This window comes from Acidobacteriota bacterium, from assembly GCA_003225175.1.
GTDB lineage: Bacteria > Acidobacteriota > Terriglobia > Terriglobales > Acidobacteriaceae > Gp1-AA112.
Map to the genome: position 1 here is coordinate 1 of QIBA01000044.1, position 57671 is coordinate 57671.

Sequence of the window (57671 nt, forward strand, 5' to 3'; positions counted from 1 at the left end):
GTTCCACCAGATCAGCGGTCCGGTGATCGCTAGAACCGGCAGCATCAGGCTGAAGAATGCGGCCAGAATTCGCGTGGGCAGGTTGAAGATATCGCCGGTATGGAGTTCGCGGTTCCACATGCGGGCGTACTTCACTGGCATTGACATGTCTCGCGAGCTTTGCACCTGGAGGACTTTGCCGGTGTAAGCGTCGATGCGGAGGCGGGTGCGGCCGGCTGGAGTGTGGTCTTCAGGGAACTTTAGTCCAATGGTTACGGCTTGCTTTGGACTCTGGGGCAGTTGCATTCCTGTGATTTTGGCTTCGGGAAGTGCATTGTGGGCGATCTGGATGAGGCGGTCTGGCGACAGTGGGACGGTTCCCGGTGCCGGAATCTGTGGCAATTCTGGGCGGGCTGCGGCTGTGCCGGACATTTTTTGGGCCAGCTTGTCCACTTGCCTCTCCCAGTGAATGCAGATGGCGGTCCAGGCGAAGATAAACAGGACTACTGACGAGAGGATTCCAACGAAGTTATGCAGTTCGAAGTTGAAGCGTTTTGCTGATCCGCCATCTGCTGAGAAGTTCCAGCGCATGCGAAAGAGCTTTCTGGGCCACCAGAGGATGATGCCGGTTATGGAAATAACGAACAGGAAGACGGCGCTCCATCCGGTTACTTGGTCCGCGATTTCGCCGATGAGCAAGTGCGTATGGAACTGGTGAACCTTGTTGGAGAATTGATTGGCTTGATCTGCCGATCCGAGTACCTCGCCAGTGTAGGGATTCACGAACAGCGCTGCTCTCTTGCCTGACCTTTGGGTAAATCCGACGAACATTGAGTAGTCGGCGCGTTGCGGGAGTCCGAACTCTTCGATCCTGGCTTCCGGGTATGCGGTTAGAAGCTTCGTGCTGATCGCGTCAAGGGTGAGCGGCTGTCCTTGCGGTTTGACATACGCCAATTTGGCGTTCAATGCTCGGTCGATTTCGTCTTCGAAAGCGACTAAAGCGCCGCTGCTGCCTAATAAAAGAAGGAACAATGCGGCTATGAGTCCGGCCCAGAGATGGAGATTCAGGAGCAGTTTTCGCATCGGAAGGTGCTCAGATTGCCTCAAAAATGGAGCGGCAGCGCCTTGAAATGTGCGTCGAAGCCTCAAAAATGCGCGGTTTGGGGCTTTGAAATCGCGAATTTTTCGGTCGGAAAGGACGTTTCAACATGCACTATAGACGCCCCAGACGGGCGAAAGTTCACTGATAACCAATGATTTAGCGCGAATTTACGCTGTTTTGGAGTGCAATAGCGATGGCCGAAATTGGCCATTTTGAGCTTTGCCGAGACCGAAGCACAGTAGCTTCACCGTTCCGCATGGCATTTTCCTAAATCTCAAATTAGCTTGGTTCAATCGGAGTGCCGTCGTTCTGAAGCACGTGCTCCGAGCATCACGAGCTCACGGGCTGCTACTGGCATGCTGCGTCGGGCGCGAGCACTTTGCCATGCTAAACTTTTTCGCGCCGATCAGGCACCTTCGCGCCAAAGGGAGGAAATCATGGTTCGCTGGACCTTCGCAGCAATCATTGTTCTTACAGCCGCTTTCTCTGCGGCACAGAACAAGCAGCTCGCGGATTATCAGTTACGCATCCATATTTTCCGTCGAAGCGAAACAACTTTCTACCATATGCGAGTCGCCGAAGAAGCAAAGGGCGAGGGCCGCGCAAACCTGTTTGAAAATGGTCAGCCGCGCGGCATGGATTTTCAGTTTAACTGCGCCCACCAGCTGCAAACATCATCCGGCTTCGAGACTTTCCCGGCGAAATGGAAAAAGCCGAACCAGGAACTCGAAGTGCTGCTCCCGGAGTTTGGCAAATCGGACAAGTACGAGAAATGCAAGTTGGAAGTACAGATGAAGGACTTTGCTTACGTACAACGCAATGGCGCGCTGGGAACAGAACCGACGGAAAGTTTCAAGCAATGGATGGTCAAGCACGACTACGATCCCGAACACGGCAAGAACACTCCCATGCCCAATCCTCCAAACCCGCAATCGGCCAATGGAGCACAACCAACACCTGCACACTAACCGACGAGTGCCCTACCCTTGGGAGTTCCAGATCTGCGCTTCACGTGGGAGCCCCAGCATTCCCGGAGTCCTCGCGAACGCAACCTCCTTAATGCGGCTTTCCAAATACTTCGCGTAACAACGCAGTTGTCTGCGCCATTGGATCCTTGCGGATCTTTTTTTCCTCCTCCGCCATCACGTAGAAGAGTCCGTCCATCGTCTTGCCTACGACGTACTCGTCGAGGTTGAAGCGCTGCCTGGCGGCGACGCGGGCGGCCACGGGATTGCGCATGAGCTGGTTGTATTGCCTTACGACGCCAACGTTCTCCATGGCCTGGTGAACTATGGGAGCGAAGGCTTCGGTCAGCTGGTCGGAACTTTGGCGTTTGAAGTATTCGGTTGCGGCGGTGTCTCCGCCGGAGAGGATCTGCCGGGCATCGGCAAACGACATCTGCGTGACCGCAGCAATAAAGATCTGCTTGGCTGCCGGCGCCGCCTGCTCGGCAGCGCGATTCATTCCTAGTTCGAGCGAATCGACTTGTGATCCCATGCCGATCAGGCGCAGTCCGCTGCCAACATTGCGAAGTTTTTCCGGAAGCAGAATCCTGATGGCTTCATTCTTGAGAAAACCATCGGTGCGACCGGTCGCGGCTACAGCGTTTCGCGTGCTTACTGTCAGCGCTTCTTTAAGGCCGGCAACGATCTTGTCGTTCGATAATCCGCGATTCGCACTCGCGGCCTTGGCGGCAGTCGCTGCCTTTTGCCGAAGCTGGTCCCACGGTGATTGGGCGACGCAGAGGACGGTTAAGGTCGCGACGAGTACACCGCTACCGATCCACTTTTTCATGGCTTTCACGCGATTGACCGCCTCAGTCTAGCGGAGACGCGGGGGGCGGACTACGCACGAAAGGCTCACGCTTGTAACGATAAAAAGTAACAGCAGCTGGAAATCTGGCAGCAGTGTCAGATCGTGCTCATGTTGCCCAAAGACGTAAGAAGTTGATTGCGGAGCCCTAAGCTTCTCCAAACTGGATTCCGATCGCATCGAAGGCGAGAGGGTCCATGCATTGGACATTCACCTCCGCGCGACTGTCGCTCCCGTCGCGCAGCAGCTGCCAATAGAGCAGCTCCGTGATGGCACGGCGATAAAATTCTGCGTAGGGTCCTTGCAGCGTTTCAGGAACCATAAAATCGTCAACCGTGCTCACGCTAGTCCTCCCAGAATGACGAATTAATTAAGGAACTTCTATTCGTCTCTAACCCGCTTCTGATGCGACTTCCTCGTGAAACGGAACATCTGGTTGTAAAAATTTCTTAAGTGAAATGGACTCCATGAGCTGGAGCTATCACGAGAGCAGCTATCGGTTAGTCTTTGGGCGACTCAGCGTCTTTGAGGTTCTGTGGAAATGATTTGAAGTTCACTTCTCGCGACTTGGAGGAGACGTTCTTGTTGTCATCAAGGTCGAACTGTTTCAGTGTTCCCTGGATTGACCAGTACCCTTCCTTGTCCGGTGTCTTTGCCTCGCCTCGGCTAATCACGCCGGAGAATTCGTACCAGGTGCCATGAATCGGCTTGGTCGTGAAGCTGAGTCTCTTGCCGTCGAGTGAAGCCTTGCTGAAAAACTGATCGAGAAAGACGCCGCGATCGCTATCGCGCTCCCCGAAACGCGAGACAAAGCCCGAGACTTTCTCATCTTCGACAGTGACTTGCACAAATTCGCCGTCACGCAGGAAGGTGTACATTCCAGAGATTTGGGTAGCAAAACTATTTGCCTGGCTCGGGGACTCAGTCTGTTTTTTTTGATGGCGCTGACCTAGCAGCCCGAGCGGCGAAAACAGGCACACAATCGGCAACACAACAATTAGGCATTTCAATGGGATAGGACGGATGGCTGTCACCATTTGAGGCATTCTTCTGACCGGAAAGTTACCAGTTATCAAGGTATAATCCAGCTACTCAGTAAGTAAACGGGATTCGTCATGGCAGTTCCTGGCAGTAGGTCGCAGAAGTGGTTGCTCGAACCTGCGGCTACGCAGGAACTGGAAATCCGCCTGAACTGGGAGCTGCCTGCCTGGTTCCCCTCCGTTCGCGAAAACCTCACCTCCTTAGTTAAGCGCGAAAAACCACCCAAGCCCCTGGGTTTTCGCCCAGGTATCTTCTGGAAGGACGTATTTGTCGATCAGCAACTGAACTGGAAGAGCATCTTGCGGTCTTACGCTGGGCACGCAATCTTCGCCGGAGTCGTGTACGTGCTCTCGATGCCGTTCTACTGGAATCGAATCGTGAAGATCGAAACTTTCCACCACGACCGAATCACTTACATAAACCCCGAGGACGACATACTTGTTTCTGAGGCGACTCAGCCGCAAGCGATTGCACAGCGGCTTGCCCCACTGATCAGTCGCAGCTCCCGAGCTGCAGCTCCGTCGCTCAGCCAGGCTCGCCAACGCGTGGTGGCAGCGATGGCGATCCCAAAATGGTCCGACAATTCGACGCACAGCATCGTCGCGCCGGATGCTCCAAAGATTGTCTCTACCGCTCCAGTGCCGGACATTGTACTGTCGATTCCTGTGCCGCAAGCGCCTCCGGTTGCAGCGCTGGCAATGAACACACCGAAGCTGGTTGTCCCGGTACTTGATGTGACACCCGTTGCTCCTCCACCGGATGTCTCAAGTGCGACCGCGAGACTTCGCGCTCCGGTGTTGCCACAACCAGCTGCAATCGCGCCACCCGTTGCAATTAAAAGTGCCCGAGACTTAGCGAAAGTTGACCTTCTTGCAGTTCCCGCGCCGGTAAAGGCGGAACCTAAACTTCCCGTTCAGCAAAGCCATGCTATCCCGTTCCTAGGTATGCCGGAGCCAATTGCGCCTGCTCCCGATTTGAAGAACGCGGGCAGCACGCAGCTTAATAAAGCCGCGCTCGAACCAGCGCAGCCGATTGCGCCACCTCCCGGTCTCAATACCGTAGCCAATAGTGCTATTAGCACAACAAAAATGCCGGGCACAGCTGAGCCAGTTGCTCCTCCACCCGATCTAAGTACTGCCGGAACTGCAAGCTCAGCCTCCGGCATCCTGATCTCGATTAATCTGAATCCAGTTGCCGGCGCACCGCGCCTGCCAGATGGCAATCGCCGCGGAACCTTTGCCGGGCAGCCCAATGCAGAAAAAGACTCTGCCGGAACTCCCGCAAAACAAGCCGGTGGCACTGGCCCTGGTGGCGATTCACCCCTAGCCACCAGGGACGAATTGGGAATTGTCGCCGCCGCTGTACCACACGGAATTCTGAACGGCGCGCCGATCACTACAACGCAGGGCCTCACAGGGGCATTGAATTCGGCATCGGGGAGCGCTCTTCTCGCCATGGCGCGGCCGTCGAGAATCAGCTTACCCCCTCCAAGGGTTGCGACTTTGGTGGATGAACCCGACGCTCTCGATCAGAGAGTGTTTCGTGGACGCAAGTACTACACGATGGCGCTCAACACGCCGAATCTCACCTCTGCAGGTGGAAGCTGGATCTTCCGCTTCGCCGAACGTGATGTTAGTTCCAAAGCGGGAGACGTGACTGCTCCAATTGCGGTCCGTGAAGTCGATCCAGCGTATCCGGCAGACCTGATGAAGGATAATGTCCAAGGCATCGTCATCCTGTATGCGATCATCCGGGCTGACGGAACCGTGGCACAAGTCAAGGTACTCGAAGGATTCGACGACCGCCTCGATGAAAACGCGCGCAAGGCCCTGAGCGCGTGGCACTTCGTTCCCGGCACGCGCGACGGGAATCCGGTGGATCTTGAAGCTGTAGTGCGGATTCCCTTCCGCTCCAAGCGCCCTTTCTGAGTTCGCTAGACGCTCGCAGCGGCAACGGCAGGCTTCTCCAGCAGATGGTAGATTTCCTGGTTGACACACACCTCGTAATATTTTCGCGAGGTCCAGTCCTTAACCGTCATTGATTTCGCATCGACGTGTGGAATCGTGCCTTCACGTACGACGACCTTATGGAATGCGCCGGCAGCAATCGGAACCATGCCACTGAAGAAGCGAACCGGCTCGCCTGGCCAAAGTGAGAGCAGCTGCACGCGATGCTCTTTCAATGAAATTTCCTGCGAGAGCTTTTCGAACGCCGCCTTGCTGATCAACACACCATTGATGTTGTAGCGCACCAGAAATTCGTCAGGATTCTCAGTCACATCCCTATCCTGAACAGTCTGCAGATTAAAAACATTGAACGCCATCTGCTTGTCGACAATAAATTTGCGTGCGCCTTTGCTACACGAGGAGAGACGATCGCTCTCGTTCAGCGCCTTCGAAATCGTGATTCTCTGCGTTCCATACATCAGGTACATCGGCGCAGAGTTCTGATAAGAGATACCGATTCCAAGCTCAAGCGCCGGCAAGCCCTGCTTTTGCGATTGTTCGTTGTAAGCGCTCACAATGCCGACTATTTCCTTGGCCAGAATGCACGCGCGCGCCACACCAAGTCCGGTTTCGCCTTCGCGCTCAAACAACGCGAGAATCACCGCGTCCCCCTCGATGAATACCGTCGAAGCGTCGTACTTCGGCAGTAACTTGTTGATCGGTTCATAAAAATTGAGACTGAAGTATGACGCTGGATTCAGTCCTCGTTCGTACAGAGTGCGCGTGAGCGTCGTTGAATCCCGAATGTCAGCTTTCAAAATCACATGCCGGACAACTTTCTCTTCCCCACTCTTCTGCTCATCCGCAAGGAGAAATTCGTAGAGCGTGTTATTGATCGCCGAAAGTTCCTTGAGACGCTCAGATGCGATCACGTTCACCGCGTCCATAGCAGAGTTCAGCGATTCAAAACGCCGCAGGTCACGGTGATAGCGAACGAAGTCACCAAAGAATCGCGCCGATAGCTTGGCGCGATCAGGCCCCTTGCAGGCGTCAACTTTCTTCACAGCGCCGTTCAGATTGTCAGGCGAAATCTTCCCGTGCTCGTCTAGCAATGTCTCCACGCGCGTGCGCTCTGTTTTCGAGATTAGAGCATTCTTCAGTTGTTGCGGATTAATCGGTGGAGAGTACTGCGAAAGCAGCGGCACGGCCTCGTACGATGCAATCACGTGCTGGATTACATTTTCCTTTTCCAGCATCTCCACCCACGCGTCCAGCAGCGCGCGTTGCGCCTTTCCCTTAGGAAGACTCTCGACCGGCGCTCCTCCCGCAAAGAGTTCATGCGCGTTCTCGGGAACGTTGAGCAACTGATCCAGCGCCTCGTCGTTCTCAATGCCAGGAAGCTGCAGGGAGCGCAGAAAGTCACAGGCAATCGACTGCATGGTGTCAAAACGGTCCGGGTCACGGTCATAGTTACCGAGCATCACATACTGCTCAGCATTCAGATAGTCGTCGCGACCATCCTCTGTATAGAGCAGTCGATTCAGGAACAGATCGTAGATTTCGCTCTCCGCGTCGCCGAAGAACGAGCGGCGCATTCGCGAGATAGTCTCTTTCTCAATTTCGCGAATTGTCGAAAACAGCTCTTGCCCAACTTTCCTCAACACTGCTTTCTTGTTGATCTGGAAACGAGCAAAACGCTCGCGCAATTCCACGGCTTTGCTCAGAAACGCCTGGCGCGGACCGTCATAGGTCTTGAGCTTGGCACGACTTCGCTCCAGAGCTTGGGCGAACTGGGCTGACATTTCATTCCGCTGAAATTTGATGACGGCCAGTCTACCTAACAAATCGATCGATATGTTGCCTTCAGTCTTAGCCCGGTTGAGGGTGGCAATGTGGAGCTCCAGGAGTGCGCGCTTGAAACCGATTGCGTCGGCAACTTTCGCTTCCACAGAGTTGCCAGGCAGTCTGACTCTCGTGAGTGGACGCGAGCCCGTCGGCGCATCGTCCACCAAAGGCTCGATCTGTCCATGCCGGGTAATCAATCGGAAGATCTGATTCCGCGTGCTCTCCATGAACCGAGCACTGAGCACAACGTCGTGCCGGATGTTGTCCACTCCACGCACGAGGTTTTCCAGTTGGATGAACGGCTGATAGGACGAGAGCTGCGTCTGCTGCGCGTGTTCAGGGAGAGATCCGCCGCGTTGTAGGAAGCCGAATGCCATTGCAGGAATTAGCGATTAGCAATTAGCGATTTAGCCAAACTCCGTGGTAATAAACCTCTTCGTTGTCCTTAATCGCTGCTTGCAGCTGAGTCTAATCTGTCAAATGGCGGTCAGCACTGAGTGTTCAACCTCAATAACTGGTTACTTTGGTACAGCAGCGATTAGCAATTAGCAATCAGCCAAACATTGTTGAATCCAAGTGTTTGCTAATTGCTAATCCCTGATTGCCAATCGCTGGCCTTCCCCGCGACCGCGGGTTAATTCTTCGCGCTTCAACCAGCTTTGTATTCGGCAACATCCTCCCCCGGCTTAAAAATAGGATGTTGCTGTTGAGCCGGATCCATCATCGAGAGCTTCAGGTTGATGTCCTCGATATCCTTCCGCGCCCAGCCAACGCTGCTCACCTGGATCTTGCCGTCGCGATCCACGAGGTAGGCCGTGGGGACGTTCGTGAGTTTGTAAGCGTTTGAGACGATGTATCGCTGCGAGTCGTCAATCGCGACGGTAAAGCTAATGCCATACTTCTTCATGAAAGCTTGCGTGTCGGCGAGACTGTCCTGCGATATTCCAATGAAAGAAACCGCCTCAGGCTTGTGAAGCTGCGACATCCTCTCAAAGTAGGGAAAAGCATATTGGCAGGTGGGACAGCTCACTTTGAAGAAGGCCAAGACAGCAGGACCACGCTTCATCAACTCCGAAAGTACAACCGGTTTACCGGTCGTACTAGTGAGAGCAAACTCCTGAGCTTTCACACCAGTAGGAAGAGCCATTTCCTGAAAACTCCTTAAACAGATCGGACCTCAGCCAATTCGATTCTATGAGAGCAAGTTAAGCTTCCGCAAAATCTTGCGGGAAAGACCGGTAAGTGGCAGTTGACAAACATGAGTCAGGGAGATCCACCTGGTGTTTGAGCGACGTCGTAAGCTGTGGCCAGAAAAGACGTTCACGCTCCAATCGGTCGTGGTGATGGAATGCTTTACCGTGAGCAAAGGATCGCCAGCCTTCTCGTCATCTGCTTCCGGCAACTCCCACATTCCTGGCATGAGTCGCTCGTCCTGTGCGCGCTGCTGTAAGAGGATTGCGCCGCCGCGCCGGATCAACAGGAGAGCAGAAGACTTTCGCAGCCGTTTCTCAGTAATAGACGTCTCTTCAAGCTGCACGTCGCGCGATCTGCAGTGCTTCTTCACCGGACAACGCTGACAAAGTGGAACTCCGGGGAGACAAACCGTCGCTCCCAATTCCATCATTGCCTGGTTGAAGTCGCCCGGAGACTCTGGATCAAGCACTGCCTGAGCAGCCTCCCATAGTTCTTCTCCGCTTAATTGCTGCCGTAGCAAGCGTTCGAGCACGCGCTCTACATTGCCATCGACCACTGCCACAGGCTCTCCGAATGCAATACTCGCGATCGCATTCGCGGTGTAGCGCCCGATTCCCGGCAATGTAAGTAATTGCGCGGCCGTACCGGGAATTCGAGAATACGGCTCCGAGACCACGAGCTTCGCAGCCCGATGCAGCATCCGCGCACGACGGTAATATCCGAGCCCGCTCCAGACAGTCAAAACTTCTGCTTCATCCGCGGCCGCAAGCTGTCGCAGACTGGGAAACTTCTTCAGAAATCGCTTGTAGTGCTCGAGAACAGCCGCGACGCGAGTCTGCTGCAGCATGATCTCCGAAATCCAGATGCGATAGGGATCGCGTGTTCTTCGCCATGGCAAAGGACGCTGGTGTTCGCGATACCAGCTCAGCAGATTCCCCCGAAATTTTCGGGGTTGTGCCGCATTGGCGAGACTGATCGTCTGCGACATCGGTGGACGATCCTGATTGTATACGCCAGCTGTTGCCACGGACGGCATTGAGCAACGTGGTTCCGGCCGCCCTTGGCGGTACAAGATGAAGGACTCCAGCACGCCTTCGTGCTGCTAAGTCTGTTGCCCGGAAAATGTTGCTGGGTTTGGTCGTTCTAATGGAGCGCGCATCCCTTACCTTGTACCGGCCGTCGGCGGCCCGAACCACGTTGCTTCAAGGCGCGACCTTTTCAGAAACACTCGTGATGCCAAAGCAAATCGCGATTGAATCCAGTAGGAGGATGCTGGATCGAGTTCTGGTGGGCCATGAAATAAATGTCAAACCTGACCAGCACCGCCGGGTCATAGCTTGCGCGCCCAGTATTCCAGGAACGGCAGAGATACCGCCCGTAATAAAGCCGATACTCGGTACTCTCTTTCAGCGACAAATTCATCAGGTACTTCCGCCAGCGCTCATTCTTGTATTGGTCCGCGATGCTCTCAGGCTTTGCGTACGTCACTGGACGATCAGGATGAATCACGTTGATCTCCTGCCCATCACGCCGCTGGCCCACGACTACGTAGTACCCGTCATATGTCAGAGGATTCGGCGAAAACATGTCCCACTTCTGGTCCAGATCGAGAGTAATTGCCAGCGCATCTTCCCAGGGCTGGAAGGGCACGTGCACAATCGAGGACAGATTCCACAAGAGCGTAAAGACAATGAGCAATAACGCAAACACGGTGACGCCTGGTGAAGTCTTCAGATTCAGCGGACGCGACCGGATCCAATCGGTGTAGCGGCTAAGCTTATCGCGGTTGCGCTCGATGGCCTCGTACCACTTTCTTCCGTTTCTCTCCAGCCACTCGGATCGCATCACCGGCGTTAGGCACGAGAACATGGGAGATTGCGAGACCAGATGAACCAGCGCTCTCCACTTGTAGTAGCGCCTTCCTTCTGGATCGACAACGATCCAGCTCTTCTGATCGCGCATCTCCAGCTCCGTAACAGGAAACTCCTGCGCAGGAATGAGTTCTGTTTTGGGAAGCACGAGAAAAGCACGCACAATGCGAACCAGCTTTGAACAGAATGAGCAGTTCCTGTCGTAGTAAACCCGCGTACCGAAGCCTGCCATGCTCTCACCTGAAAGCCAGGGGAAGCGCCGGCGGATCCACTTCAATTCCCAAAACCAGGTTGGGATCAGCGGCAGCGCAGCCGTGCAAGCAATGTACGGGAAGTGTCCTAAGCGAATGGAAAGCCCTAATGCGACATGCAGCAGAATAATGAGGACGGCTCCCAACATTCGGGCCGGTCCAGCAAGAAAGGGCGTCAACAGCAGGAGGGGAATCGCACCTTCCTGTACAAGCGTTCCTCGCGTAAGCCAGGGAAGCAGCTTGGGAAAGTGGAGAAGCAGCTGCCCCAGAGGGTACGTGATCTGCTGAATTTGCAGAGCGTAATAAACCGCGCTGAAGTCCCGCCGCCATTCCGGGGCAGTCTTCAACAACACGGCAAAGGTGTACACCATCGCCACTTGCGCGATCAGGGCAACTCCCGGAGTGGAGAAATGTGCGAACCGCGGCTTTTCCTTTTCTGGTTCACGCAACCCCGAATCGACGGAATACAGTGCTCCCAACGGCAGGAACATGGCAATAAACGCAAACACACGAAGATAAACGTCGCCACCCTGAAGAATGACGGGAGTTCGATTCTGAATTGAAACGAGCATGAACCAGCTGGCGAAAGCGGCAAGCCGCGTGCGTATGCCCGCCATCAGCATCACCGCAAGAGCCGCGGCCACGAAGAACAGCATCGCCTGGAAGATGAGCTGGCCGCTCATCATGTGGATCGAGAAGCGTGCCGGGGGCGAAAACTTGTCGAGCAGCGCGGCCCGCGGCAGAACACCAAAGTCCGTGTAGAAGACCAGCATGTCCTGCGCACGCCAGATGAGATCGCCCAGCAGCACTGCCCCGAGCGCAATGCGAAATAGAGCTAAAGAACGAAGATCAAGGCTGTAAGTCCGTTCGAGGTAGTGGAGAATCTTCTTTACCCGGCTGGTGCGATCCGGGAGGATAATCGTCGGGACTGTAGCGGCAACCGACACAGGTCGGTCTAGAACGGTCATGGCGGGGAGCTCTTCCGTCGCGACTGTAAGACACTTTCAATTCCAATCGCCACTCCCGTTTCCCAGCTTGACACACCAAAGTAACGAGCCAGTTCAAGCCATTCAAAACAAATCTTCAAACCTTTCGGAAACATGTCTCCAAAATGGGCGAAGCTAAGTCTTCGGTAACTTGTAGAGGCAATTGAACTCAGATACTTTTCGGGAGAGTGCCGAAGCTGCTTTTGGCGGCTTGGAGCACTTGCGTTCCATTTGATCAGGACTGGCCGAGCGAGATGAATATCGACCGACAACGTGGTTTCAGTTTGCTGGAGTTGATGATCGTCGTCGTCATCCTTCTTGTCATTGCCGGCATGATGACCCCGAAGATGTTGGGGATTATCGACGACCAGAAGATGCGCGCCTCGGCGCAAGCCTATGCCGGTTTAATGCAGATAGCGCGGTCACGCGCCACGCAGGACAACTCCGTATACCAAGTGCTGAACACCACCACAAACGGCGTACCAGTAGCCTATCTCGATCTCAATTCGGATCGAACCTTCAATGGCTCTGGATCCAATCCGGAACCGGCTGTGGAGCTGGCGGATCCGATCACGGTGAGCGATAGCGGCGTTCCCTCTGGCTTCGGCAACACCAACCTATTGGGAATACAGCCGTATTCCGATTCAACCTCACCGATGGTGAGCGACGGGACCGGGGGCATTGCTGCAGGCACGGCTATTCCTGGTATGGCTTTCAATGAACGCGGCTTACCCTGCCAAAGGGTAGCCGCTGCGGAGACTTGCAAAAATGCGCCATCAGTAGGCACGCCAGCAAGCACAAGACCCATCGCATACGTAACTTACCTGCGGTACAAACGCAGAACAGGTGGAACAGCCTACGCCGCGATCACGGTAACGCCTGCGGGAAGAATTAAGACTTGGGTCTACCAAGGTGGGAACTGGCAATGAAACGTAATCGGCAACTCCAGCAACGGCGCGGTTCCAATTCAGGATTCAGCTTGATAGAGCTTCTGATCGCCATGATCGTTCTCGTGGTAGGACTGCTTGGCGGGATGATCGTGATTCTCACTGCGATCGCCAGTAACGCGCGCAATCGATTTGACACGGCGGCCGTGGCCCTCGCGCAGAGCACCATGGATCGCATCGTCGTACTCACCATATCTGCGGGTATCCAGACTACATCGATTACGGACTGCGACGGTACCGCCCATTCCATGACTACCGCCCCTGGCGGCGCACCGTTGGTCGATCTCTCAGGCATATCCAACGGAGTACAGGCCATCGATTTCACACAAAACCCGGTCGCCGGTTACCAGATGCTTTACAAGCTCTGCGCAACCGGAGCCGCGGATGGATTGCCCACGGGCAATCCGCAGCTCTACGACGTGCGCTGGAATGTGAGCAATCCGATCAATGGCGGTTCAACAGAATTGGTTTTGGTAGCAGCCAAGAACGTCACCGAAGATGGAAACGGAGCGCGTCAAACCCGTTTCTTCAATGTACCGGCGACTCTGCGAGCGCTGAGAGGAAACTGACATGAAAGCACCAGCAAATCGTCGGAATCATGCCGGATTCTCATTGCTCGAAGTCATGATCACCATCATCGTGCTCATGATCGTCATGGGAGCGGTGTTTTCGCAGATCAACCAGGTTCAAGCAAAGACCAAGACGGAATCCATGAAGCTGGACCTTACGCAGGAAAGCCGAGCGTTCGTCGATCAATTTGCCCGCGACCTGCACATGTCTGGCTACCCGATCTCAACGCTTTACCAGACCAATCCTGGATCGCGAAATTTAAATACAGCCGTCGGTCTTGTGTTCGCCTCTCCCGTCTCACTTCGCTTTGAAGGCGATGTTTATGGAGACGGCAATGTGTATAGCGTGCTGTATACGTACGTTGCTTCGGACATAAATGATCTCGCCTGCCCTTGCCTGCGGCGCAGTGTGGTGAAGAAAGTAACCGGCGACAACTGGTATTCCGGGCCCGGAGGTCAATCTAACCCGCAATACTTCACTGAGGTTCAAAACGTGATTACGCCTCAGGGACTCTCGCAGGATTTGTTTACCTACTTCCAGGCAAACGGTAGTGCCGTGAGCGTTGGGAGCTGCACCTGGTCGAGCGGAACCCCGACCTGTCCCGGAATTGATATCAACAGTAATTCGGCAACGATTCAACTTATCGACGCGATCAAGGTGAACTTGAGCACGCGCTCTAAACAGTTTGACCCCATAACTGGGCAGCCAGCCGTGAATTCTGTATCTACGATCGCGGAATTGGAGAACTAGCTCATGAAGCCTCAAACCAAACATCCCGAACACGGCATTGCGATGCTTGTGGTGCTGTTTGCCTTGATTCTCGTGTCGGCGATCGGACTGGCGTTGATGTTCTCCACAAATAGCGAAACTGGAGTCAACTCCGGGTTCCGCCAATCGAACCTTTCCTACTTCGCTGCCCGATCAGGTGTAGAAGAGTTGCGCGACCGCATGCGAATTACCGTGGCAAACGGAGGCATTTCCGACATTCTTCCCACGGTTCCGATCGGCGGAGCTGGCGGCGTGGTCTACATCACCAATCCGCTTGGTAGCGAAAACGTCCGGCCATGGGATTCAACGAATGCCTATTTCGACGACGAACTCTGTCATGAAACGGCAAATAGTGGACTTACTGGCATTGCGAACAGCCCGGGAAATCCCGCTAAGCCGTGCGCCGTTGCCGCCGCCTCTCTACCGATCACACCCGGATGGTATCTGAACAACTCGTCCGAGAGTCTACCTGGAAGCGCATATGTTCCCTACAAATGGGCGCGCATCAATTTAAAGCTTGGAGAGTCGACCAATCCCTGGTGCATCCAGGGATATGGCAACTGTGCTGCCCAGCCAGCCGCGCCACTAGGCGGACCATCAGCGGATCAGGTTTGCTACAACGGCAAGAATGAATTCGTGTTAGCGGATTCAAGGCCCACCGATGTGCCGGACCGAGTAGAAGGGCTGAGCTTGCCATCGCAGCTTGCGCTGGCGATGGCGATGTTTGAAGGTGGGACTTCTGGCCACGGTAATACCGGACACGCGTCTGCCAGCAGTTCGAGTTCTTCCGGTTCATCTTCTTCAAGTTCTTCAGGCAGCAGTTCGTCAAGCGGTTCTTCCGGTACCAGCTCGTCAAGCAGTTCATCCAGCAGTTCTTCCAGTAGCAGTTCTTCCAGTAGCTCGAGTTCCAGTGGTCTTTTTGGAACTGGCAGTAGCTCGAGTTCAAGTGGTCTTTTTGGAACTGGCAGCACCTCCGGTCTCACCGGCATCACTTCCAGCAGCAGTTCGAGTTCTTCGAGCAGCTCTTCAAGTAGTTCTTCATCGAGCTCTTCGTCCGGCTCTTCAACCGGCATAGTTGCTCCCTCGTGCGGAACAGGTGCTCCTCCGCTTCCAGGTTCGCTGCTCGGAATTGGGGGTGGGCCGGTCCATGCTAATTCGTGCGTAGCGGCAGACGCGCAACCCGTCTATATGCTCACTGCCCTTGCGGTTGCGGAAAGCGCAACCTCCACGGTCCACGCCCGGCGCATGGTGCAATATGAAGTAGCAAGAATCGCTTTGCCACCAATGCCGGCAGCGTTGACGATCGCTGGTCCGGTAAGCTCCTCGACACAGTTCGGAGACTCGAACAATTTCTATGTCGACGGTCACGATGCATGCGGTGGGCAGAACAGGCCGGCGGTGGGGACCGTTCAGGACGTAGGCAACGGCACTGAGACCGCGAGCCAAATTGCATCAGACTCTCGCAATCAGATCATTAATGATCTGAAGAGACCGCCTAACTACACCGGTGCGGACGGCTGTTCGCCAGACGTGCAGAACGTAAACAACCTTGCCAATCAGAATTACCAGACGCCCGATGGCTTGAACGGCCTCGTGCATGACATACAGGGTGCGGCAACGCAGACGCTGGATCCGAGTCACCTGCCCACAAGCTATGACCTCGGCACGGCCGCGAATCCTAAAATCACCGTTGTCAATGGTGACTTCACTACTCCCATGGATGGCTACGGCATTCTGCTCGTAACCGGAGCCCTCACGATGAGCGGAAATACCTCGTGGCATGGGTTGATCTTTGTGATCGGCACGGGGCAATTTACGGAGAACGGAACACCTGCGATTGACGGTGCCATCCTCGTCGCAGCGATTGGGAAAACTGGCGGCTGTCCTGGCACAACTGACTGCTATGCCACCAACCCGTCTGACGCCAATATGTACCGAGATCCTTTGAGTGGCCAGAAAGTGCTTGGCAGCCCAACCTTTCACTGGGACGGTGGCGGCATCGGCGGAATTACGTATAACAGTTGCACGATCCAATCAGTCAAGCAGGCGGCTAACTTTGCTGTATTAGCGCGCAGGGAAATCACTTATTGACGATGATTGCAAGCAAAAGAAAAAGCGCAGCGGTTCCTCGCTGCGCTTCTTTTTTCTTGCAGCAAAGTAAACAACGACATGACTCAAAAAGCCATCATCATCGGCGCCGGACCTGCCGGACTTACGGCTGCTTACGAGCTGCTCACTCGCACCGACCTCAAGCCCATCGTGCTGGAGAAGAGCACTTACATGGGTGGCCTCTCGCGCACCATAAACTACAAGGGAAACCGCATGGACATCGGCGGGCATCGCTTTTTTTCCAAGAGCGATCGCGTGATGAACTGGTGGTTCCGGCATCTGCCGGTAGCGGAAGGGCACGAGGAAGCGCCGGTCCTAGCGTATCAAGGCAAGACTCGCAGCGTGGCTGCTGTTGGCACATCGCGGTGGCCGGGTGACCCCGCCAGCAGCGGCGCTGTAGCGACGCTTGCAGCCACGGAAGCCGATCCGGATCGCGTGATGCTTCTTCGTCCGCGAAAATCGCGGATCTACTTCCTGCGCAAGTTCTTCGATTATCCTATCCAGCTCTCCAAAGATACGCTGGTAAAACTCGGATTGGTCAGGGCGTTCAGGATAGGCATCAGCTACATGCTCCGTGCCGCGTTCCCGATCCAAAACGTTAAGAACCTGGAACAGTTCTTCATCAACCGCTTTGGCAGCGAGCTGTACAAGACCTTCTTCAAGTCATACACGGAAAAGGTGTGGGGAGTGCCCTGCGAAAAGATCGGCGCGGAATGGGGTGAGCAGCGCATTAAGGGCCTGTCAATCCTCAAGACGATCGCACACCACATCAAGAAGATGTTCCGCGGAAGCGACGGCCGTGACATCGCGCAGAAAAACACCGAAACTTCCCTGATCGAACAGTTCCTTTATCCCAAATTTGGGCCCGGACAGATGTGGGAAGTGGTCGCGCAAAAGGTCATCGAGCTGGGCGGGGCGATCGTTACCGATTTCGACGTGACTGGAGTGCAGATCGACGGATTTCGCATCGCAGGCGTAACCGGAAGCGACAAATACGGCAACCAGAAGAAGTTTACCGGCGATTATTTCTTTTCGACGATGCCGATTCAGGAACTTGTCCGGTCGCTGCACGTCAACGTTCCCATGTCGGTATGCGAGGTGAGTGAAGGGCTGATCTATCGTGACTTCATCACTGTCGGGCTGCTGTGCACCAAGCTGAAGGTCCGGGACGAGGGAGACAAGTATGGCAGGCTGATCAGCGACAACTGGATCTATATCCAGGAGCCGGACGTGCTGGTTGGCCGCCTGCAGGTTTTCAACAACTGGAGCCCGCACCTAGTAAGCGATTCCAGCAAAGTATGGCTGGGCGCCGAATATTTTTGTTATGAAACCGACGAGCTCTGGTCGAAATCCGACGCGGAAATGGGACGCTTCGCCATCGAAGAACTGAACAGGATCGAAATCATCGAGCGTGACGATGTGATCGACTTCAATGTCGTGCGTGTACCCAAGACTTATCCAGCCTATTTTGGGACGTATGACAGATTCGAAGAACTGCGGAAATATGTCGATCAATACGACAATCTATATCTCGTGGGCCGCAATGGAATGCACAAATACAATAATCAGGACCACTCCATGCTGACCGCCATGACTGCGGTGGACAACATTATTGCCGGCCGCACCGACAAGTCCAACATCTGGTCGGTGAATACCGAAATGGATTATCACGAGGCGAAGGGCAAGCAGTAGCAATAGGCGATACGCAATAGGCGGGTAGCAGAGGAGTTTCATAGCCGTAGAAGACCACGCCTTCCGTGCCATACTCACCACATCCATGCCGAAATTCCGCTACCCCCTCTCCACTCTGCTCGCGGTGGCGCTGGTTGTAGTCGGTTCTGGACTGCGCGTGTGGTGGACGGCAACCCACCCTCCCATTGACTTCGTTTATAGCGACGCGGAGCGGCACTGGTTCAACGCGACCCATCCGCTGGAGACAAATCCCTTTGCCGGAATCGATCCGCCCGCGTATGAGCTTTGGCTGAGCCTGATTGCGCGCGTCACGCTCGGCAATCGGACCGCACTCGGAATTTACGCTGCGCTGCTGTCCCTGGCAGCTCCGTTCGTCTGGTTCCTGTTCGCGCGCACCGTCCTGCAGCGCAGCGTCCTCGCGCTGTGGTTCTGGGCTGTGCTCACGTGGCTTCCGTCGTGGATCGGCATCTTCAGCTACTTCATGAACGAGACGATCCTGATTCCCCTAATTGGATTGTCACTGTGGCTGACGACGCGCGAAAGGCCAGACACGCCTGGGCGCTGGGTAGGCCTGAATCTAAGCTGGATTCTGACCTGTTTGACCCGGATTATCGCGCTGCCGGTCGCCGCCGTCACCATGGCATTCGCACTGAGCGGCACTCGGTACCCTGGGCGTCGAACGCTTCTTACATTGGCAGTCTGGGCGTGCGCTTTGGCGCCGTTTGCCTTGCGTTCATACGAGATTCTTCATGTCGCAACACCCTTCGGGTTGCCCTATCCCCATCATATCTACTGGGAATCGGGTGCGCGGGACATTTACTTGCATTTGACCGTTCCCAGCCGCGGAATCGGCTTTAACTACAACTTTACAGCGGCATCCGCGTTTGATGAGCCCTTCCACCCGTTCAGCAAGTACCAGCCGCGGCCTTCCGGGCGAGTGGACGTGTTCGTAAACATGGATAGAGGTGCAGCAGATTGGCAGCGGGCTGCGGCAGAGTACTCCCCAACATTTTCCAAACGACTCCACCTCTATTGTGAAAATGCTCTCCTGTTCCTGCTGGCGGATTCGTGGCCGGACGGTCATCTGGAGTTTGTCTGGGAAAATGCCGCCTACCACTTGCACTGGATGTGGTTGGCGATTGTGCTGGGAGCAGCGACTGGATCAGCCATATACATGTATCGAAACCGGAGCCTCCAATTAGTGCCGTGCCTAGCGGTTGTGTCGTTCCTGGTTCCGCTCTTCTCGAACGCCGGAGTAATGGAAGCGCGCTTTCGAAAGCCGCTGGAAGGCATTTTCATTTTGGCACTGTTCTGGCTTGCAGAACACCGGCGAAACGACAGCAAGACCCTGCAACGCGGAGAGGCGGAGCCGCGGAGGGAATAAGAAGTTTACGCGGATCGTCCGCTCCGATCCCGTACCGCTTATTGTCTACTACCGATCGCGCCTGCTTATTGTCTCCACCTGTGTTCCCGCCCCCGAAGTACGGACACGACGGGGAGCCCGTTCTCACTTCGCCGTGATCTTTAGATTGGAAAAGTAGCCCTCAGTACCGGGGCCAACCCACAATGCGACGCCGCCCTCGCGCGGCTCGAGCTTCAGATCGTTCACGATCAGACAGGGTTGCTCGGCCCCGTTCACGAAGAGCCGTGCCTTGCGGCCTTCGACTTCAATCTTGTATTTGGTCCAGACACCAGGCTCCAGGTCGACATACGACTCATATTTTTCCGGAGCTTCCTGCCGCGATCGCGCGAAGTCAAAATCGGGATACGAGCTGTATTGGGTGGAGTGATTTCGCCTCACCTGATCGTCGGCTCGTCCATTGGTTGGTCTCAGATAAATGTACTCATACTTTTCATCGCCCTGCAGCCGAAAGGCGATGCCAATGAACCCGCGAGCACCTTCCCCGGCGTTACTGGCCGGCTTGCCCGCCAAGTCTACTTCGATCGTGCCATCTCGAAACGATGCGTCTTTAACTACGGCATATGATCTCGCATTCGCGGCTCCGGGCGTGGCTATCACCTGCACCGCACTCCGGCCTTTGTAGCTCGCCTGGGCAATCGATACATTCTTTGCTACGAGTCGATCAACACTTTGAGGCATTAATGGAAGGCAAAGGAACGCCAACAAAGAAGCGGAAAGGCGCCTGATTGAATAGAACCACGCATTCATAGGAATACTCCAGTTCCGAGTTGCCACGAACATGATACGCAAGCAGACAAAATTCTTAGCTCTGCGCTTCCCTTGACCATTGACAGGAGTCTAAGCTATCGTCCTGTCGTTTATTGACAGGAGCCTTATGGGAAAGCCCACCGATCTGGTTCAGGGAACGCTCGATGTGCTGATTCTGAAGACTGTTGCTCTGCAGCCGATGCATGGATGGGGAATCGCGCAGCGCATCCGCCAACTTTCGAACGAGGTGCTCCAGGTGGGACAGGGTGCACTCTATCCGGCATTGCATCGGCTCGAGCAACAGGGATGGATCCAAGCGAAGTGGGGAGAATCGGAGAACAATCGCCGCGCCAAATACTATTCGCTCACACGCGACGGCGCCAAATATTTGAGGCAGCAACAGGCGCAGTGGAACCGTCTTTCGGGAGCGATTGATCTGGTGCTGGATGCGACGTAGCTGGGCTCGCCGCGCACAAATCCCGCTCAGAAAGGTGTGTATGCGCTGGTTGACCAAATTGCAATTGCGATTCCGAAGCATTTTTCAACGCGATGCCGTGGAGGGCGATCTCGATGACGAACTAACCTTCCACGTGGAGGCTCAGATCGCACAAAACGTCGCATCCGGCATGACGGGCGAGGAGGCCAGGTACTCCACTTTGCGCGGGATGGGCAGCGTGACGCAAGTCGCGGAGCAGTGTCGCGAGGCCCGCAACGTGGACCTGCTAGAAACGACATGGTATGACTTGCGTTTTGGAGCCCGCACTCTTGCCAAGAACCGGGCATTTACTGCTGTCGCTGTTCTGACCCTTGCCGTTGGTATCGGCTTCAACACCTTTTCGTTCAGCGCGGTGAACGCGCTGTTATTCGGCGGATTACCGGTCAAGGATCCCGATCGCCTGGTACTCGGCGAGGCCTTGCGTGAAGGTTTTGACCCAGGAGGCACTTCGCTGTTGGAGTACGCCGCCCTCCGCAACGAGCAAAAAGCTTTTGCAAGCAGCGCCCTGTCGATTGATCGCTCGTTTCTGCTGCGTGGGAACACGGAAGCCGAGGAGGTTCATGCGGCAGCCATTTCGCCTGCATTCTTTGAGACGCTCGGCACGGCGCCAATTCTCGGTCGCTCCCTATCGCTTGAGGAAAGCAGGGCGGGCGCGCCGGCGGTCGTGCTGCTTTCCTACGGCTTCTGGCAACGACGGTTTGGCGGCGATGCGAATGCCATAGGACAGTCGCTCGATCTCGATGGCCGTAGCTACACGATTATCGGTGTTATGCCGCGCGGCTTCGACTATCCAACGCTCACGCAGGCATGGGTTCCACTGGATCTCGATCCGGAAGCGGCACCGATGCCCCAGCGGATCACCCATGCATACATCTTCGTGGGGCGATTGCAAAACGGAGTCTCGCGCCATCAGGCTGAGCAGGATGTCAGGGACGTAGCCGGCCGACTGGCGCGGCAGTTTCCCCAAACGGAACGCGGATGGAGCTACGGTTTGCTGACCATGCGCCAATGGTCAATCGGCGACGATGATGGGCGGGTGACCAGAGCCATTGTCGCGCTTGTGCTAGCGATCGGCTTGTTGCTCCTCATCTGTTGCGTGAACATCGCGAGCCTGCTCCTGGTTCGCGGCGTGATACGTGAGGGCGAGCTGGCAGTTCGCGCGGCGCTCGGCGCTTCGAGCCGGCGGATCGCGCAACAGTTGTTGACGGAAGGCGCGATGCTTTCCGTTTGCGGCGGCATTGTCGGGCTTCTGGTCGCCTGGGGCATGCGACCTCTCTTCCGCATGCTGAACCCGATTCAGCCGCATTCTTTCGGTCAGATTGTGAACGATTTCCGGATCGACGGCCGCGTATTGGCTTTCTGCCTCGGGGTTTCGATCCTGAGCGGGCTTATCTTCAGCCTACTGCCGACGTTGAAGCTTGTGAAGCTCCGCAATCTGTCTGCAATGCTGAGGCAACGCGAACAACGCGCCGCCGGCGTCGCAGCGCGTCGCGGTTGGCTGAGCGCTCTGGTTGTAGCGGAGATCGCCATTGCTGTGTCGCTGTCCTTTGGCGGCGCGCTTCTCACCAAGAGCTTCTACCGCCTCTCGGGGCTTTATCTGGGTTTTCGGCCGGAACACCTGCTGACGCTGCAGTTGCCCCTTTCGGTCACCGAATACCCGCAGCAGAGCCAGAAGATGGCTTTTCTCGATCGAGTTCTGGATCGCGTGCGTACACTGCCGGGGGTCGAATCGGCCGGGGTAACTACTTTCCTGCCGATGCAGGACTTCTCGTCCGACACTGTGTTCACCGTGGAAGGCCATCCTCCGCGCAATCGCTCCGATGTGCCAATTGCCGCCTTGCGCCACGTCAGCGCAGGATACGCCGAAACTCTCGGTCTCACTCTTCTGAACGGGCGCATGATCACCAACCAGGATCGCGCCGCTACGTTGCCTGTCGCCGTCATCAGTGAGGAGATGGCGCGCCAGTCCTTCGGTAATGAAGACCCGATTGGGAAACGCCTTCGCCGCGGCCGCCAGCAAGATACAAGTTATCCGTGGCTCGTCGTGGTTGGGGTGGTAAAGGACGCAAAGGAAGATCGCCTTAATTTTCGGATTGCTCGCCCGGTGTTGTACATCCCAAACACGCAACGAACGAACCCACCTTCCGGAACCTTAATGGGACTGGTCGTACGCACAACGTCCGAGCCATCGCTGACAATCAACGCAGTACGAGCATCCATTCACGACATCAATCCATTCCAGCCAGTGATCAAGGTCAGCAGCATGGAAGCAATGTTGAATTCCGTCCTCTCCGCCGACCGCTTCAGCGCGCGAGTGATGGCTATGCTGGCTGCCGTTGGCCTGTTCCTGGCTGCCATAGGGCTCTATGGTGTAATCGCTTACTCCGTGACACAACGCACAGGAGAAATCGGCCTGCGCATGGCCCTCGGAGCACAGCCTTGGAGCGTGATTGCGCTGATCGCACGCGAGAGCGGAATGCTGGGAGCGCTCGGTCTCGCGCTCTCGTTGCCACTCATATTCGCCGTGGCCAGGCTCCTCAAGAGCGTGCTCTTCTCTGTTAGCGCGGGCGATCCTGCGATCCTGCTTGGTATCATTTTGGGACTTATTCTCGTTACCCTCATCGCCAGCTTCGCACCGATAATGCGAGCCCTTAGGCTTGACCCCTTGAGGTCTCTGCGCTGCGAGTAACAGCCGGGTAACCCTTATGCGCTGGTGCTACAAATTGCCGCTGCGGCTGCACTCGCTGTTCCGCCGTCAAGAAGTAGAGCGCGAACTGGACGAGGAGATCGAATTTCATCTTCAATCCCTGATCGATCAATATCTCGCGCAGGGAATCAAGCCCGAAGCTGCTCGGCGAGCCGCTCTCCGCGAATTGGGTCACCTCGAGCCCGTGAAGGAGGAATGCCGCGAAATGCGCAACGTAAACTTCATCGAAAACGTTCTGCAAGACATCCACTTCGGCCTGCGCATGCTCCGGCGCAATCCTGGATTTTCAGCGCTGGCAATCCTTTGTCTCATATTGGGAATCGGCTCCAACGCAGCAGTCTTTAGCTGGGTCGAAGGCATCCTGCTCCATCCTTATCCTGCCGTCGCACATCAAGACCGCCTGCTCATGCTCGCTGCGACCCGGCGCGGCGACGCCGGTTACAACGGACTCTCCTGGCCCGACTTCCAGGATCTCCAGCGGAGCTGCACGTTATGCGATGCGGTGATTGCGGAAAAGATCGTTGGCGTCACGCTCAGCATCGGTGATAGGGCCGAGAGCGGCGCAGGCAGTGTCGTCTCGTCGAACTATTTTGATGCCTTGGATGTTCGTCCCATTCTCGGACGCAGCTTTCAGGCTGACGAAGATTTCGGGCGCAACGCCCATCCCGTTACCGTGATCAGTTATCAGCTATGGCAAAACCGGTTCCATGGCGATCCCAGCATTGTCGGCAAGACGCAGGTACTCAACGGGCTGCCGCACACCATCGTCGGCGTTGCTCCGAAAGGATTTTACGGGACCTTCATCGGGTACTCCTGGAAACTCTGGGTGCCGATCTCGATGCAGGAGAGATTCGAGCCCGGCGGCTACAAAATGGAGAATCGTGGCGCGCGCTGGATCGAGGGGTTCGTGCGCATGAAGCCTCGCGTGACAGCAGAGCAGGTCCAGGCCGAAGTGTCCGCCTTCGCCGAGCGGCTGGAAAAGAACTATCCCGCGACCAACCGCGGACAGGGGATCAAAGTACTGCCGTTATGGAAAGCTCCTTTTAACGGCGCATCTTTTATGCTTCCCACATTGGGCATGGCGCTGGGTATCGGAATGCTTGTGCTCCTGATCGTCTGCGCGAATGTCAGCAATCTGCTGCTGGTCAGGTTTTTCGCGCGACGCCACGAGATTACCGCCCGCCTTGCCCTTGGCGCCGGCCGCGGCCGCGTGCTGCAGCAGCTTTTAACTGAAGGATTGTTACTGTCCATTATCGGCGCAGGCGGCGGGGTTCTCCTCGCATACTGGTGTCGTAACCTTCTCAGCGTCTTGATACCGCCACGCAGCGGTCCTATCTTTCTGCCCGGGCAGATGGACTGGCGAGTGCTCGTACTGAGTGCGGGCGTGTGCCTCATCTCCACGGTGTTGTTCGCGCTGGTGCCGGTGCTCGAGAGCAGCAAGGTCGATCTCGCTTCGGCGCTTAAGTCCGAATCGGGAAGCGTGATTGGAGCGCGGGGAAGAGCGCGCATACGAGCCGGGCTGGTTGTCATTCAGGTGTCACTCAGCTTTGTGCTGCTGGTCGGAGCCGGTCTGGTAGTCCTAAGTCTCGAGAGGATTCGCACTGCAAGCCCGGGCTTTTCCATCGATGGCGTGTTGAATACAGCCGTCAATCTAATGGCCACCGGATACGACACGCAGCGCGCGAAGAACTTTCACGACGCCTTCATGGAGCGCGTGCAGGCGATTCCCGGAATCGAATCGGCTGCCTATGGACGCGTCATACCGTTGGGCTATCGCGACTATTCAGAAGCTCCAGTCGTGATCGAGGGATATCAGACCGCTCCCAACGAGCAGCCAACGCTAAACTACAACGAAGTTGGCCCGGCGTACTTTACCACTATGGGAATTCCGCTCATCTCCGGCCGCGAATTCACGCGCGCCGATAACGAAGCTTCCCCGCTGGTCGCGATCGTGAACGAAGCGATGGTCGCCCAGTACTGGCATGGTCAGGACCCCGTCGGCAAGCGCTTTCGCGCGAATGGACGATGGATGGAGGTGGTTGGCGTAGCCAAATTGTCGAAGTATCGCAGCATCCTGGAGACGCCCAAGGCATTCTTCTACATCCCCTTACGCCAGAATTTTGCACCCACGGTGGGCCTCAATCTGCGAACCAACCAACCCGCCGACACGATCGCCAGAGCCCTAGCCCGCGAAATGCACTCCCTCGATCCCGACCTCGCGCCGTACGAAGTAAGCACCATGCGCGAACGCGTCGAACGATCGACCTCGGCGCAGCACGCAGCAGTAATGCTGCTCAGCATCTTCGGTAGTCTGACTGTGCTCCTTGCCACGATTGGACTTTACGGAGTGCTCTCCTACGCAGTCTCGCAAAGCACGCGCGAACTGGGACTGAGGATGGCCCTGGGCGCACGCGCGTCCGATCTGCTGCGTATCGTGATATCTCAAGGGCTGTCGCTGACCGTCACCGGCGTCATCGTCGGCGCCACGATTGCATTGGCCGGAACACGCCTGCTCGGCTATCTCTTATATAACGTAAGCCCACGCGACCCGTTGGCCTTCGGATCGGCATTTGCAGTCATGATCATTGCTGCCTTAGCAGCCTGCTTCATGCCAGCCATGCGAGCGACGAGGACAGACCCGGTGCGGGCGTTGCGGCAATAGCGATACGCCTTCGAGTATCATTATGGTTTCACGGCGGTGAGGAGATGCAAAATCCCGTCCTCTTCTGCTCTGTGATCTGCGCGGCTGTTCTTTGCCCCAGTGGCCGTGATGCAGCTACCTCGTCCAAGTCCGATGCGCAAATGCATGGATTGCGCGGTCCGCAGCGCTCGGTGCATATACCCCGGAGGACTGAATCTCAGAGCATCGTGTGTTGCGGGCCTCTTGGACGGCAGGGCTACAGATGAAAATGTCCAGCGACGGGAAAGCTCCGTGAAGTGCTAATGGCTGGCCTTCCATTACTGATAGGCAGACCGACTGCACCATTCGCCGAGCATACTGTCCAAATCCCGGACACGTTCTAAAAATCGCACACTCAGCGATTTGACGGCATCCTACCTATTTGCCTTCAATATCAACCATTTACGGGCTCTTCCATGGCTGGTTTGCGGATTGCATACCACCAAAGTTGCATGCGGCGCGGAAACGGTAATCCTAGAACTGGAATCAGGCTGACGACGCTGGCGGCGTCGGTTGTCATCCTCGGCTTTTCCGGCTTCACTAAGGAGTTGCATGCGGAATCGAATCAAGCTGGCGCAAGGAACGCAGCTTTGCACATCAGCGTAGTGGTTATGCCGGTAGTTCAGGCTCTCAACATTCCTCAGCCGCAGCGGCAGCGGCAAAGCGGCCCGGTTACATACAACGTGCGTACAGAACCGATAGAGAAGAGATATGAGGTGCGCAGCCTGCCCGGAGGTATTACCGCACGCGATAAACAAGCTCCAGCGATTTTGGAGACTCTGGTACTTGTTCCCCAATAAATACAGTCCCCAAACCCTTCGTGGAGGAAGAGATGAATAGCTGTGAACTAGAGGCTGTGCTGGTGACTGCTGATCCTGTGGTGGTTGACTCGGTATCGGAGTCATTGGGAAAGCTGGGCATTACCCCGAACGTGTATGGGGACGCCCTGGCAGCGATGCAAACGCTGAATACTCAGAAGACAGATGCCTTCCTGGTGGATCGGGAACTGGATCCCGAATTCTCAATCTTAAAGGCGATGCGGCGCTCCACTTCTAGTCGCTCTGCCGTGGCATTTGCGATCTGCTCGCAGGAGTCCTCGACCAAAGAAGCCTTCAGCGTTGCCGATTTCGTTATGGACAAGCCGCTTGCTTCTCATCGAGTGCACCGAACCATGAAGGCGGCATACGGAATCATGTTGAAAGAACGCATGCGTTACTTTCGGCATTCTTTGCGCACGGAAGCGACGGTGATCGACTCGACTTATCGCAGATTCATCGCGCAAACCAGTAACATCAGCCAGACCGGGATCGGACTGGAATGTGTCGCACCCCTGCTTGCGCGCCAGGTAGTGCAGCTTGAATTCGCTTTGCCGGACGATCAGGACAAGCTGAGCTGCAAAGCCCAGGTGATCTGGACAGCCGAAAACGGGAAAACCGGGCTCACCTTCACAGATATGAGCAGCAGTCAAACAGAGAGGCTGACGGAGTGGATCGAAAGCCAGTTTCTCCGCAGGGTGCATCCAGCGATAGCGCTTAGCAGCTCGCTGAGCTCAAACCATGCAATTGCCTGAATACGGTGAATGGAACGACCCGATTAGTACGCGCCGCAGTAAGCGAATTGAAACTGATGTGCTCATCGAAGTTCGAGGAGAAGATTTCGCTTATGCTGGAGAAACCGTCCGAGTCAGTCTGCACGGAGCGTTGATCCGAACATCCGCTCCACTGCAACTCGGCACTCCGGTCACTGTGTACGTGCATCGTACGGGCAAATCTGCACAGGCGCACATCGTGTCGGTGGTCCACGATACTGGTTCCCGCTATGGGATTGAACTCGACCATCCAAGCAACATTTGGGGCGTCACGGCGACGCCGGTAGATTGGAAGGTGTGCTGATCCACGGCATTTTCGGCAGCCTGTAAACCGAAAAGGCAGAGGCACCCCCGCTGCAGGCCATTGTAACTACTTCGCTGTTGCGGCTCTGGTAAAGTCTGGTTTCGGCGGTGTGCATACTAACTCGAACCAGCGACTGATGTAGACCTGGGCGTGGGCTTCTCCGCAGTAATGCCGGGCTCCTTCGGCATTCGCGGAGGCTGCGTTCCATCTTTGAATGGTGAGCTCTTGATCTCCGCATCGAATCACAAACCAGTGGAGAGGATTGGTGGTTGCTGTTCCGCAAACTTCACATCTGTATTCCCGTTGTGTGGTCATTGGTTTACTGTGGCTCTGGAGTCGGGGTACCGTCTCCTGCTTTCGCCTGAAGTTTCAGCCTAGGCAATCTTAAAGCAAAGCAGCCATTGTGCCAGTGGTGAAAGAACCGAGTTTTTCATCGGATTCGCATGGAGAAGATTAGGTCGCCGTATCGAGGTGGAAGGACTCGGTATATTGCTCAACGGGATAGCCTTTCGCTTTCCACGCGGCCAGGCCGCCACTTAGAAATTTGATCCGGGAAAAATTCAAGGACAGTGCACGGTGCAGAACTTCCTTGCTGGTTTTGTCGCTGGGGCATGTGCAGTAGACGACTGAGTCTTTGTCCTTAGGAATCAGCAACGGCTTTTCAAGCACTTCTTTTGGCGGAATCCGCCTCGCGCCCGGAATGATCTGGGCATTGGCCAGCAAATCAAGCGGTTGGCGAACATCAAAAACGAGGATCTCCCGATTTGAATTCATCCGTTGGTGAAGCTCCTCGGCTGTGATTCTGTGCTGATCGAACTCGTCGCGGTCCCTCCTGCGTCTGATCCATATAACGAGCACAAAAAGAAGTACCGCAGCGCCAAGAATTGTCAGAATGAGTCCCATGGTTGTGTCTCGCTCCAAAGAATCCCATTAATCGGATCGCGCCCTCCGCCTTGCTAAGACTGCCGACAAAATGGCGACGACGAACAGGGTAGCGATGATCCCTTGCGAAGTCACGCAGTAGATGCACCAAACCCCGAGCTTTTTCCACTCGATCCAGGTCAGGCGCAAGGAAAACAACAGGCCAATGAGTGCCATGAGGGCCGTTGTCCGAGGCAAGCGCCCGGCGAAAGCGGCGAGGAGCGCGTATCCCACGCTGCCGACGAGCGCCACCGGAACGCCGCCCAGAGTAGCGTAGGGGCTGTGATTTACGATACCGCAGTCCCACTTGTCATTGATGCTGCAGGGTGAAGGTCTAGTGTTGTAGTGCTCGCCAAGGGCAAGTCCCGACACAATGACGCCAGCGAGGCAGAGAACAACGATTACTGCCGTGAGCGTTGCCTTGATTGCAGAAGTCATTTGTCGGTTGTATCAGCACAGATGTTGGAGGCGTTTTGGGATCGACGCTGGATCACTGCAGGTTCTTATGAGCCTGAATTCCGCCCTCAATGGTTAGCGGAATTGGAACCATGCGTTCCACACGATGGTAGCCCATCCGATGGATAGCATACATAACCATCGTTTGCGCCGAGTTCACGATGACTGCGAGCCCTATCTGTCCTCCCCAACCCTGGTTGACAAATGGGCGAGCAATGGGATTTCCCTCTGCATCGGAGCAGACCCAGGACAGCTCAGCGGGGTGAGTGCGCCAACAATTCTTGAGCCTCCTCTGCGTGGTGACGGCGTCGGCGGTCTGGGCGAGGAGGCCGGCTGTCATCAAAGCAATGTTGAACCGATCGAAAAATTTGTGAGTCGGATTTCCGCTGGGACGTTCAAAAAAGGCCTCTTTGCCGAAGCGATAGGAGGCGCCCAGACTGCTCTGAAGGTCGTGCGTGATCGGGCGCACATACCCGGATGTGCTTGTAGGCCGTACCAGGGTATCGCCCAATTCTGCGCTAAGTGTGACCCGGGGACTCAACGTGTATCCAATTCCGCCGGTAAGGCCGAAAGCGAAGAAGTTTCGCCTGCCATAAGTAAATTTGAGATCTGTAAATGAGGTCGGCGGGAAGTTGATGAAGTGCAAATCGGTTTGAGCATGGCTCCAGCTCACGAATCCGGGGCGCGCCTTTGTAAAGAATGTAAACCGCCGACCCCGTATGCTCGCTCTCGGCCCAATCTGAGCCTCGTTCAGCCGGCCTCCGTAGGTCCCGCTGGGGAACGGCGTCGAGGAAGGAGACCAGGCTAGCGCGGCGTCAATCGCGAAGTGCTGATTCAAATTGAAAGTAAACTCCGGCCCGATCATCCATTTCGTTGCTGGACACCCGCTGCAACCTGCGGTATGTCCTTCGATTCGGAGAGTCGTGGTCTGCGAAGTGAGTTCAAAACGCCGATAGCTTTGCGCATAGGACGACACTGAAGCGATTACAAGGACGACGAAAAGGGCGAGGGAAGGAATTGTCGGCATTCCGAAAATGAGAATCCGTTTCCGCTCTCGGAGTAACTCGGATTTTGGAAAAAAGTTTCGGAAAATGAAAACCGACTAGATCGAATTAACCAGCGCCAGGGTGAACCCGTCGTACCCTTTGCTTCCGACTGTCTGAATAGTTGTGGCGGTCACACGTTTCTCGCTAGCCAGCATTTCGTTCAGGCGGCGAACGCCTTGGACGTCTTCGTCGCGACTGTCTGCCTCGATCACCGCACCCTTGCGAACCACGTTGTCCACGATAATCAGGCTGCTGGGGCGCGAGAGCTTGAGCGACCAATGGAAGTACTCTGGGATGCTGGCTTTGTCGGCATCGATGAAGGTCAGATCGAACGGGCCCCTCGCCTCGGCAACCAGCTTAGGCAGCGTGTCGATGGCGCGCCCAAGTCGGATTTCCACTTTCTTTATGAGTCCCGCACGTTCGATGCTGCTGCGCGCAACTTCAGCATGCTTCGGATTCAGCTCCAGGCTGACGAGGCGGCCGTCTTCTGGGAGCGCTCGCGCCAGCCAGATAGTGCTGTAGCCGCCAAGCGTTCCAATCTCCAGGATTCGGCGGGCCTGCACCAAGCGTGCGAATATCTGCAGCAGCTTGCCCTGATTCGGGGTTACCGCGATCGCGGGGAGTTCCGCCTTGACGCTCGCTTCGATTGCTGCATCGAGAGCCGCGTCCGAAAGTACGACGGTTTGACTTATGTAATCGTCGACTGCAGTCCATTGCTCCTGATTCATGCATTCATTTCAACACAAAAAATCTTCGACTCCGAATTCGCTGGGCTTTTCCTATTAACTTTCTGAGTTGCGCAGAAATTGGCAGTAACTGCTTTGCCGATTGGGAGATAGGAAAAATTCCACAGAATTCCCTCTCAGTTCCCTGCTGGAACGAAAACTGCAAATTTGGGCAAAATTCGATGATTTCGCAGCCGAATTCGCAAACAACACTGTTCTTGCTTCTGTTTTGTCGATATTTGGAGTTATCTCAAGGCTACCGTGTTTGTTGGTGTCCATGCGGGACAGGTCTTGGCAACTTCATCTTCAAGTTAACGGCAAGCTCGGGAGGTCTCCTAGGGTTATTCGGTAACGGAAATCTTGCCCCTCAACAAATCCTGCATGTCATCAATCTTGTCAGACATCATATTCAGCTTGCGTGCCAAGCCCTGAATCTGGAATTCGGACCGTCGATTCACTTCAAAGTCCAGTTCGCTGCGCACCCTGTCCTTCACGTCTTGCCGGTTCTGACTCATCATGATGATCGGCGCCTGGATCGCCGCCAGCATGGAGAGGAAGAGATTAAGAAGAATGAAGGGATAGGGATCCCAGGCTTCGCGCCCAAGAACAACGTTGAACATCGTATAGATAATGAGCAGCACACCGCAGGTGATGATGAACTTCCACGATCCACCGAACCGGGCAACGTTATCGGCGACTACTTCGCCAAACGTAGTCTTTTCCTCGATCAACTCGTTGGGATTGCGCGCGGCACGCAGGCGGACGAGTTCCTGCGAGCTATGAAACTGGCGGCCTAGCACCGTAAGCATATCCATTCCGGAGTGAGGCTTCCGTTCCAGCAAGACGGCTATGTCCTTGCGGTCTACTTCTATGCATACCGAGAGCTCAACGGCAATTGCGTAGCTTTTGTGGTGCGAGCCGTCGAGCATGGAGGCAAAGCCAAAGAACTCGCCTTGGGCGGGCTCATCGATCACGACCTCCTGGTCGTCCTGATCGAGGGTGGCCACTCGAACCTTTCCCGAAACGAGAATGTAACCGCGGCCACCTTCATCGCCAATCTTGTAGATTCGCTGCCGCGATACAAACTGTTTCATCTCGACCTGGCTTGCCAGAACTGCTGCCTCATCATCGTCCAAAAGGGCGAACAGTGGAACGTTTCTCAACAGCTCTCGATCACAGGACATGATCACCTCACCACTTCAAGATAAGCAGTAACTATGAATTGTCTCTAAACAAAAGAGAAGCCCCGGTTACGACCGGGGCTTGAACTCGGAAACCTTGTATTCTGTCCCAAACACAAGACGCGCTTTAGGCCTGAAATCCGAATGTCATCTTGATCCCAGCGACTTCGACGATGTCTCCATCGGCCAGAGCTCGTTGGCCGGAGATTTCTTCATCATTGATCTTTAGTTTTATGCGTTTTTCTGAGGCTGCGATGAAGTAACCGTTCTCTCGCTTCGAGATCAGAGCAGCCATTTTTGGAGCAAACCATCCTTTGAGCTTGATGGTCGCCATATCGGATCTCCCAATCACCGTCATCTTGCTGGTGAGTACATATTGCGTCTCGTCGGTCTTTCCACTCAGGATGATAAGCGTTCCAACTTTCTCAGCTGCAGACAAGCTCGAATACTGGCGCGTAGGACTTGGTCCCGGTTCACCGATTGTGGCTTGTGCTTGAACGTTTGAGAGACGCTCTTTCATTCCTTTTGTATCGAGCATTACCGTGGGATCGAGTTTCGGCATCGGGGCGGCGGAAGGCGCAATAGCGACAGACTTCCCAGAACGATCCTCCCGAAAGTCCTCCTTGAAAGACAGAATGTGTTTTCCGATCAGCACGTTGTCCCCGTCTTTCAGAGCGCGACGGTTGACCCGAGCATTATTGACGTATGTCCCATTCAGGGAATTATTGTCTTCGATAACGAACTTATCGTTATCCCAATAGATTTTTGCGTGATGACCGGAGACGGCGAGATTATCGACTTGGATCACATTGTCCGGAAGACGGCCGATGGTCGTAACTCCCTGGGAGAGTGGAATCTCTTTCAGCACCGCTTGCTCGAACTTTAGGAAGAGTTTTGCCATGATTGCCCTCCGCCGAGCAGGAAGTTGAGGAATCTCTGGTACCACGGCACTTCAACCACTCGCAGCAGCAGACAAGTAATGTTATCGTCCCCACCTTTTTCTTTGGCTGCTTTGATCAAATCTTCGCATGCCGTATCAAGAGAAGGCGAGTTCTCAAGGATCGTTTTGATCACATTCTCCTTTACCAGTTTGGTAAGGCCATCAGTAGCGAGAAGGTAGACATCGCCACGCAGAGCAATTAGCTCCTGAATGTCGGGCTCTACCGCCTCCTCCGAACCAAGCGCCCGGATGATGATGTTCTGCATTTCGGACTTCTCGGCTTCTTCCATGCTGATCAAGCCACGCCGCACCTGCTCCATCACAAGCGAATGATCTTGGGTGAGCTGCTCAAGCACGCCGTTACGAAGCCGGTAGATGCGGCTATCACCTGCGTGAGCGATGGTGAGAAAGTTTTCCTGAAGGAGGGCTGCAACGACGGTTGATCCCATTCCCTGCTGCGATTCCTTAGCTTGTCCAGCTTCGTAGATCGCAGCATTTGCCCGCCGGATCGCATTCAAAAGCTGCCGGCCCGCAGCTGACATATCGGCGGGCGCCTCGCCGAATTCCGGATAATTACCGGTGTCTTTGCCTTCTCGAAAATAACCGAGCATGAGGTCGACACCCATCTTGCTGGCGACTTCGCCAGCAAGGGCGCCGCCCATGCCATCGCAAACAACGTAGAGGCACACTCGCTGATCCCAGCCGAGGTTATCCTCATTGTTCCTGCGGATACACCCAATGTCGGTCTTGCCGGATATTTCAGCCGCCAGGCTCATGCGAGCGTCGAGGGATCTCCTTTTCTACCGTGAACTTCGAATTTGGGTTTTGAGATCGTTACAGCCGCTGTTGCGCCCCATCATTTAAGCATTGCTGCGACTGCCGGGGATAGCCAAAGAATTTCCGCCGCAAACTCCACCGGTGGCGCCCGCTATGCCGCCTTCGCGCTGTAACTTGCACGATAACTCTGCCACACCAGCGAGTGGAAATTTTTCACCGGAAGACTGGAATTTCAGCAGTTTATGAGTCTTGTAGCTCGCGGATTTTACTGAGGAATTTGAACAAGACGCAAGGGAAATCGCTGCTGAGAGCATTACCGATCAATCATCGCTTCGAAGGAGACCTAGGGAATCCTGATTCGTCAGGCGACATACGCTTTTGCTTCCTCAACTGTTTTGCTTAGGGTTTATCCTGTTTCGCTCCTGAAAGGGTAAGCCTGATGCGATTTGCTTCTCTGCTTCTGTTCTGTTCTCCGGTTCTGGCTCAAACACCGGCTCCGGATGTGAAGGCCTATATCAAGTACGACCAACCCGTAATTGTGTTAAACCACGTCCGTGTGATCGATGGAACTGGGTCGCCTGTGAAAAATGACCAGATGTTGGTGATCTCAGGCGGAAAAATCCAAAGTATTTCCGCTGCGAACGAAAAGACTCCAGCAGGGGCGCAGGTGCTCGATCTCACTGGCGATAGCCTGCTACCAGGGCTTGTTGGAATGCATGATCATATGTACTTTCCCGCGCCCGGCAGGAACCTGCCAATGTATCCCGAGCACGCTTGGAGCTTTCCGCGCCTATATCTTGCCGGAGGAGTGACGACGATCCGAACCACCGGTTCGGTGGAACCGTATACGGACCTTCAACTCAAAAAGGACATCGACTCAGGCAAGAGTCCTGGGCCCAAGATGCATGTCACCGGTCCGTATTTGGAAGGCAAGGGCGCATACACTCCGCAGATGCACGAACTTCAGGACGCGGACGACTCACGCCGCACAGTGAATTACTGGATCGATGAAGGCGTGACTAGTTTCAAGGCCTATATGAACATCACGCACGACCAACTTCAGGCCGCCGTTGAAGAAGCACATAAACGCAAGCTGAAGGTAACAGGGCATCTCTGTTCCATTGGCTTCCGTGAAGCCGCAACTATCGGCATTGACGATCTGGAACATGGGATCGTCGTCGACTCGGAATTTGCGCCCGGCAAGCAGCCCGATAAGTGCCCCCCGCAAAAAGATATTCGTGACACGCTACTGAAGCTCGACATCGGTAGCGAGCAGGTCCAATCGATGATCAAAGACTTGGTGTCGAGCCACGTAGCGATGACTTCAACTCTTCCGGTGTTTGAAGGCTTCGTCCCTAATCGGCCGCCATTACGTCAGGGAAATTTAGATGCCATGCTGCCTGAAGCCCGCGAGCAATATCTTGCCACGCGAAACAACATGGCAAAGAACGCCGCTCAATCTCCCTGGCCTGTGTTGTTCAAAAAGGAGATGGAATTTGAATACGCCTTTGCGAAAGCGGGAGGACTGCTGCTGTCTGGGCTGGATCCGACGGGTAATGGTGCCGTTGTGGCAGGCTATGGAGACCAACGCGAAGTAGAACTGCTCGTCGAAGCTGGATTCGCTCCTCTCGAAGCGATTCGAATCGCAACGTACAATGGCGCCCAGTATTTGGGCGAATTGGACCATATTGGAACACTCGCGGCAGGCAAGCAAGCCGACATCGTGGTTGTGAAAGGCGACCCTTCAAGCAAGATTTCAGATATCGAGAACGTCGAAGTCGTGTTCAAAGATGGAGTAGGTTACGATCCAGCAAAGCTGGTCAAGGATGCGAACGGTTTCGTCGGTTTAAAGTAGATTCATACGACGCGCGGCGAACAACCAAAGCTAACCACGAAGGAGCCGGAATTAACCAACACAAGTTGCTGTAGCTTCGTCCTTCCTGGTTTCATCCCACTTTCGGCTGCCTCGGCACTGAAGAGCTCCTACCCAGAACGTCCGTGACCTTGATCTTCCATCTTGGTCTTGGCATTGACTCGGGCAGTAATCTCATTCCGCACTTCCCACAACTCTTTATAGAGCACGTGCTCTTGCCGTTGTCTGAGAATCTCTACCGGCCGACCGGTTGTGCCGAGAACGTCGCCGCCGATGATTCGATGTGCAAGCTTCAGGTGATGAAAACGAAAAAGCTGAACGCGCTCGTCGAAATCGAGTAACTTCTCGGCTACCTCGTGAAGCCCCAGAAATTCGTCACTGCGCCTGTAGAGTTGCTCAACGGTCATTCCCGCCCTATCAAGCTGATCGAAAAATGATTGTCCCAATCTGGGCGCCAAATGTAGTAGGGAAAGAAAACCCGGAGAATCCAAGCCGCTGCCGTGACCGAGTCCGGCGCGGATGAGGTGGTATTCATACGGCGTGAGCGTCTCGAGAATGTTCAGCAGGTCGATGACGCGATCAAGCATGCGAAAGGATCTGTCCATCAGCTTGACTGCTCGAACGTAATCCCCTGCCCCGATCGCCTCACGCGACCGTTCCAACTCATTCGCGGCACCTTTCAGCAGCAACTCCGATGCCTGGTGCACGACCTGAAACATCAGCTCATCGGGATGCGAGCGCTGCTCCGGCGACTTCTGCAGTGCGAGTAACTCGTCGGTCCGAAGATAACGTTCGTAATCCGTAGCCCCCGCGCCAGGCAGGATCGGTTGTGTCATCTCGCGATTTTGAGGAACTAGTGGTTGCTGTGTACGAAGCTTTTGCTTCGTCTGCCGCTTCCGACTCAATCGACGATCTCTCCATCGCGCATGTGGATCGTGCGGTCGCCGATTGCCGCTGCCTCAGGATTATGGGTGATCATTAGCACCGTCTGCCCAAGCTCTTTGTTGGACTGCCGCAGCATGTTCAGCACGACATTAGAGTTCTTGGTATCAAGATTTCCAGTAGGCTCGTCCGCAAGAATGAGCGCTGGATGATTGATGAGAGCTCGCGCAAGAGCGACACGCTGCTGCTCGCCGCCGGAAAGTTCGCTCGGACGATGATGGAGCCTTCCTTTTAGCCCGAGCAGTTCTACGATCTTATCGAAATATTCGCGGTCCATTTGACCATTCTTGCCACCGATCTCGTGTGCAATCGCAATGTTTGTCATCGCGTCGAGCGTTGGCAGAAGATTGAATTTCTGGAAGACAAATCCGATTCGGCTTTTGCGCAAAGCGGTGCGCTTCGCATCGGATAGCTGCGCGAAATCGACGCTATCGATCAGCACGCGGCCGCTGGTTGCGCGAGTAAGCCCACCGAGAATATAGAACAGCGTAGATTTGCCGCTTCCTGAAGGACCTACAATGCTGACAAATTGGCCGCGCTCGACATTGAAGCTTACTCCGCGCAACGCTGGAACTTCGACCTTCCCTACGTGGTAGACCTTACTGACGTTGTCTGCCTGAATAATATGCGGCATGCAAACTTTCAGTCTACACGACGGGAAAGATAGAGACTCGGCGATGCTGCGTCTCTACTGATACCTGGGTCGTGCATATTTTTTCAGTCAGCCGGCGGCGATTTGATTGCCCGAGTTCGTGTGCGTCGCGGCAAATTCCGCAGTGAGCGTCTTCTTCGGTCCACGCTTCTTCACAAGCATAATGCGAATGCGCTCGAGCAGGTCCATCGGCGGGTAAGAACCCTTAGGCAGAAAGATATCCGCGCAAGTTCCTTTTTCATACATCTTCACTTTCCCGCTGAAGAGGATCATCGGTGTTTCAGGCGCAAGTTCTTTAAGAACCCGGACGACCTCCGCGCCATCCATCTCGGGCATGACTAAATCAGTAAGAACCAGGTCGATGGCGCCAGAGTGTTGAAACATCTCGATCGCTTCGCGGCCGCTGCTCGCAGTGAGCACACGGTACCCGCGCGTCTCCAGCATGAATTTTCGAATGGAGAGAGATTGTTCGTTGTCGTCGATGCAGAGAATAACTTTTTTCGGTCGCATGATTACCGTACGTTTCCATCCGCAACATTGCGGAGGGTAGCGGAAGGTCAGTCGCAAAACTCGGAGTAGGCGCAGGAATGGACCCGAAGAAGAGGCGCAGCATCGTTCTTAAGATGCGCGACGCTCAGCTCAACATTCACAGCGCCCGAACCCGCGTTCAGGACGGCCTGCCTGTTCTAGATTTTCTTTTCGAAAGGGCGATCATTTCGTGAGAAGCGTTTTTGCATCCTACGGCTGAGTGGTCGCTCGTGTAAAGTGCCTTGGCCGCTAATCGAGATTTTTTTTTGGCAAGAAACTGACAGGAAAAAATCGCTCAAAAAATGCCGGAAAATTGAGAGGAACAGAATTAGGCAGGCTAGATCCAAATCTCTCCGCGCGCGACTTCCACACAATATCCACCGACGTGTACGTTGACCACTCTGTCACCGGACTTTTCTGCCCGCACATAAATGCGACTCGGACGGTGCACTTCGATTCCCTGCTCAATGATCGCCGTCTCTCCGCGCTCGATGACTCCGTGCATTGCCATCCACGCTGCACAACATCCTGCTGCTGATCCAGTCGCCGGATCATCTCCGTTATAAAAAGGCATGCGCGCATGCAGCTTTGCCTGCGGATCTACGGTCTCTGCAGTGACAAAGTAGAACAAGCCTCCATCGCCACGTTCACGGTACTGGGCCAACTTGCTCCAAGGCCCCACTTTGCGAATGGCGTCTAGTGAAATGACAGGAACGATGATGAAGGGCAGTCCCGTTGTGAATGTCTGCACTGGAAGATCCGGTGCGATTTCATTGAGTGACAGGCCCGCTGCGCGTGCAATCTGTTCCTTGTCGTGTACCACTCCGGCCTCAGGATCGCGTTGACGCATCTCGCCGAATGATTTCTCGGAGTTCTCCTGGCGGAAGCGCACTGGAATTTTTCCAACTTTCAGATCGAGCCATATCTCGTTGGTGCCACCGAAGCGATGTAAATAGTAGGCCGTACCTAATGTCGGATGCCCGGCAAATGGAAGCTCCTCCTGAACTGTAAAAATGCGCACGCGTGTGCCGTCGCGGCGCTCCTCTTCAACTTCGCGAGGCAGAATGAACGTCGTCTCGGAAAGATTCGTCTCGCGCGCGAGCGCCTGCATCTCGCCCGTCGACAATCCACGAGCATCGGTGAAGATCGCAAGCTGATTGCCTTCCAAGGGCCGGTCAGTAAACACATCCATGAATACATATGGCAAACGACGGCGAGTGACACTAATCATATGGTTATCTTAATTGCAGCGTTGGATGAGATAGGATTGCAGAACGCAGCACGCTGAGTCTAGACGGTGATGAAGTCCAGCACGGACCGCAATTACGCATGTTCCGGGACAAGCATTGAGAAAATTGCCTAGTTTTTGATGAATCGCGATACAATCCTGAGAATCGAATTATGAGGATGAACTTCCCGGTCACGTGTTGCGTTTGCTGTTGTCAACCCATGCGGCCTAATTGCTGACCGGGAACTCGCGCAAGTTCTCTCAAACCCACCCGGCAGCGCCGGGTGGGTTTTTAATTTTCAGGTAAAACTAGAGGAGATTCTATGAGCACAGACACAACTGCTTCTCGCATTCCAAGAATCAACGAGCCGGCTCCGGAGATCGTTGCTAAGTCAACGCACGGCGTGATTCGTCTTACTGACTACACCGCAAAGGGTAAGTGGGTGATGCTGTTCTCCCATCCTGCAGATTTCACTCCGGTGTGCACAACTGAGTTCGTTGAGTTCGGACGCCGTCACGCAGAGTTCGAACGCCTCAACGTGCAACCTGTGGGAGTCGCCGTAGACAGTATCTACGCGCACATCGCGTGGATTCGTAACATCGAAGACAAATTCAAAGTGAAAGTCCAGTTCCCCCTGATCGCTGACCTGGATCAGAAAGTCGCACAAGCTTTCGGCATGGTGCACGAAGCAGTCAGCGATACGGCGGCGGTTCGTGCCGTCTTCTTCATCGACCCGAAGAACACGATTCGCGCTTTGCTGTACTATCCCCTGAACCTCGGCCGTAACGTAGACGAACTCCTTCGTGTCTTCGAAGCGTTGCAGACGGCAGACCAGAACGCTTGCGCCTTACCGGCAAATTGGAAACCGGGAGATGCCGTGATCGTTCCTGCCCCGATTACTCAAGCCGACGCCGAAAGACGTGTCCAATCGAACGGCACCGGTGTCGACGTCACAGACTGGTATTTCACGAAGAAGAAGTTAGCGGCAGCAGCAGCGGACTGACATCAAGTTCGTGGCCGCAGATCAGCGTTCAGGAGCTTATTGCTGATCGCTAATTGCTTGTAGCTGCTTTTCAAGCACCGGTCGCCAAGTGGCTAAGGCACGAGCCTGCAAAGCTCGCATCGCCGGTTCAACTCCGGCCCGGTGCTCCAGATTCGAGCCGAAAGAGACGCAGCATGCTGCGTCTCTTTTCCTGTTAGCGAAAACTTGGCGCAGGGATCTGGCGGAAGCGTGTGCGAGTCGAATCCGCGCATAAACGTTAACTCAACAACTTACAGCGCAGCAGATGGCATGAAATACACCGTTTTAGATGTAAGGCAGCGTGAACGGCACGGAAACAGCACGGGAAAAGTGGAACGCAGTTTCAAATGCAAGTCAGCGGATGACATCAGAAACCTTAGGAATCATGCCTAAACGGATAAACGGAGCGCGGATAGAGCGCACCGTTCTCCGGAAGAACGGTAGGGGTAAAATCCTCCTACTCGACCGCCATGACCAATCCCAAAGAAGACCTCCTCCGAGAACGAAAGACTGTGGTCGTTTTCGACATTTGCTCCTCAACAACGATTCTCGAAGACCTCAAAGAAAGTGATAACCAACAACAATGGCGAAACCTGCTGATAGGGCTGAAGAATTTCCTAGTTGAGGAACGCGAAGGCTATGTGCCCTTCGACCTTTACAAATTTGCCTGCGGCTTGTGTGAGTCCTCGTCAATGCGCGTTGTGACGAATCGGAGATACATGACGTAATTTGGTAGGCTTCAGGCCACGGAGTCAGATACCGGCTTGTCACACTTGAAGTGCCTCATCTGCTGCTTTGATGAGCGCAATTCCAGTCGCTTCAGCGACCTTTCGGTATATCTCCTGTTGACCGTCAGGAATGTCATACTCCTGCCCGATTGTTTCCTTGCAATGGCTCATGTCTTTGAATTTCGCGTCTACGATTCCGCTTCGGTGACCTATGAGGTTGCGAAGCAAGCTTCTCATCGATCATTTGATTCGGCACGGGCAGATTCTCCGGAATCAGGCGATTGCTAAGACTGCGAAATTTGGCGGCTATGTTGGCTTTGCGAGAACTGCTGCGCATTTGATTCCATAAAACTTACGCCTATCATATGACCTGACAGGCGTGAGTCTAATCTTCAAGACCTTCTTTGATGCTTTTGGAATCGACCAGGGACTGGATCAACTCGTCCCGAAGATCCGAGCCAACTCTGTCAGGTGAGATTTCCTGGGAACACTTCAGTAATCCAAGCACAATTTCTGAGTTTGTTTCGACCTGGAGTTTGAGCGCCTGCCGAAACGCGTCTTGGGCCAAACTTGCAGAATCCTGAACATTTAGCAGGAACCAGCCTAGCTCCACATGCGCCTCCACAAAGCCAGGTTCAAGCTTGATCGCACGTCTAAGAATTTCTTCGACTTCCTCAGGGGTTCCCTCGTCTCCTAGCTGCAAGAGTCTTGCTTCCCAGACAAGCAGTTCCGATGTTGGCTCTCCTGACAGCTCAGCTTTGCGGATCACATCCAAGGCCGATGCATACTCATTCTGCTGCATAAGGACATTGATCGAGTCTCTCAACTTCTGATTCACTTTGGCCTTTTTTGGGACAATCGCTCTGCATTTTCTATCAGCTTCTTCATTTGTGCTGCCTTTCTGTCCCCACCTTTCGCGAGTTCTTTTAGTTCTCCTAAAGTCTTGTCGCCGTATTCTGAATGATACGACTTTGATCGTTTTGCGGAACCAGAGATCTGCTCGTCGGCTTTTTTGCTGTCTCTTGCTTTTTCGGCGTCCTGTTTTGCCTTGCTTTCCTTGTCTCCTTTTTTGTCTTGGTTGTTTCCAGAATTGGCCGGAGGCGAGGCAGACTTCGTGTCCTCGGCGGGGACAGCTGGAGGGGTCGATGCCTTACGATCCTTACTGAAAAATAGCTGGTATTCGACTGCAATCACCAACTGCGTAAAAAGCATTGCTTTCTGGAGGTAATCAGTGTGCTCCCACTTGCATTTGTAATAGCATTCGTTTGGAGTCCTCAGCATTAGGTGTCCATCTAGATCATTTAGACCTATAGGGTTGTTGCGAACATACGTGTAAAGATTTAGGGTTTGCGGATCTTCCAAGTCTGCGTAAGGAATTGGGTCTGGATCTTCACTCCAGTCCGGGCTCATCCAACGTCCCATTGAAGCAGCGTAATATCTAGCTCCGAAGTAATCCAGATTGGACTCGGTGTCTCGTTCCTTCCCCGTAAACTTGTAGTGATTCGACGCATTGCTAGGTGAGCACGAAACTTCCTGCCCGAAGGGAGCATAGATGCAATTAGAGACGGTACTGCCTACCGAGTCAGTCATTAGGCGCGTGCTCTCAAGATGATCCGCGTGATAGTACTGATTACTCGCAATTGCCGAAGACGTGCTCTTGGCGATTAGCTTGCCATCCGCAAAAATGTAGTCGGTCCATCCAACCGCGTTTTTTTCAGCTATCACTTGCCCATTTAAGTAAAGGTATTCTGTAAACGAACCACCGACGTCTTTTCTGACTCGTTCTCCATCTGGTCCGTACGTGTAGGTCGCTCCGCCGCCGTCTATAGTCTTCACCCGGCTCTCGGCGTCATAAGCGTAGCTGTGCGCACCGTCCCACTGGAGGTTTCCCGCCGCGTCATAATTCCAACCTGAAAGACGATTGTTTTGGTCAAAAGCATTCTGGAAGCCCCATGTTCCAGAGGAATTCATATTCCCATATTGGTCGTAAGACAAGGATACGTTGAATCCGCCGTCACTCTGAGAGCCATTAAGAATCCGATTGAGCTGATCGTAGCTGAAAGACTGGGTCTTTGCGCTCGTGAGGTTATCGATAATGCTCATCACATTACCGTTGTTGCCGTTTCCGTGGCTCGCATCGGGATACGTGTAGCTCTTGTTGAATAACACTTGGCTGTTATTTGTGTTCGTTTGGAGGATCGCGCTCGCCTGCAAGCGATTGTTAAAGCTCACGGTCTCTTGGACACCGTTGCCATACGTTCCAAGACGGAAGGAACCAGCAGGCCAATAAGCCCAAGCGCTTGGAGAAAGTGTGGCTGTGAAATACGGAGAATTCACTGTCGAACCGCCATAACTGTCGTAATTGACAAGGCTGCCATAACTGTCGTAATTGACAAGGCTGAGGCGATTTGCGCCGTTGTCATGACGGAAGGTGACTTTCCGGCCACTCGGATACGTGAGCGACTTCATATTTCCGGCCAAATCGTATTCCGCAGTGATGTGCGTTGTGTAGTCACACGCGCTGGGGATACACCAAGTCTCACCTATGATCCTTCCCATCTTGTCGTAGGAGGGATCAAAGGCATCATTCACGTCGTTCGATGCATGTGTAAGGCGACCAACGGAATAACCGTGGTTTGCCGCGTCGTAGTAAAACTCGCGGCTCGCAGAACCATCTGAATACGTCTTGATCGTCAGACGATTGATCGCGTCATAACCATAGTTCACAGTCATTCCGCGTGCATCCGTCTTGTGCAACAAGTTGCCGTCAGCGTCATATCCATTAATGCAGGTGGCGCTTGACCAAATGCCGTAACAAATCGTGCCGGACTCTCCATTTGCGGCGGTAATTAATTCCGAAAGCGAATCGTAGGTAAACGTACGAGGAGTTCGCGCAGTTTGTGTACCATCCCCCACTTGATTGACCGACTTCAGATTGACATCAGAACAACGATGAACGTGTATGGGGACGTGGTCACGGACGAAATGTCCACGGCTCATAGCAAAGTAGTGGCTTTAGCTCTCAACGGCACGAAAACGGCACGCAAGCCTAGCTAAGTTGTTGAAATTGGCGGAAGCGTGTGCGAGTCGAACACACCCCTGCCAGGTCGAGCCTGACAAGCGCCGGTTTTGAAGACCGGGAGGATCACCGGATCCCATTCGCTTCCGCACTTTCCTTCAACAATATCAGGTCATGAATACGTGAGCGCGTCTACAAGCTATTCGTATCGCAGCGCCACCATGGGATCGACGTTCACGGCCCGGCGAGCGGGCAGAAATGCTGCGAACATCGCAACCACGAGAAGAAGGAGCGCACTGAGGATGAACACACGAACGTCGTGCGTCGTAAGCCCATAAATCATGGTCTTGATCAGACGCGAAGCGAACCACGTAATCGCCACACCTGCTGCGATTCCGATCAGTACCATTTGACTTGTTTCGCCCAGGATCAATCCCAGAATGCTTCTCCGATCGGCGCCCAGCGCCATGCGGATGCCGATTTCGCCAGTGCGTTTCGTTACTCTGTACGCAAGCAAGCCGTAAAGACCAATCGCGGAAAGGGTGAGCGCCAGGAGGCCGAAGAAACTGGATAGTGTGGCCATGAGGCGGGGTGTCGAAAGATTGCTTTGCACTTGCATAGCCATGCTAGTGACATCGAACACAGGAAGGTTGGGATCGATTCGGCGAACAACAGCTCGAAGATCGTTCGCGACCTGCTCTGGCTTGCCATTGGTACGAATGACCACGGTTTCTTCCGAACCGAAGTCTTTCGTCTTGACTTGCAATAGCGGAGTAAAGATCGCCTCCTGTTTTTCGTCCTGTACATCGAAGTAATGCGCATTGCGGGCGACGCCTACGATCTCCGCAGGTTCTTCATCGGGTCCGAATGTGATCTTTTGGCCAATGGGATCTTTGCCGCGTAGATAATGAGAGGCCATCGCTTCATTGATAATTGCGACTGGCTGCGCACTTACATTGTCAGCTTCGCCGAAATCACGACCTTTGACTACCGGCATTCGCAAAGTTTCAAAGATATGTGGGCCTACTCCATAGGTAAGAATCCAGGAATTAGAACTGTCTTCTCCCGGCTGCGGCACATATCCAACTACCTTTGCTCCAGTGAGATGAGCTCGGCCGGCGAACAACCGGTTGTTCATTAGGCTCACAGAGGTGACCGACGGCAACGACTTAAGGTCCTCGAGCATTTGCTGGTACACAGCTTTGGTTCGTGCATTATCGAAACCAACGAGATGTGGATCAAGAGTAGCCATGACCAGATTCTCCTGATCGAATCCCAAGTCGACCGAATAAAGATTTCGCAGGCTTCCGAGGAACAAGCCCGCTCCAGCGACCAGTGCGAGCGAGACCGCCAGCTGAGCTGTCACAAGCAGACGACCAAACGGAAGTCGTGCCGACATGTGGGCAGCCTGGGTTCCCCTGAGAACCTCATTAGGATCAACGCTGGTTGCGCGCAGTGCAGGGATTACACCGAAGAGCAATGCATTGAGGATACAGACCGACGTGACGAAGAACAGCAAGCGGAAGTCCCAATGCATAGTGCTAGGCGAAACCTGGAAACTGGAACCCGCGCCAAGTTTAAGCGTTATGTCGCGCGCGAAAATTGCGAACCATATACCGACAGCGCATCCGAGCATGGAGAGAAGGAAGCTCTCAGTAAGAAGTTGCCGAATGATGCGTTTGCGGCAGGAGCCGAGGCTCAGACGGATTGCGATCTCCCTTCGCCGCACGCTGGCTTTCGCCAGCAACAGACTTGCGATGTTTGCACAGGCGATCAGCATCACCAGGGTGACGACCGCCATCAGCGCGAGTAATGGGTCGGAGAACCGCCGGCGCAGCATACTGGATCCACGCGCGGCTGGTTGGAACTCAATCGAGCGCTTCTGAATCTCTTCTTTGACTGCGGATGTGAGCCCCTGCTGTGCAAGCTCGGCGTCTTTAAAGATCACGGTCAACTGAGCGGCAGCCTTGCTCTGCGGGACGCCTTTCCTGACGCGAGCAATAATCGTGCTGCCCGAGGGATCGTCAGGCATCGGCAGACCTCCCGAAACGGAACCGCCGTCGACCTGCTTCCACGTGATCGCCGGCATCACAACGTCGATTGGCTGGTCCACCGTCAATCCATCAAAGCTGCGGGGCATCACGCCCACGATCACAAATGGAACCGTATTCACCGTAATGCGCTGCCCGATTACTCCGGGATCATAAGCAAAGCGGCGTTCCCAGTAGCCATTACTGATCATTGCTGCCCAACCGCTACCGCCACTATTTCCTGTGGGAGCGTCGTCAGCCGCAACGAGTGTACGGCCAAGTTGGGCTTGCATCTCCAAGACGCGAAAGTAGTCGCCGGAAACGAAGTCCCCCGGCGCCAGTTCGGCATGGCCCCCGATCGCGACACTCAGCCGCTCTTCAGCCATTTCGCTGGCAATGCCTTCAATCTGGGTAGCGCGCTCCTGTATCTGCTGGAAGTCGCGATTCAGAATTGTGCGGGAAACCTCGAAATTTCCGACTTTAACGCGATTCGTGCGGACAAACACCAATTGTTGCGGATCCTTCACCGGCAGCGAATTCAACAGAATGGAATCGATCAGACTGAAGATCGCGGTATTCGCACCAATGCCGAGCGCTAGCGAGAGCACAGCCACAGCCGTGAACGCCGGCGCCTTGCGCAGCAAACGGAGCGCATAGTGGGTGTCGCGCAGAGTGGTTTCAACCCAGTGCAGACCGCGTTCTTCGCGACAGCGCTCCTGAAGCTGCGTGATTCCACCGATGCGACGCAGAGCTGTGTAGCGTGCCTCGTCCGCAGTCATTCCGGCGGCCAGGTTCTCTGCAATTTGCTGTTCGAGATGGAACTTAAATTCCCGATTCAGTTCCGATTCAACTCGCTCGCGCATGAAGAGGGTGCGCAGTCTCAGTCTTAATTGATCGAACCAACGCATATCGCTATTCCTCAAGCTTTGCGCAGTACTAGATTGATGGCTGCAGAAAGCCGTTCCCAACTCGCCTTTTCTTTCTCGAGTTGCTCGCGGCCGCCGCGAGTGAGCGAATAAAACTTTGCTGAACGTCCAGTTTCCGTTTCTGACCATTCCGCTTTGATCCAACCCTGTTGTTCGAGCCGGTGTAATGCGGGATAAAGAGATCCTTGTTGCACCTGCAGCACCTCTCCGGAGATCTGCTCAATGCGCTTGGCGATCGCCCAGCCGTGCTTTGGCTCGAGTGCAAGAGTTCGCAGAATCAGCAGATCGAGTGTGCCCTGTACAAGGTCGCTTGGCCTACCCATGTGTAGATAATCTACAACTTCTTGTAGATAGTCAAGGCATGGCACAAGCGGGCATTCCCGCGTGCCCTTGCGTGGCGGGAACTCCAACAAGTGTGCAGTGGCAGTGTTTATAAACTGGTGTTAGTCTCTCGCTGCGGCAGAACGCAAGGGCAATCCGTTTCAATAACGTTCCCAGTATGAAATTGCATTCCCTCATATTGGCCCTGATCACTGCATTCGTCACTCTCACAGGAGTTTACGCAGAAGAACAATCCTCATCTAAATGGGTTCTGACCTGGAGCGACGAATTCAGCGGACCTGACGGCACGCCGGTCGATTCCCAAAAATGGAATGCAGAAACCGGTGGGAATGGCTGGGGCAACCAGGAACTGGAGTACTACACAACCAGCACTCGCAATGCTCGCCAGGAGCACGGAGCGCTGGTCATTGAGTCGATCCGCCAGGTTTACAATGGTCACGACGGTGTCACGCGAAACTACACTTCGGCGCGACTCAAGACGCAACGCAAGTTCTCCCAGGCCTATGGGCGCTTCGAGGCGCGTATCCGCATGCCACAAGGAAAAGGTATCTGGCCGGCGTTCTGGCTGCTCGGCGACGACATTTCCACCATCAAGTGGCCGGCGTGCGGAGAGATTGACATCGTTGAAAACCTCGGCAGCGAACCTTCCATCGCACACGGAACCATTCACGGCCCTGGATACTCCGGTGAGCACGGCATTGGCTCTCTATTCACGCTGCCGAAGAATCGACGTTTCAGCGACGCCTTCCACATCTTTGCGGTTGAGTGGGAACCACAGGAGATCCGCTTCTACGTCGATGGCCAGCTCTATGCGACACGCCGACCGTCTGATCTTCCGCAAGGCGCGGAGTGGGTGTATGACCATCCGTTCTTCATCCTGCTAAACCTCGCGGTCGGTGGTTATTGGCCGGGCAATCCTGACGACACCACGCAATTTCCCCAGAGGATGTTGGTTGACTACGTGCGCGTTTATCGGCGGAAGTGAGCACTATCTTCGTGTTTCTCCCTGTTGTTGTTGCCGACGTATAGGGAAACCGCCTGCTGATTTTGAGCTCTTGTCCCGAACTGATCTTCACATTTTCATCCCGCTGGTCATCATGATCTTGTATCGCTACTATGCTCTCCAGGAGATTTGAGATAGCAGATGAAATTCCGCAAGCTGGGTCGCACCGGATTCAATGTAAGTGAAATCGGTCACGGGCTGTGGGGGATGAGTGGCTGGACGGGCTCGCAGGATCAACAGTCCCTCGAGTCGCTTCAACTCTCCGTCGAACTTGGCTGCAACTTCTTCGACACGGCATGGGCGTACGGTCAAGGTCATAGCGACAAGTTGATCGGCCAGATCGCACAGCAGAATCACGGTAAGCGCCTGTACGTTTCGTCGAAGATACCGCCCAAGAACCGCAAGTGGCCCGCTGCGCCCGAATACAAATACGCAGAGGTATTCCCGCGCGATCACGTGATGCGGTATGTAGAGAAGGTCCGCCGTGCGCTCGGAGTCGACGACATCGACCTGCTTCAGTTCCATGTCTGGGACGACAGTTGGACCGATGAGCTCGAGTTCCGCTCCACTGTCGAAGAACTCAAGAGCAAGAAGCTGATCCAAACATTTGGACTTAGCCTGAACCGCTGGCAGCCGGAAAACGGTCTAAAGGCGATGCGCACCGGGCTCGTGGATTCCGTGCAGGTGATCTACAACATCTTCGACCAGGCCCCGGAGGATGAACTCTTTCCCGCGTGCCGCGAGATGAACATCGGCGTGATCGCCCGCGTTCCTCTCGACGAAGGCAGTCTTGGCGGCAATCTTACGTTAGATTCACGATTTCCTTCTGACGATTGGCGCTCAAACTACTTCGGTCCTGACAACTTGCCCCCAACGATCGAACGGGTTGGGAAACTCAAGAGTATCCTCCCACCCGGAATGACTCTTCCCGAAATGGCATTTCGCTTCATTCTTTCGAATGCAGACGTAAGTACGACCATTCCAGGCATGCGTAACCCTGAGCACGTTAAGCAAAATCTTGCCTACAGCGACAGGGGCCAGCTTCCAGCGGATCTAATGCAGAAGCTCCGAAAACATCGCTGGGACCGAAAGCCGAGAACCTGGGCGGCCTAAATGCGAATTGATTAATCAACCGTGGATCGATCGAGGATAGTCCGAACGGAGCGTTACTCTGCTCGGTAATATTGGCTCTCGGTGAAGGCAAGGATTACGGTGAATTGAACCCTGAAGATTGGGTGTTGGCGGATCACGGAGTGGTTTCCACCCAGCGAAAAGCGGCTTTTGCGCACCTTTCCCGCTAACTTTCGCTACAATTTGAGCGTCGATTCGTCATGAACTCAGGCACTCTGAGGACGATCCCGCGCACACTTGCGGGAGTATTACTGGTCTTTTGCGGCTTTTCGAGCGTGTTTCCGCAGGCTGTTAAGGCACAACACGCGCATCTTTCGCTCGTCTCCGAACAGCTATTCGTGGCTTCCGGTCGCTCACAATGGATCGGATTGCGCTTCCAACTTGACCCTGGTTGGCACATTTATTGGTCGAATCCAGGCGATTCTGGGGAACCGCCGAAGGTTACGTGGCACTTGCCGGGCGGTTTTCAAGCGGGCGAGCTGCAGTTTCCAGCGCCGCGTCGGATCGCGGATCACGGACTCACTGATTACGGTTATGAAAACGATGTTGTGCTGCTATCAAAGCTCACCGTACCCGCAGGAGCCACGTCTAACAAAATCGATATCGGGGCTGATGTGAGATACCTGGTCTGCCGCGAAGTCTGCATGCCCGGAAAAGACCAAGTCTCTTTGACTTTGGCTGCAGGACAAAATGGGACGTCATCTCCTCATGCTGAGCTCATTCGCACCGCTAAAGCTCACTTACCGCAGCCATTGCCGGCTCAAGCGCACGTGACAGCAGATCTTCGCCCTGACGCTTTGCTCATTACTGTTGGTGGGAAGAGTGCTGGGATGGGAGAGCTGCTGGACTTTATCCCGAGTGATGCTCAGGTAATGGACAACTCAGCCAGGCCGATGATCTCCGGCTCAGGCCCTGCATGGCAAATCAAGCTCAAGAAATCAGAGCAGCTCGACACATCTATCTCGCGTTTGCGCGGGCTGCTAATTACCTCAATCGGGGCCTACAATGTGGACGTAGCGGTCGTTCCGAAAAAGAAAAATTCTCACAATGCCTCCGTTCCTAAGCACAGCTAGGGAGTGAATCCTATGAAGCAAATTCGCACCTCAATCTTTCTTGCTCTGGCGCTGTTCGCCATGACGGTGTTCGCAGCGAAAGTTGGCGATCAAGCGCCGGACTTCACTGGCACTGACAGCCACGGACAAACACACAAGCTATCCGATTACAAAGGTAAGTTTGTGGTTCTCGAATGGCACAACAATGGATGTCCTTTCACTAAGAAGCATTACGAGAGCGGCAACATGCAGCGGCTGCAAAAAGAATGGACCGACAAGGGTGTGATCTGGTTCACGGTGATCTCGTCTGCTCCGGGCGCCCAAGGCTATGTTACGCCGGAGCAGGAGAACGAGTACCTGCAAAAGATGCACGCAGTTCCTACCGCTGCGCTGCTCGATCCAAAAGGGGAAATTGGGCATCTCTACAGTGCGAAAACTACGCCGCACATGTTCATCATCAATCCTCAGGGGCAGTTGATTTATAACGGCGCGATCGACGACAAATCGACGAGCGATCCCGGTGACATTAATGGAGCAAAGAATTACGTCTCCGAGGCATTGCAGGAGGCCAGGGCTGGACAGCCGGTGGCAGTAGCGAGCACTCGTCCGTATGGCTGCTCCGTCAAATACGCGGATTAGCCTCGATCCGAGTTGGAGAACAAGCGGGATGCTGCACTGGCTCATCCCGCTATTTCTTTCGTTCTCAAACACTTCAGCGCGATTACCAATGCTCAAACTCGCGATTACTCACGTACATTGACCCATTATCACTATGGCCCTACTCTTAGCGGCATAGAACATGGAAGGCTGCGTCCGCGAGACGGCAAATTGATGCGACCACATCAAATTCGAACGGACGAGAGTGAGTTATGAGAAAGGGAGTTCAAGTCCTCGCATTGATGATAGCGCTTGGTTGTGCGGCGATCGCCGAACTGGCGGAACGTCAGGCAGTGAAACAGACGCTGCCTGAATATCCTGCGATTTTGAAGAAGCTGAAGATTGGCGGGACTGTCAAGTTGAACGCGCTCGTCGCCACAGATGGCACGGTGAGGAAAACCACCGTTGAGGGAGGGAATCCCGTCCTGGCCGAAGTCGCCAGCAGTGCCCTGAAAAAATGGAAGTACACTCCTTCTTCACAGGAGACGAACGTGCCAGTTGAGATGATTTTTGACTCGAAGTTGGCTTCGGTGTCGGTGAAGTGAGTGAGAGGTCATTTCCGGATCAGGAATCATTCGCGATTCCTTCTGCTCGCATCTAAGCAACCGCTAATTACAACTGTCATCTCTCGCGCGCTTTTTGCGCTCGAATTCGTTTCACAATAAGCAGCATCACAGATGACAGTTCGATTGGAAATCTCTCAACATTGATTTCAATCCGCGCTGGGACTCTCTCGCGTTCGCTGGGGAGGGCACACTTGACATTCAGCCCGCCCAAAGCGTAATCAAGATGAGCAGTTTGCTTCTGGTGCTTTTTGTTCCAAGCTCAATAGGGAAGCCGGTGAGAATCCGGCGCGGCCCCGCCACTGTGATCGCTGAGGGCTAGTCAACATGCCACTGATCCCCACGCACGGGGATTGGGAAGGCGGCTAGTCCGACGAAGCGAGAGTCAGGAGACCTGCCAGAAGCCGGACGAGTGAACCTTCGCGGGAAGGTGAACAATGAAAACCGGCTCCCGGGCGCGTCCTAATCTGACAGCTCGGTGAATTCGTCTTCAAGTTCTTTCTCCGAAAGCTCCTCTTCCAACATTTCATCACTCCCCGTCGCGGGACAGGAGGAGCAATGCCAAAGTTTTCTCTCGCCCATTGGGCGATCTGTATCTGTGTCTTGAGCGCTTCGCTTGCGGCTCAAGTCTCGAACCAACTCTCGGGACAAGTTGTTGATCCCGATCACGCCACCATTCCGCGAGCCACGGTCCGATTGCTCTCAGCCGACGGCTCAGAGATCGCCCGCGTTCTCACCGACCAGCAGGGGCGTTTCTCTTTTTCGCAGGAATGCCCGGCAAGTTGCGTTGTCGAAGTTCAACTCACTGGATTCCAAACACGACAAGTGCACACGCCTCTCGACATGCGCGAAATCCAACTCGCGGTTGCTCCAGTACGAGAACAAATTGTTGTGACAGCCAATCGCACCGGCACGCCTGAGATCCAGCTTGGCAGCACCAGCACGACCATCACGCATGAGGAGATCCTGCAACGGCAGCCGCCGGCGCTTAGCGATCTCCTGCAGTCGGTTCCCGGCGCGATCGTAAACCGCAGCGGCGCGTACGGAGCGACAACCTCACTTTTCCTGCGCGGAGGCGAGAGCAACTACACGAAGCTCCTGCTCGATGGAATACCGCTGAACGAACCGGGCGGGTTCTATAACTTCAACGATTTTTCCGCAAGTGGAGTTGATCACGTTGAAATCGTGCGTGGTCCGCAATCTGCGTTGTTCGGCTCCGATGCCATGACTGGCGTTGTGCAAGTCTTCACTGAGCATGGTTCGCCGGAACAACGTCGTCCCGAAGTGGACCTGGACTTCCAGGCCGGTAAATACAACACGGTGCAAGGCGGTGTCGATGTGAGAGGAGCATTTGAAAGCCTCGACTACTCGGGCTTCTATTCGCGGCTTAACACCGACAACCAGGGCGTTAATGATGATTTTCGCAATTCCAGCGGCGGCTTCAATCTTGGTTTCGTTTTGGGAAGCAGGTCGCGATTGCGGTGGATCTCGCGCGGAAACTCTTCCCGAGCGGGCACGCCGGGCCAGACTGCATTCGGGCGGCCGGACTCCGACGCCTTCTTTCGTCGTGCGGATGGATATACAGGAGTCAGCTTCTCCGACCAGACATCGCATATCCTGGATCAGCGGATCACCTACGCTTTTGAACGCTCGCGGCAAGTCTCGCGGGATATCGTCCTCGATCCGCCGTTTACGCCGTCGTTCGGCGGCAGCACTGCGCCATTCGAATTCTTCGATTTCCCGACTGACTTCCTGAATGACACGCGGCGGCATCATTTCGGTTACCAGAGCGACGTGACGCTCGGTGCAGGCGATCGGCATTGGGGAGAGCACATCTTCACATTCGCGTTTGATTGGGAACGCGAATCGGGGTTTCTCTTCGATCGATTGAATGGAGGAGTTCCAAATCGGGCTCGGCGCGATAACTTCGACGGCACCTTTCAGTATCAGGCTGCTCTGGGGCGGCTGTCTCTCTCGAATGGGCTTCGCGTTGAGGATAACGGTAGCTTCGGTCGGACAGTTGTTCCGCGCAGCTCCGCCGCGTTGCTGCTGCGGCAAGGTGGAGGCACGCTGGGCGCAACCAAACTGAAATTCAATTTCGGATTAGGCATCAAAGAGCCGAGCTTTACCCAATCGTTCAGTCAGGATCCGGCGTTCCTCGGCAATCCTGATCTCCGACCCGAAAGGTCACGAGCCTTCGAAGCTGGCGTCGAACAGCGCCTTATGGCTGATCGCGCCAAGATCGAGGTGAACTGGTTCGATAACAACTTTCGCGACTTGATCGCCTTCCAGACGCTGACCTTCGTTCCCTTCACCGGAACATTTCTGAACATCAATGCGACTCATGCGCGAGGCGTGGAGTTTCTCGCCCAGGCTGTACCTCTCATCCGAGTCCACATCACGGCTGAATATACGTACTTGAGTACAAGGGTTGAGAAGAGCTCTACGCCAACAGATCCGATTCTGGGTGTGGGCAAGCCTCTGCTACGTCGCCCAAAGCACTCAGCAACGTTCTCAGCCGCGTACGAATGGCGTAAAACGAGGTTAAGTTCCAATCTGGTATATGTTGGCCGGCGTGCCGACAGCGATTTTGAAGCGCTATTTCCGCCGCTGACGAGCAACTCTCCTTATACCAACTGGAATGCCGCAGGGTCGTATCAAGTCTCAAAACAACTTTCTTTTGTGGGATCAATCGAAAACCTGCTGGATCGAACCTATATGGAGTCTCTGGGCTTTCCGGCTCTGAGAATTGGATATCGCGCTGGGGTGCGGGTGCACTTCTGAGATCAAGGGGATTGCAATGGCTTACTGGCTAATCGTAATCGCGGTTCTGTGCCGCTGTGGCGCATATCCACAACTTCTCGCCGGTATACGGAGCTCTTCTCTTGGAGACGCTCACTTGCGCAAGGGTGATCTGATCTGGTTTCCAGTGATACTCCTGGGAATAAGTGGCATGGTCCTCACAAACGTGATCTACCACCGGAACATCGGCTGGCTGGAAATCGCGCAGATGATCGCCTTCGCTTCGATTGCGCTCATTGGCCAAGTGCGTCGCGATAGAAGAAGTTGGGGGCTGCTGCTGGGAGCATGTATGGCATCGTCGCTTTCGTTTTTCCTGATCATTAACTTCGGGTATGGCTTGGGTGGAATGTCTATCCGCGCACCCGGCAAAGTCTAGTGGAATGCTATGTAGCTGCCATTCCTTAGTACCGCCAGACGCTGATCAGCACATTCGTTTATTCCTGTCTGTTTCTTTGGCTGCCAGGAAATATATGGGATGCGGATATTGCAGAGATCCAGCTGACACCATTTGCTAGAGATACAGCATAGGCTGCGTCTCGATCTTTTTACGGTAACGTGACCTCAGGCAGCTGATTTCTTCTTATTAATCTTCTTTTTCGCGTTCAGTGCGTCGGCCAATTTCACCCACCGGTTGACGAGTGCCTCGTCGTTCTCTCTCTCTGAATTTTGCCTTGGAGGCCTGAGGACGCTCGGGAACGAGAGTAACGATGGAAGAACTCGATCTCGCTGTACAGGAGAGGGGAAGGGACGCCAAATGACAACCTTGTTCTTCACGCGGGTCACGGGTTCGAGACTCATGGATGCTGCGACACTTCGCGAAGTTGGTCGCTATAAGAAAATTGCTGAGTTTCGCGAACCGTTATTGCACAAGCGCTCGCATTACCAAGGCCAAAAAAGTTCACAGACGAGAACTTCAAGCTGAAGGACGCTGTGGTACCAAACGTTCAATAGTCGCGATCAGATCCTCGTTCGATTGCCCGGCAGGAATGTGAGCATCGGCGGCGGGTAGCTCTGGTCCTGCCGCATGCTGTTCGACGATCTTTGCACCGCCACAGTGATTGCTGAGCAATTCGCGGACGCGCAATTTTTCTTTCCCCGGCAGGGCTTGCCCAATGAGTATGACGTCAAACTGGATGCCCGAGCAGGCCGCAAGTACCTGCCGAACGTCTTTAGCAATGCTGACTGTGTGCCCTGCCTTCTCCAGGACGGATTGCTTGCCTTGCATCGATATCTCGTCAGTGCCGATGCACAAAATGTCTGCCATAACCTGACTTGTAACTCCTCTGTCTGATTTAAGCCTCGGTAATAGAGTTAGTTCCGCTTGCTTTAGCCCTTTCGTCCCAGGCGGGATCTGGGAGAGCACACGTGGGGGTTGTTGCTGAGATGCTGGATCCATGAGCTCTGGTTGTCACGGACTATGTCGATCCCTGTGGAAAACTCGACCGACTTGTAACTTCTTGTGGGGAAGATCAGCCGGCGCGCTTTGACTCACCGATTACGGGGAGCTGGTAGAGAGAAACGTGGAATTGAGTCCCAGTGCCGGCAGCGCTCAATCGCCGGCGCATTCGAAAGAAAACGGCAGACTCGCAGGCTTCGCAGCGGGGAAACTGCTGGCCCTGTATGAGCGTGACTTCACGAGGAAGACGGTGCTCAGAGTGCTGAACAGCGTAGATTCCGCTCTTTGGCACCATGGTGCCGGTCTTCCAAGTTCCTGTATGGATTGGAATTACGTTTCGTGCCATCACGCAACTCGGGCGCCGTTTCGAGGAGCCTTAATCTGCCGAAGCACACACCTCCGGCTTGTAAGACGAGTGCGCAGTTTGTGAGATGTCATCGACAGTGACAGAGTTGCCAGGGGTTCTAAGAGCGCGTTTTTTCCGGGAGAGAGGAATAATTTGCTGCATTCTGCAGCTCACAGGCACATATGCCGTGAAAACAAAAGAGTTGCCTTGGTATGGCGGTTGCACGCTGCATAAGCGTTCCGCAACGCGATATAGGAGGATTCATGAGAAAAAGGCGCATAACCGTTTTGTACCGGGAAAATTGTGGCGGCATCCTGCGCAATCTTGCATGCGGAGTGCGACGAGGCATCTGCACGCTGGCTGAGTTGGACTTATACGACGATTTGCGAGAACGCATCTTTAGAGACGACCGACCTGTCGTAGAGCAGGCGCACACGGAGATTTCCGCAGCATGAACTCATTGCACAGTAGATCGCCAACCCGTTTGCGTCGCGAACCCGTCCGGACCGAATGTCTGGCGGGTTTCGTTCTTTTTGTTGATTTCCATACCAACTTCGTCGTACTAACTGAGACAGGGGCTCAGCAAATTGTTCCGAAATGGGAAATTCCGGAACAGAGAATATGAGATACGATGAGATCCCTCATCGAGATCAGATGACCGCATGGGATATCTCGCGCAAAACGATGTGATGTCTCAATGAAATCGGATGAGATCTCAGGGCGCAAGTCCTTTACATCATGAGATCGGCAAAATTCGAGGCTGGAAGCGACGGACGAGCTTGGCGAAAACTAACCCTGCCGACAGAGACCGCAATCCGGATCAGATTTCAAGCCGGAATATACCTCGCAAATGTGGTTTTTAAAGGCAGATTTCGCCTGAAGCTGGTAGCAGAAAGGCACGGCCCAGGAAACGTGGCAGTCCGGAAACAGCATGGCCCACGAACATGCCGTGCAACGATAGCCGTGTACGAATCCAAGCGGACACAACACTCGACCCAACGCAGGAACTGGAGGCGCGAAGACCGGATGCGTACCGTGCACAGCCATTCTTGCTAATTCTAAATCCAGAATCGGCAATAAACAGAGAGCGGTGTGATTCTCCTGCCGCGCCAAATTGAGATTATTGTGGAAGTGACACGGCTGCCGAACAGGAGTACAGTTAGAGCGTCCAAGCTCTTACGCCGCTGCCGCCGACAGAAACACCTGCTTCGAGTGCCGCTCCCGCCTGGGTTTGGTTTGTAATAGGGCTCCATTGCTAGTCACATTCCCGAAAGGACGTACGCGCGCTTGAATATCTACGTGGGAAACCTTCCCTTTAGTACCAGTG

54 protein-coding genes, 1 tRNA gene, 1 pseudogene and 1 riboswitch (1 of these 57 running past the window's edge) are annotated in these 57671 nt (G+C 54.5%); of the genes and pseudogenes, 27 read left to right on the forward strand and 29 right to left on the reverse strand.

From position 1 onward, the window contains the following. On the reverse strand, positions 1–1062 hold a 1062-nt coding region (locus DMG62_11325), incomplete at its 3' end, for a hypothetical protein (protein PYY22844.1). On the opposite strand from DMG62_11325, the gene DMG62_11330 reads away from it, so the two are divergent. Both DMG62_11330 and DMG62_11335 read left to right on the forward strand, forming a co-directional pair. After that, the gene (locus tag DMG62_11330) at positions 1036–1236 is read left to right on the forward strand and encodes a hypothetical protein (protein PYY22760.1); all 201 of its coding nucleotides are present in this window, start codon (positions 1036–1038) and stop codon (positions 1234–1236) included. The two genes, DMG62_11325 and DMG62_11330, sit on opposite strands and share 27 nt — an antisense overlap. 282 nt (positions 1237–1518) lie before the next feature. Continuing rightward, the gene (locus tag DMG62_11335; GenBank protein ID PYY22761.1) at positions 1519–2049 is read left to right on the forward strand and encodes a hypothetical protein; all 531 of its coding nucleotides are present in this window, start codon (positions 1519–1521) and stop codon (positions 2047–2049) included. 88 nt (positions 2050–2137) lie between these two features. Here the strand turns inward: DMG62_11335 and DMG62_11340 are convergent, their stop codons facing one another. The 3 genes from DMG62_11340 to DMG62_11350 all read right to left on the reverse strand — a co-directional run bounded on the left by DMG62_11340 (position 2138) and on the right by DMG62_11350 (position 3771). After that, positions 2138–2875 (reverse strand): DUF4197 domain-containing protein, encoded by a 738-nt coding sequence (locus DMG62_11340; protein PYY22762.1) that lies wholly within the window; start codon positions 2873–2875, stop codon positions 2138–2140. Between the two features lie 166 nt (positions 2876–3041). Further along, on the reverse strand, positions 3042–3236 hold the full coding sequence (locus DMG62_11345; protein ID PYY22763.1) for a hypothetical protein: 195 nt from the start codon (positions 3234–3236) through the stop codon (positions 3042–3044). A gap of 157 nt (positions 3237–3393) precedes the next feature. Continuing rightward, positions 3394–3771, reverse strand: coding sequence for a hypothetical protein (locus tag DMG62_11350; GenBank protein PYY22764.1), 378 nt, complete (start codon positions 3769–3771; stop codon positions 3394–3396). 237 nt (positions 3772–4008) lie between these two features. On the opposite strand from DMG62_11350, the gene DMG62_11355 reads away from it, so the two are divergent. After that, positions 4009–5862: a hypothetical protein gene (locus tag DMG62_11355; GenBank protein ID PYY22765.1), complete on the forward strand. Its 1854-nt coding sequence runs from the start codon at positions 4009–4011 to the stop codon at positions 5860–5862. A gap of 5 nt (positions 5863–5867) precedes the next feature. Here DMG62_11355 and DMG62_11360 read toward each other — a convergent pair whose 3' ends face one another. The 4 genes from DMG62_11360 to DMG62_11375 all read right to left on the reverse strand — a co-directional run bounded on the left by DMG62_11360 (position 5868) and on the right by DMG62_11375 (position 12009). Then, positions 5868–8102 carry a hypothetical protein gene (locus DMG62_11360; GenBank protein PYY22766.1) on the reverse strand — a complete coding sequence of 745 codons (2235 nt, stop codon included), beginning with the start codon at positions 8100–8102 and terminating at the stop codon, positions 5868–5870. A 272-nt stretch (positions 8103–8374) separates the two neighbouring features. Next, positions 8375–8872 (reverse strand): hypothetical protein, encoded by a 498-nt coding sequence (locus DMG62_11365; GenBank protein PYY22767.1) that lies wholly within the window; start codon positions 8870–8872, stop codon positions 8375–8377. A 45-nt stretch (positions 8873–8917) separates the two neighbouring features. Further along, positions 8918–9907, reverse strand: coding sequence for an A/G-specific adenine glycosylase (locus DMG62_11370; GenBank protein ID PYY22845.1), 990 nt, complete (start codon positions 9905–9907; stop codon positions 8918–8920). 230 nt (positions 9908–10137) lie between these two features. Beyond that, entirely contained in the window at positions 10138–12009 is a 1872-nt protein-coding gene (locus DMG62_11375; GenBank protein PYY22768.1) for a hypothetical protein, read from the reverse strand. A gap of 272 nt (positions 12010–12281) precedes the next feature. On the opposite strand from DMG62_11375, the gene DMG62_11380 reads away from it, so the two are divergent. From DMG62_11380 to DMG62_11405, 6 genes and pseudogenes are all read left to right on the forward strand, one after another. Continuing rightward, the gene (locus DMG62_11380) at positions 12282–12956 is read left to right on the forward strand and encodes a hypothetical protein (protein PYY22846.1); all 675 of its coding nucleotides are present in this window, start codon (positions 12282–12284) and stop codon (positions 12954–12956) included. Beyond that, positions 12953–13543 (forward strand): hypothetical protein, encoded by a 591-nt coding sequence (locus DMG62_11385; GenBank protein ID PYY22769.1) that lies wholly within the window; start codon positions 12953–12955, stop codon positions 13541–13543. Before DMG62_11380 ends, DMG62_11385 begins: the two co-directional genes overlap by 4 nt. A gap of 1 nt (position 13544) precedes the next feature. Then, positions 13545–14294, forward strand: coding sequence for a hypothetical protein (locus DMG62_11390; GenBank protein PYY22770.1), 750 nt, complete (start codon positions 13545–13547; stop codon positions 14292–14294). 768 nt (positions 14295–15062) lie between these two features. After that, a pseudogene (locus DMG62_11395) lies at positions 15063–15389 on the forward strand (hypothetical protein). Positions 15390–16481: 1092 nt separating this feature from the next. Then, complete coding sequence (locus DMG62_11400) at positions 16482–18113, forward strand: hypothetical protein (GenBank protein PYY22847.1); 1632 nt, start codon at positions 16482–16484, stop codon at positions 18111–18113. 85 nt (positions 18114–18198) lie between these two features. Then, positions 18199–19497 (forward strand): hypothetical protein, encoded by a 1299-nt coding sequence (locus DMG62_11405; protein PYY22771.1) that lies wholly within the window; start codon positions 18199–18201, stop codon positions 19495–19497. 123 nt (positions 19498–19620) lie between these two features. Here the strand turns inward: DMG62_11405 and DMG62_11410 are convergent, their stop codons facing one another. Further along, positions 19621–20283, reverse strand: coding sequence for a hypothetical protein (locus tag DMG62_11410; protein ID PYY22772.1), 663 nt, complete (start codon positions 20281–20283; stop codon positions 19621–19623). Positions 20284–20410: 127 nt separating this feature from the next. Here DMG62_11410 and DMG62_11415 point away from each other — a divergent pair, with 127 nt between their 5' ends. The 6 genes from DMG62_11415 (at position 20411) to DMG62_11440 (ending at position 28058) form a co-directional block, all read left to right on the forward strand. After that, entirely contained in the window at positions 20411–20740 is a 330-nt protein-coding gene (locus tag DMG62_11415) for a PadR family transcriptional regulator (protein ID PYY22773.1), read from the forward strand. Continuing rightward, positions 20730–23468, forward strand: a complete 2739-nt coding sequence (locus DMG62_11420) for a hypothetical protein (protein ID PYY22774.1) — start codon at positions 20730–20732, stop codon at positions 23466–23468. Before DMG62_11415 ends, DMG62_11420 begins: the two co-directional genes overlap by 11 nt. A gap of 16 nt (positions 23469–23484) precedes the next feature. Further along, entirely contained in the window at positions 23485–26148 is a 2664-nt protein-coding gene (locus DMG62_11425; GenBank protein PYY22775.1) for a permease, read from the forward strand. A gap of 470 nt (positions 26149–26618) precedes the next feature. Then, positions 26619–26966, forward strand: coding sequence for a hypothetical protein (locus tag DMG62_11430; GenBank protein PYY22776.1), 348 nt, complete (start codon positions 26619–26621; stop codon positions 26964–26966). A gap of 32 nt (positions 26967–26998) precedes the next feature. Continuing rightward, positions 26999–27736: a hypothetical protein gene (locus DMG62_11435; protein ID PYY22777.1), complete on the forward strand. Its 738-nt coding sequence runs from the start codon at positions 26999–27001 to the stop codon at positions 27734–27736. Further along, positions 27723–28058 carry a hypothetical protein gene (locus DMG62_11440; GenBank protein ID PYY22778.1) on the forward strand — a complete coding sequence of 112 codons (336 nt, stop codon included), beginning with the start codon at positions 27723–27725 and terminating at the stop codon, positions 28056–28058. The genes DMG62_11435 and DMG62_11440 overlap by 14 nt, the downstream gene beginning before the upstream one ends. A 66-nt stretch (positions 28059–28124) precedes the next feature. Here the strand turns inward: DMG62_11440 and DMG62_11445 are convergent, their stop codons facing one another. The 8 genes from DMG62_11445 to DMG62_11480 all read right to left on the reverse strand — a co-directional run bounded on the left by DMG62_11445 (position 28125) and on the right by DMG62_11480 (position 34103). Beyond that, complete coding sequence (locus tag DMG62_11445) at positions 28125–28373, reverse strand: hypothetical protein (protein PYY22779.1); 249 nt, start codon at positions 28371–28373, stop codon at positions 28125–28127. A gap of 138 nt (positions 28374–28511) precedes the next feature. Continuing rightward, positions 28512–28961, reverse strand: coding sequence for a rhodanese (locus DMG62_11450; GenBank protein PYY22780.1), 450 nt, complete (start codon positions 28959–28961; stop codon positions 28512–28514). Positions 28962–28988: 27 nt separating this feature from the next. Next, positions 28989–29417: a vitamin K epoxide reductase gene (locus tag DMG62_11455; protein ID PYY22781.1), complete on the reverse strand. Its 429-nt coding sequence runs from the start codon at positions 29415–29417 to the stop codon at positions 28989–28991. 52 nt (positions 29418–29469) lie between these two features. Continuing rightward, complete coding sequence (locus DMG62_11460) at positions 29470–30462, reverse strand: hypothetical protein (GenBank protein ID PYY22782.1); 993 nt, start codon at positions 30460–30462, stop codon at positions 29470–29472. Positions 30463–30537: 75 nt separating this feature from the next. Then, on the reverse strand, positions 30538–31209 hold the full coding sequence (locus DMG62_11465; protein PYY22783.1) for a methyltransferase: 672 nt from the start codon (positions 31207–31209) through the stop codon (positions 30538–30540). Between the two features lie 338 nt (positions 31210–31547). After that, complete coding sequence (locus DMG62_11470) at positions 31548–32390, reverse strand: cyclic nucleotide-binding protein (GenBank protein PYY22784.1); 843 nt, start codon at positions 32388–32390, stop codon at positions 31548–31550. A 124-nt stretch (positions 32391–32514) separates the two neighbouring features. Further along, the gene (locus DMG62_11475) at positions 32515–33288 is read right to left on the reverse strand and encodes a hypothetical protein (GenBank protein PYY22785.1); all 774 of its coding nucleotides are present in this window, start codon (positions 33286–33288) and stop codon (positions 32515–32517) included. Then, positions 33270–34103 carry a Stp1/IreP family PP2C-type Ser/Thr phosphatase gene (locus DMG62_11480; GenBank protein PYY22786.1) on the reverse strand — a complete coding sequence of 278 codons (834 nt, stop codon included), beginning with the start codon at positions 34101–34103 and terminating at the stop codon, positions 33270–33272. The genes DMG62_11475 and DMG62_11480 overlap by 19 nt, the downstream gene beginning before the upstream one ends. Before the next feature lie 440 nt (positions 34104–34543). Here DMG62_11480 and DMG62_11485 point away from each other — a divergent pair, with 440 nt between their 5' ends. Then, positions 34544–35959: an amidohydrolase gene (locus DMG62_11485; protein PYY22787.1), complete on the forward strand. Its 1416-nt coding sequence runs from the start codon at positions 34544–34546 to the stop codon at positions 35957–35959. 128 nt (positions 35960–36087) lie between these two features. On the opposite strand, the gene DMG62_11490 is transcribed toward DMG62_11485, so the two are convergent. From DMG62_11490 to DMG62_11505, 4 genes are all read right to left on the reverse strand, one after another. After that, positions 36088–36882: a tryptophan 2,3-dioxygenase gene (locus DMG62_11490; GenBank protein PYY22788.1), complete on the reverse strand. Its 795-nt coding sequence runs from the start codon at positions 36880–36882 to the stop codon at positions 36088–36090. Next, positions 36879–37553, reverse strand: a complete 675-nt coding sequence (locus tag DMG62_11495) for an ABC transporter ATP-binding protein (GenBank protein PYY22789.1) — start codon at positions 37551–37553, stop codon at positions 36879–36881. The genes DMG62_11490 and DMG62_11495 overlap by 4 nt, the downstream gene beginning before the upstream one ends. A gap of 87 nt (positions 37554–37640) precedes the next feature. Beyond that, complete coding sequence (locus DMG62_11500; protein ID PYY22790.1) at positions 37641–38081, reverse strand: response regulator; 441 nt, start codon at positions 38079–38081, stop codon at positions 37641–37643. 355 nt (positions 38082–38436) lie between these two features. Continuing rightward, positions 38437–39330 (reverse strand): PhzF family phenazine biosynthesis protein, encoded by an 894-nt coding sequence (locus DMG62_11505; GenBank protein ID PYY22791.1) that lies wholly within the window; start codon positions 39328–39330, stop codon positions 38437–38439. A 320-nt stretch (positions 39331–39650) separates the two neighbouring features. Here DMG62_11505 and DMG62_11510 point away from each other — a divergent pair, with 320 nt between their 5' ends. The 3 genes from DMG62_11510 (at position 39651) to DMG62_11520 (ending at position 41077) form a co-directional block, all read left to right on the forward strand. Next, positions 39651–40331, forward strand: coding sequence for a peroxiredoxin (locus tag DMG62_11510; GenBank protein ID PYY22792.1), 681 nt, complete (start codon positions 39651–39653; stop codon positions 40329–40331). 74 nt (positions 40332–40405) lie between these two features. After that, positions 40406–40480: transfer RNA gene (locus tag DMG62_11515), tRNA-Cys, on the forward strand. Positions 40481–40819: 339 nt separating this feature from the next. Beyond that, positions 40820–41077 (forward strand): hypothetical protein, encoded by a 258-nt coding sequence (locus DMG62_11520; GenBank protein ID PYY22793.1) that lies wholly within the window; start codon positions 40820–40822, stop codon positions 41075–41077. Between the two features lie 39 nt (positions 41078–41116). On the opposite strand, the gene DMG62_11525 is transcribed toward DMG62_11520, so the two are convergent. The 5 genes from DMG62_11525 to DMG62_11545 form a co-directional block, all read right to left on the reverse strand. Further along, positions 41117–41314, reverse strand: coding sequence for a hypothetical protein (locus DMG62_11525; GenBank protein PYY22794.1), 198 nt, complete (start codon positions 41312–41314; stop codon positions 41117–41119). Positions 41315–41462: 148 nt separating this feature from the next. Beyond that, a complete protein-coding gene (locus tag DMG62_11530; GenBank protein ID PYY22795.1) occupies positions 41463–41915 on the reverse strand; it encodes a hypothetical protein in 453 nt (150 codons plus the stop codon). Further along, positions 41912–44077 carry a hypothetical protein gene (locus tag DMG62_11535; GenBank protein PYY22796.1) on the reverse strand — a complete coding sequence of 722 codons (2166 nt, stop codon included), beginning with the start codon at positions 44075–44077 and terminating at the stop codon, positions 41912–41914. Before DMG62_11535 ends, DMG62_11530 begins: the two co-directional genes overlap by 4 nt. 218 nt (positions 44078–44295) lie before the next feature. Further along, entirely contained in the window at positions 44296–47034 is a 2739-nt protein-coding gene (locus DMG62_11540) for a hypothetical protein (GenBank protein ID PYY22797.1), read from the reverse strand. Positions 47035–47045: 11 nt separating this feature from the next. After that, complete coding sequence (locus DMG62_11545) at positions 47046–47375, reverse strand: PadR family transcriptional regulator (GenBank protein PYY22798.1); 330 nt, start codon at positions 47373–47375, stop codon at positions 47046–47048. A gap of 176 nt (positions 47376–47551) precedes the next feature. Here DMG62_11545 and DMG62_11550 point away from each other — a divergent pair, with 176 nt between their 5' ends. The 7 genes from DMG62_11550 to DMG62_11580 all read left to right on the forward strand — a co-directional run bounded on the left by DMG62_11550 (position 47552) and on the right by DMG62_11580 (position 54978). Continuing rightward, entirely contained in the window at positions 47552–48379 is an 828-nt protein-coding gene (locus DMG62_11550; GenBank protein ID PYY22799.1) for a hydrolase, read from the forward strand. 159 nt (positions 48380–48538) lie between these two features. Beyond that, positions 48539–49510: an aldo/keto reductase gene (locus DMG62_11555; GenBank protein ID PYY22800.1), complete on the forward strand. Its 972-nt coding sequence runs from the start codon at positions 48539–48541 to the stop codon at positions 49508–49510. A 218-nt stretch (positions 49511–49728) separates the two neighbouring features. Next, the gene (locus DMG62_11560; GenBank protein PYY22801.1) at positions 49729–50601 is read left to right on the forward strand and encodes a hypothetical protein; all 873 of its coding nucleotides are present in this window, start codon (positions 49729–49731) and stop codon (positions 50599–50601) included. A 12-nt stretch (positions 50602–50613) separates the two neighbouring features. Next, positions 50614–51219, forward strand: a complete 606-nt coding sequence (locus DMG62_11565; protein PYY22802.1) for a thioredoxin family protein — start codon at positions 50614–50616, stop codon at positions 51217–51219. Between the two features lie 230 nt (positions 51220–51449). After that, on the forward strand, positions 51450–51782 hold the full coding sequence (locus tag DMG62_11570) for a hypothetical protein (protein PYY22803.1): 333 nt from the start codon (positions 51450–51452) through the stop codon (positions 51780–51782). A gap of 243 nt (positions 51783–52025) precedes the next feature. Continuing rightward, positions 52026–52217, forward strand: a riboswitch (cobalamin riboswitch). 141 nt (positions 52218–52358) lie between these two features. Next, positions 52359–54584 (forward strand): hypothetical protein, encoded by a 2226-nt coding sequence (locus DMG62_11575; GenBank protein PYY22804.1) that lies wholly within the window; start codon positions 52359–52361, stop codon positions 54582–54584. Between the two features lie 16 nt (positions 54585–54600). Continuing rightward, complete coding sequence (locus DMG62_11580) at positions 54601–54978, forward strand: hypothetical protein (protein PYY22805.1); 378 nt, start codon at positions 54601–54603, stop codon at positions 54976–54978. 185 nt (positions 54979–55163) lie between these two features. Here DMG62_11580 and DMG62_11585 read toward each other — a convergent pair whose 3' ends face one another. The 3 genes from DMG62_11585 to DMG62_11595 all read right to left on the reverse strand — a co-directional run bounded on the left by DMG62_11585 (position 55164) and on the right by DMG62_11595 (position 56344). Next, complete coding sequence (locus DMG62_11585; protein PYY22806.1) at positions 55164–55400, reverse strand: hypothetical protein; 237 nt, start codon at positions 55398–55400, stop codon at positions 55164–55166. Between the two features lie 115 nt (positions 55401–55515). Further along, positions 55516–55866, reverse strand: coding sequence for a hypothetical protein (locus DMG62_11590; protein ID PYY22807.1), 351 nt, complete (start codon positions 55864–55866; stop codon positions 55516–55518). Positions 55867–56071: 205 nt separating this feature from the next. Continuing rightward, positions 56072–56344: a hypothetical protein gene (locus DMG62_11595; protein PYY22808.1), complete on the reverse strand. Its 273-nt coding sequence runs from the start codon at positions 56342–56344 to the stop codon at positions 56072–56074. Between the two features lie 1287 nt (positions 56345–57631). Here DMG62_11595 and DMG62_11600 point away from each other — a divergent pair. Continuing rightward, positions 57632–57671, forward strand: the 5' end (the start) of a protein-coding gene (locus tag DMG62_11600; GenBank protein PYY22809.1) for an RNA-binding protein. The gene runs 311 nt beyond the window's last position; the window shows 40 of its 351 coding nt (coding positions 1–40); the start codon lies at positions 57632–57634; the stop codon falls past the right edge of the window.

Coding starts and splice junctions, on each gene's coding strand:
- DMG62_11330 (PYY22760.1), top strand. CDS start 1,036: ATGGAGATTCAGGAGCAGTTTTCGCATCGGAAGGTGCTCAGATTGCCT.
- DMG62_11335 (PYY22761.1), top strand. CDS start 1,519: ATGGTTCGCTGGACCTTCGCAGCAATCATTGTTCTTACAGCCGCTTTC.
- DMG62_11340 (PYY22762.1), bottom strand. CDS start 2,875: ATGAAAAAGTGGATCGGTAGCGGTGTACTCGTCGCGACCTTAACCGTC.
- DMG62_11350 (PYY22764.1), bottom strand. CDS start 3,771: ATGTACACCTTCCTGCGTGACGGCGAATTTGTGCAAGTCACTGTCGAA.
- DMG62_11355 (PYY22765.1), top strand. CDS start 4,009: ATGGCAGTTCCTGGCAGTAGGTCGCAGAAGTGGTTGCTCGAACCTGCG.
- DMG62_11360 (PYY22766.1), bottom strand. CDS start 8,102: ATGGCATTCGGCTTCCTACAACGCGGCGGATCTCTCCCTGAACACGCG.
- DMG62_11365 (PYY22767.1), bottom strand. CDS start 8,872: ATGGCTCTTCCTACTGGTGTGAAAGCTCAGGAGTTTGCTCTCACTAGT.
- DMG62_11370 (PYY22845.1), bottom strand. CDS start 9,907: ATGTCGCAGACGATCAGTCTCGCCAATGCGGCACAACCCCGAAAATTT.
- DMG62_11375 (PYY22768.1), bottom strand. CDS start 12,009: ATGACCGTTCTAGACCGACCTGTGTCGGTTGCCGCTACAGTCCCGACG.
- DMG62_11380 (PYY22846.1), top strand. CDS start 12,282: ATGAATATCGACCGACAACGTGGTTTCAGTTTGCTGGAGTTGATGATC.
- DMG62_11385 (PYY22769.1), top strand. CDS start 12,953: ATGAAACGTAATCGGCAACTCCAGCAACGGCGCGGTTCCAATTCAGGA.
- DMG62_11390 (PYY22770.1), top strand. CDS start 13,545: ATGAAAGCACCAGCAAATCGTCGGAATCATGCCGGATTCTCATTGCTC.
- DMG62_11400 (PYY22847.1), top strand. CDS start 16,482: ATGACTCAAAAAGCCATCATCATCGGCGCCGGACCTGCCGGACTTACG.
- DMG62_11405 (PYY22771.1), top strand. CDS start 18,199: ATGCCGAAATTCCGCTACCCCCTCTCCACTCTGCTCGCGGTGGCGCTG.
- DMG62_11410 (PYY22772.1), bottom strand. CDS start 20,283: ATGAATGCGTGGTTCTATTCAATCAGGCGCCTTTCCGCTTCTTTGTTG.
- DMG62_11415 (PYY22773.1), top strand. CDS start 20,411: ATGGGAAAGCCCACCGATCTGGTTCAGGGAACGCTCGATGTGCTGATT.
- DMG62_11420 (PYY22774.1), top strand. CDS start 20,730: ATGCGACGTAGCTGGGCTCGCCGCGCACAAATCCCGCTCAGAAAGGTG.
- DMG62_11425 (PYY22775.1), top strand. CDS start 23,485: ATGCGCTGGTGCTACAAATTGCCGCTGCGGCTGCACTCGCTGTTCCGC.
- DMG62_11430 (PYY22776.1), top strand. CDS start 26,619: ATGCGGCGCGGAAACGGTAATCCTAGAACTGGAATCAGGCTGACGACG.
- DMG62_11435 (PYY22777.1), top strand. CDS start 26,999: ATGAATAGCTGTGAACTAGAGGCTGTGCTGGTGACTGCTGATCCTGTG.
- DMG62_11440 (PYY22778.1), top strand. CDS start 27,723: ATGCAATTGCCTGAATACGGTGAATGGAACGACCCGATTAGTACGCGC.
- DMG62_11445 (PYY22779.1), bottom strand. CDS start 28,373: ATGACCACACAACGGGAATACAGATGTGAAGTTTGCGGAACAGCAACC.
- DMG62_11450 (PYY22780.1), bottom strand. CDS start 28,961: ATGGGACTCATTCTGACAATTCTTGGCGCTGCGGTACTTCTTTTTGTG.
- DMG62_11455 (PYY22781.1), bottom strand. CDS start 29,417: ATGACTTCTGCAATCAAGGCAACGCTCACGGCAGTAATCGTTGTTCTC.
- DMG62_11460 (PYY22782.1), bottom strand. CDS start 30,462: ATGCCGACAATTCCTTCCCTCGCCCTTTTCGTCGTCCTTGTAATCGCT.
- DMG62_11465 (PYY22783.1), bottom strand. CDS start 31,209: ATGAATCAGGAGCAATGGACTGCAGTCGACGATTACATAAGTCAAACC.
- DMG62_11470 (PYY22784.1), bottom strand. CDS start 32,390: ATGTCCTGTGATCGAGAGCTGTTGAGAAACGTTCCACTGTTCGCCCTT.
- DMG62_11475 (PYY22785.1), bottom strand. CDS start 33,288: ATGGCAAAACTCTTCCTAAAGTTCGAGCAAGCGGTGCTGAAAGAGATT.
- DMG62_11480 (PYY22786.1), bottom strand. CDS start 34,103: ATGAGCCTGGCGGCTGAAATATCCGGCAAGACCGACATTGGGTGTATC.
- DMG62_11485 (PYY22787.1), top strand. CDS start 34,544: ATGCGATTTGCTTCTCTGCTTCTGTTCTGTTCTCCGGTTCTGGCTCAA.
- DMG62_11495 (PYY22789.1), bottom strand. CDS start 37,553: ATGCCGCATATTATTCAGGCAGACAACGTCAGTAAGGTCTACCACGTA.
- DMG62_11500 (PYY22790.1), bottom strand. CDS start 38,081: ATGCGACCGAAAAAAGTTATTCTCTGCATCGACGACAACGAACAATCT.
- DMG62_11505 (PYY22791.1), bottom strand. CDS start 39,330: ATGATTAGTGTCACTCGCCGTCGTTTGCCATATGTATTCATGGATGTG.
- DMG62_11510 (PYY22792.1), top strand. CDS start 39,651: ATGAGCACAGACACAACTGCTTCTCGCATTCCAAGAATCAACGAGCCG.
- DMG62_11520 (PYY22793.1), top strand. CDS start 40,820: ATGACCAATCCCAAAGAAGACCTCCTCCGAGAACGAAAGACTGTGGTC.
- DMG62_11525 (PYY22794.1), bottom strand. CDS start 41,314: ATGAGAAGCTTGCTTCGCAACCTCATAGGTCACCGAAGCGGAATCGTA.
- DMG62_11535 (PYY22796.1), bottom strand. CDS start 44,077: ATGAGCCGTGGACATTTCGTCCGTGACCACGTCCCCATACACGTTCAT.
- DMG62_11540 (PYY22797.1), bottom strand. CDS start 47,034: ATGCGTTGGTTCGATCAATTAAGACTGAGACTGCGCACCCTCTTCATG.
- DMG62_11545 (PYY22798.1), bottom strand. CDS start 47,375: ATGGGTAGGCCAAGCGACCTTGTACAGGGCACACTCGATCTGCTGATT.
- DMG62_11550 (PYY22799.1), top strand. CDS start 47,552: ATGAAATTGCATTCCCTCATATTGGCCCTGATCACTGCATTCGTCACT.
- DMG62_11555 (PYY22800.1), top strand. CDS start 48,539: ATGAAATTCCGCAAGCTGGGTCGCACCGGATTCAATGTAAGTGAAATC.
- DMG62_11560 (PYY22801.1), top strand. CDS start 49,729: ATGAACTCAGGCACTCTGAGGACGATCCCGCGCACACTTGCGGGAGTA.
- DMG62_11565 (PYY22802.1), top strand. CDS start 50,614: ATGAAGCAAATTCGCACCTCAATCTTTCTTGCTCTGGCGCTGTTCGCC.
- DMG62_11570 (PYY22803.1), top strand. CDS start 51,450: ATGAGAAAGGGAGTTCAAGTCCTCGCATTGATGATAGCGCTTGGTTGT.
- DMG62_11575 (PYY22804.1), top strand. CDS start 52,359: ATGCCAAAGTTTTCTCTCGCCCATTGGGCGATCTGTATCTGTGTCTTG.
- DMG62_11580 (PYY22805.1), top strand. CDS start 54,601: ATGGCTTACTGGCTAATCGTAATCGCGGTTCTGTGCCGCTGTGGCGCA.
- DMG62_11585 (PYY22806.1), bottom strand. CDS start 55,400: ATGAGTCTCGAACCCGTGACCCGCGTGAAGAACAAGGTTGTCATTTGG.
- DMG62_11590 (PYY22807.1), bottom strand. CDS start 55,866: ATGGCAGACATTTTGTGCATCGGCACTGACGAGATATCGATGCAAGGC.
- DMG62_11595 (PYY22808.1), bottom strand. CDS start 56,344: ATGGCACGAAACGTAATTCCAATCCATACAGGAACTTGGAAGACCGGC.